The organism is Prochlorococcus sp. MIT2304, assembly GCF_059772405.1.
Genome location: NZ_CM186286.1, coordinates 1,176,011 through 1,233,681, shown reverse-complemented (window position 1 = coordinate 1,233,681; position 57,671 = coordinate 1,176,011). Strand labels below are relative to the sequence as shown.

Below are 57,671 nucleotides of genomic sequence, written 5' to 3'. Positions count from 1 at the left end.
TAAGCCGAGGAAGTAGTGGTCGAGTTACTTCGTTGAAAATTGACGGAAATACTGGCTCAGAAACTTTTCTTAAACTTGATGACATTCGTGGTGTTTTAAAACAATTACCAAGCACGTTATTTGTTGTTAAAGAAATTAAAGAAGGTAAATGGCTTTTTTCTGGTGGAGGTTTTGGCCATGGAGCAGGAATGTCTCAGTCTGGGGCTATAGATTTAGCAAAAAATGGATGGACTACCAAGCAAATTCTTTCTCATTATTATCCAAATACTAAATATGGATTTTTGCCTTAGTGATGAAAGACTCTTAGAGTCATTAGTTGATAAAAGTACTACTCCATGGCTTTAGCCAAAATCAGTGGAGAAAACCGACGCACTAAATCAATATTGTTTTTGATTTGCTGCGCTTTGGTAGGAATTTTTCCTCATTTGCTCGAGCCTAGCAATAATTTATTCCCTTCAATTACTTTGGCTGTCTTGCTGGGTGGCTATGGTTTAAGGGTCGTTTTACGAGAGAGTAGGCAAAATTATCAATTACAAAAAGAGTATCTAATCAATAATGAAACTTTTTTTGAAACTCTTCCTAAAGTTGATGTGTTAGTGGCAGCCCGCGATGAGGAAAATGTAATAGAGCGATTAGTTTCAAGACTTTTGTCAATTGAATATCCAGAGGATAAGCTTTCTCTGTGGATCATTGATGATGGGAGTCAAGATCGTACGCCTTATTTATTAAAAAAATTACGTACAACTTTCTCTAGGATTAATGTGTTAAGTCGTCCATTAATGAGTGGTGGCGGTAAATCAGGTGCCTTGAATTCTGTATTGACTAAAACTGATGGAGAATGGTTATTTATTCTTGATGCTGATGCACAATTACAGAACAATGTATTACTTAGGGCAATAGCCCTTGCTTTGAATGGTGGATGGTCTGGTGTGCAGTTGAGAAAATCAGTCGTGAATTGTGAGTTAAATCAAATTGCTGTGTATCAAGCAATGGAGATGGCCATGGATGCTGTTATTCAACGAGGCAGACTTGCTTGTGGTGGGGTTTCGGAGTTAAGAGGTAATGGTCAATTAATCAATAGAAAAGTTCTTGAATCATGTGGCGGATTTAATGAACAAACTATCACTGATGATTTAGATCTAAGTTTTCGGTTTTTATTAACTCGATCACCAATCGTAATCATGTGGGATCCACCTATTCAAGAGGAAGCAGTGGAATCCTTGTCGGCTTTATTTCGACAAAGAAAAAGGTGGGCTGAAGGCGGCTTACAAAGGTTTTTTGATTATTGGACCTTGTTGTTCTCCAAACGATTATCCAACCTTAAAAAAATAGATTTATCTTGTTTTTTCTTATTGCAATATGTCTTACCAGTCGTATCATTTATAGATTGTCTTGTATCAATTATTTTATTTGAAATGCCACTATATTGGCCTTTATCTATTGTTGCATTTGGTATTTCTAGTATAGCCTATTGGAAAGGATGTTCTCAAAAAAGTGAAGGTCCAAACTTACCATCTCCTAACTTTATTAATATACTTGGTGCAACAATTTACCTTGCACATTGGTTTATTGTCATACCATTTATAGTCATTAAAATGTCATTATTTCGTAAAACATTAATTTGGGAAAAAACCGATCATATTGGATCTTAATTAAATTATTTAATCATTCAAGATTTACAATTTCTCCATTAAAAAAATCTGCAAATTGCTTCGCTTTTTGATCAATAGAATTTGTCTGTAAATTAGTTTTTGATTCTACTTTCTCTTCTTTTAAATTATTTTTATCTCGATTTTTATCAATTTTAAATTGATTTCTTGGCTCTAATTTTTGTACAATTTTTTCTTCTTTTTTATTATTAGATAGACTATCTTTTTGTTGTATTAAAAGAACTTTGGTTGATGATCCTGTTGCTTTATAAAAAGCATCTTCAATAAGATTTTTACGACTTTGAATCATATTTATCCATTTTTCTGAGATTGCTACTTCAGCAGAATCTGAATTTAAATTTATTAATTTAGCTTGTTGTGAAAGTAGCATTTTTGTTGAAGGCAGCTCAAGCATAGCTATAACTTTTTCCCAGATTTGATCAAGATTTATTTCTTTAATGGGTTTCGATTCATTTTGAATAGATTTTTCCTCAATTTTTTCTTTTTTGTTAATTGAAGCTATATGCTCTGATGTATTTTTTTCAGGATCAGAATTTTTTGAGAGAGTTTCTCCTCTAATGGATTCTTTGATTCTTTTAAATTTTTTGAAATCTTCTCCTGAAAGCATTCCAAGTAAATGAATTTCTAACCACAATCTAGGCTGATTACTATTTCTAATATGGTTTTCTGAGCCTTTTAATTTAGACTGTAGGCTTAGTATTTGATCAAGATTAATAGACTTTGCTAGGTTATTTAAACCTTCTCTATTCTCTTGAGAAATTTCACATAAATCAGTTGGTTTATTTGCGACTTTTGTGACAACTAAGTCTCTTAATATAGATGCTATTCCTTGTAAAATTGCAATTGGCTCTTTCCCTGTATTAATTAGACGATTGCAAATATTTAAAATAGAATTAGGATCTTTCTTTATTAACGATTTAGCTAATATTAGTAATTCTTCTTCTGGTACAGCCCCTATAAGATTAATGATATTTGATTGAGTTATTGGTGGAGAAAGCAAGCTGACTTGATCAAGTAAGCTTTCTGCATCTCTTAATCCTCCTTGGGAATGCTTCGCAATTAAGGAGATCGCCTCTTCGTTGATTACTATTTTTTCTTTTTTAGCAATGCTGGTTAAATGACTTTCTAAATCACCCAGACCTATTCTTCGAAAATCAAAGCGCATACATCTACTTAGAATTGTAGGTAAAACGCGTTGGGGATCTGTTGTCGCAAGAATAAAGACTACTTGTCGAGGAGGTTCCTCTAATGTTTTTAGAAGTGCATTAAAAGCCGCAGTTGAAAGCATATGACATTCATCTATTACATAGACTTTCCAGCGAGCTTTTGCAGGAGCAAATCTAGACCTTTCTATTAGTTCACGAATATTTTCAACACCCGTATTAGATGCTGCATCAATTTCAATTACATCCAGAGCATTCCCAGAATTAATTCCTGTGCATAGGTCACATTTTCCGCATGGGTCGGTTGTAGCTTTTTCACTTTTTAAGCAATTCAAAGATTTAGCGAAAATTCTTGCACTGGATGTTTTACCTGTTCCTCTAGGCCCAGAGAATATATAGGCAGGGGCTATACGGTTGGTGATTAATGCTTGTTTTAGTGTGGCTGTGATGGGATCTTGGCCCACAAGCTCGTCAAAGCTTGTGGGCCTATATTTATGATGTAACGGTTCGTAAGTATTTATCATTTGTACTTACAGATAAATATGAATTTGATATTCATTTTTTTGATCATATTCTAAGTTGATAATTATTGCTGAAATACTTGACTAACTTTATTTTTGAAAAATTTTCTAATTGCTCTAATTAAATTTTATAAAGTTATTTGAAAAGCTTATTTCTCTAAGCAGTTTCCTTAACAATTCTTTTTTCGTTTGATAAAAGAGGCACTACCTTTCCGCCTGTAATTTCATCGACCATTTTTTTTGTTACATTAAAGTTTTTGATCTTAGTTTGAGATGGAAGACTATACATCAGTTCTAGCATAATTTCTTCAACAATTCCTCGTAAAGCTCTAGCTCCAGTTTTTCTTTTGTAAGCTTCTTGAGCAATTGCCTCAACAGCCTCTTCATCAAATGAAAGTTCTACATTATCCATACTTAATAAAGTCCTAAATTGTTTTATTAAGGCATCTCTAGGTTCTGTCAATATAGATTTAAGAGCTTTAGCATTTAATGGTTCCAATATTGCAGTGACAGGCATTCTCCCAATAAATTCGGGAATTAGACCATATTTCACTAAATCGTCAGGCTCAAGGTCATTAATGAAATCTGCACCAATTCGTTCTCGATTGGTTTTGCTTCTAGCTCGACTTTCGTTTGGTATGAAACCAATTGAATTTCTTCCAAGTCTTTTTTGTACTACATCTTCTAAACCAACAAATGCCCCGCCACAGATAAAGAGTATTTGGCTTGTATCGATTTGAATAGAATCACCGTAAGGATGCTTTCGTCCCCCTTGCGGTGGGACGTTAGCCGTCGTGCCCTCGAGCATTTTCAAAAGGGCTTGCTGGACGCCCTCTCCCGAGACATCTCTGGTAATCGAAGGGTTTTCACTTTTTCTAGCAATTTTGTCAATTTCATCGATATAAATAATTCCTCTTTGTGCTAAGTCCACATCCATGTCTGCTTTTTGCAAGAGTCGTAAGAGAATGTTCTCTACATCTTCACCAACATATCCAGCCTCAGTAAGAGTTGTTGCATCAGCGACAGCAAATGGAACATCAAGCATTTCAGCTAGAGTTTGAGCAAGTAATGTTTTGCCGCATCCAGTTGGTCCGATTAATAAAATATTGGATTTTTGTAATTTCGTTGCTGTTAGATCAGTCTCGCCAGAACCGTCTCCTTTCCACGCAAGTCTTTTGTAGTGATTGTAGACAGCAACTGACAGGATTTTTTTTGCAGGTTCTTGCCCAACCACCTGATCATCTAAAAATTTTTTAATTTCAATTGGTTTTGGTATGGACGCCAAAGTTGGAGCAGGCTTGGTTGTGGTTGATGTGGAAGCTTTTGCTTTACGGCTTTGTTCATGTCCACTTCTTTGATGATTTGGATTATCAATCAGTTCTTCATCTAAAATTTCGTTACATAAGTCGATACATTCGTCGCATATGTAGACTCCTGGACCAGCAATGAGTTTCCTCACTTGATCTTGGGCTTTGCCACAAAAGGAGCATTTAAGATGGGCCTCAAACTTTGCCATCGAGCTCTAAAAAAACAGGTTGGATGGACCGATCATTAATTTTATTCAGTCTCAGTTAATAGGATCATTGAGGATTGATGCCTTGTCAGCTTTCCTTAATGATTCATATGGAGTTGAGATTTGAAACCACTTTGTCGATCAGGCCATATTCAACCGCTTCTTGAGGAGAAAGAAAGTGGTCTCGATCAGTGTCTTCTGAAATCTTTTCAATATTTTGCCCAGTATGCTCGGCTAAAAGTGAATTAAGAGTTTCTTTTAAGTAGAGAATTTCTTTGGCTTGAATTTCAATTTCAACAGCTTGACCTTGAGCTCCACCAAGAGGTTGATGAATCATTATTCTGGAATTTGGTAATGCAAGTCTTTTACCTTTAGTCCCTCCAGAGAGAAGAAAAGCTCCCATGCTTGCCGCAAGGCCATAACAAATTGTTATGACATCAGGACTTACTTGCTGCATGGTGTCATAGATGGCTAGTCCAGCAGTTACTGATCCCCCTGGAGAGTTTATATACAATTGAATATCTTTTTCTGGATCATCAGCTTCTAAAAAAAGCATTTGAGCCACTAATGCATCAGCAACTTGATCATTAACATCGGTACCTAGAAAGATGATTCTTTCACGCAGTAATCGAGAATAAATATCAAATGCTCGATCACCTTGACCTGATTGTTCAATTACTGTCGGTAGTACCCCCGGTCCTGAGAATAGACAAGAGTTATTCCAGAAATTATTAATGGGATGATTTTGTCTTGCTTCAATCAACTTAGAACTTTCGTATTCAACACTGTTAATCTATGCGTAGAAACTAGGATTTGGGTGTTTTAGAACTTTTCTTTTCTTTATTGGTTTTTGTTGTTACCTTTTTGGGACTTTTCGCCTCGCTTTGATCCTTTGCCTTTCTAGGCGCTTTTTCTAGAATCGTATTATTCTCCTCAAGCCAAGCAAATAACTTTTCTTGCAACAAATCATCAGAAATAGCATCTTTAAGACGATTCTCGTCGATATTTTTTTCATTTGATAGTTTCATATCAGCTTGTACTTCTTTCAGCTTTGTATTGATTTCTTTTTGTGAGACCTCAATTTTTTCCGACTTGGCTAAAGCATTTAAAGCGAATTTTTGACGAAGTTTTTTTTCTGCTTCCCCTTTTGAAGACTCCATTAACGATTTAACAAGTTCTGGAGTAAACATTGATTTGACATCAATTCCTTGTTGAGCGAAATTTTGAGCTGTTTGTTCAACAATTACACGAACCTCTTGATCAATAAGACTTTTTGGTAACTCCACTTCAAGTTCTTTAACTAAAGCATCAAGCAGTGAGTCCTGACGATTTTTTGTTTGTTTTCTATCAGTATCCTCTTTGAGTCTCTTTTCAAGATCTGCGCGTAAGTCAGTCATATTTTCTTTGTCACTAGCTTGTTTGGCAAAATCGTCATTAAGTTCAGGTAATTCTTTAATTTTTAAATCTTCTAGATTGACTTTGAATTCAGCCTTTCTGCCTTTTGCATCTTCTTGATGATAATCCTTGGGAAATTCACACTTTAATGTTTTTTCATCATTTATGTTCATTCCTATTACCCCTTCAATGAAGCCAGGAATCATTCGGCCTTCTTCAAGTTCTATTTCTATTGAATCCGCGCTTCCTCCTTGAATTTCGCTCCCATCATCCGTGAAATTCCCTTTAAAACTTACCAGAGCAATATCTCCTTTTTTCGCGGGTCGACCACTTATTGGGACCTTGGTCGCAAGTTGCAATCTAGATTGCTCAATCAGTTCATCAACTTTTTTTGGATCAAAGATTAGAGTTTCTACTTCAGCAGTTAGACCTGAAGATTTTTTTAAAGTTGGTATTGGGGCAATATCAGTTTCAAGTTTTAATTTAAGAATTTTTTCAGGGTTGAAATTTTCCAAAATTGTTTCAAAACCATTTTCCAACTCTGGCTCACATAAAGGTTCAATACCTTCTTGATCTAGAGCTTCTGTCCATACTTTTTGCAAAAGTGATTCTAAAGCAGAGGCTTGTATTCTTTTTACTCCAAGCTGCTGGATTACGACTGCTTTTGGGACTTTACCTTTGCGAAACCCTGGGATTGAAATAGACCTGCTGAGTTTACTTAAAGCTTCGTTGTAACTATTTTTGCATCGATCTGCGGGCACCTCAACCTCAACAGCAATTCTGCTATTGGGTTTTGAACTGGTTGATACTTTTAATTTGGCAGCACTCATTGAAACGGAATTCTCAAATTTGGTTAGCGTAAGAAAGCGTTAATTCACTTCCAAAGCTATTGTGGCCTAAAAAGTATCTAAAAATTTGTTATTTGTTGATTTTTCCAATAAGAAAAAATTTTTGTTAAACCTTTCTATTCTCTTCATCAAGTTTGAACCCACAGTTTCTTCTCCCAAATAGACCTCTCACAGTTGCCATCCTGGGATCGAGTGGGGCTGTAGGTAAGGAATTATTGGCTTTGCTTGAAGAAAGGTCTTTCCCAATTCATAAATTAATTTTATTGGCTTCTCATCGCTCTGCTGGTGAGCTTCAGAACTTTTGTGGAAAGACATTAAGAGTGCAAGAAACAACTCAAGAGAGCTTTCAAAATGTGGATTTAGTTCTAGCTTCGGCTGGTGGTTCAGTATCCCGTAAGTGGAAAGATGCAATAAAAAGTTCTGGAGGCTTGATGATTGATAATTCAAGTGCGTTTCGAATGGATGAAAATGTTCCTTTGGTTGTGCCTGAAGTCAATCCCAATGCTGTAAGTAAGCACAAAGGTGTAATTGCTAATCCTAATTGCACAACTATTTTATTAGCATTGGTTCTAGCTCCATTGCATAAGCATATTCCTATTAAGAGAATTGTTGTCTCAACTTATCAATCGGCCAGTGGTGCAGGTGCAATGGCCATGGAAGAATTGGAAAAATTAAGTCAAGAAGTTTTAAATGGAGGAACACCAAAAAGCAAAATTCTTCCTTATTCCTTGGCATTTAATCTTTTTTTGCACAACTCACCCCTGCAATCAAATAACTATTGCGAGGAAGAAATGAAAATGGTTAATGAAACTCGAAAGATTCTTGGAGTCCCAGAACTTGCTTTGACCGCAACGTGTGTAAGAGTTCCTGTTTTACGAGCGCATTCTGAAGCAGTCAATATTGAATTTGAAAAGCCTTTCCCAGTAAAAGAAGCTTATGAGATTTTGGAATTTGCTCCTGGAGTTGAGATTCTTGAGGATTTTGATAAAAATCGTTTTCCTATGCCAGAAGATGTAACGGGTAGAGATTCAATATCAGTTGGTCGTGTAAGGAAGGACATTAGTAATCCAAATGGCTTGGAACTATGGTTATGTGGAGACCAGATACGAAAAGGAGCTGCACTTAATGCAATACAAATTGCTGAACTTTTATTGCCTAAATCATGAGTCAGTCAGCCTTACTATCACCAGCTCCTTTTGGAAGGATGTTAACCGCAATGGTTACCCCCTTTGATGAAAATGGGAAAGTCGATTATGGTCTAGCCGCTGATTTGGCACTTTATTTAGTAAACCAAGGTTCAGATGGCATTGTTGTATGCGGAACGACTGGAGAATCGCCCACTTTAACTTGGCAAGAACAAAAAAAGATGCTTGAAACAGTAAGAAATTCTTTAGGCTCAAAAGCTAAAGTTTTGGCTGGTACGGGTAGTAATTCTACCTCTGAGGCAATTGAAGCCACCAAAGAAGCAGCCAATTCAGGCGCTGATGGGGCATTAGTTGTTGTTCCCTATTACAACAAACCACCGCAAGAAGGATTAGAAATTCATTTTCGCTCTATAGCGAACGCCGCACCGGAGTTACCTTTAATGCTGTATAACATTCCTGGACGGACAGGTTGTTCGATATCGCCTAGTATTGTAAGTAAGCTTATGGATTGCAGTAATGTAGTCAGTTTCAAAGCTGCAAGCGGAACAACAGACGAAGTGACTCAATTAAGAAACTATTGCGGATCAAATTTAGCTATTTATAGCGGTGATGATGCTTTGGTTTTACCAATGCTTGCAGTAGGAGCAGTAGGTGTGGTTAGTGTGGCAAGTCATCTTGTTGGTCTTAATTTAAAGAAAATGATAGAGAGTTTTTTTGAAGGTAAATATGATCAATCACTTTATTTGCATGAGACATTACAACCTCTTTTTAAATCACTTTTTGCAACCACAAATCCTATTCCTGTTAAAGCGGCTCTTCAACTCATTGGTTGGTCTGTTGGACCTCCTCGAAGTCCTCTAGTCTCTTTAAACAGTGAAATGAAAGAAGAACTCTTGAAGATACTCTCTTCTATGAGATTGATTTGATCTATTTCCTCGTTTTCGAGTGGATACAACTTTCATTTAGGTATCAACCAAGTTTTTTACATAAATTTTTCCATGACATTAAGTTCAATGAATTCTCAAGGCTCAAAAAATAATCAATCTAAATCTCCTTGTTTGAGGATTATTCCTCTAGGTGGCCTCGGAGAAATTGGAAAAAATACCTGCGTATTTGAATATGGTGATGACATCATGATTCTTGATGCTGGTCTGGCTTTCCCAACCGACGGGATGCATGGAGTAAATGTTGTGATGCCAGACACCACTTATTTACGTGAAAATCAAAGTCGAATCAGAGGTTTAGTAGTTACCCATGGACATGAAGATCATATTGGTGGGATTTCTCATCATTTAAAGAACTTTAATATTCCAATTGTTTATGGTCCTCCCCTTGCTATGTCTATGCTCAGGGGGAAGATGGAGGAAGCGGGAGTTGCTGATCGGACAACAATTCAGGTATGCGGCCCAAGAGAAGTTATCAAAGTCGGACAACATTTTTCAGTTGAATTTGTAAGAAATACACATTCAATTTCCGATAGTTATTCCTTCGGCGTAACTACTCCAGTGGGCGTAATATTTTTTACTGGTGATTTCAAGTTCGACCATACGCCACCTGATGGACAGCCCTCAGATTTAGCCAGAATGGCTCACTATGGAGATAAGGGTGTTCTTTGCCTTTTATCTGATTCAACTAACTCTGAAGTTACAGGATTCACACCCTCTGAATATTCTGTTTTTCCAAATTTAGATAGATATATTGCTACTGCTGAAGGCAGAGTCATGGTCACTACATTTGCTAGTTCAACTCATCGCGTGGCTATGCTTTTAGAGTTGGCGATGAAAAACGGTAGAAAAGTTGGCTTGTTAGGCCGTTCAATGCTGAATGTGGTTGGGAAAGCAAGAGAGCTTGGATATATGCGTTTCCCTGATGATTTGTTTTTCCCAATTAAACAGATTAGAGATTTGCCTGATAGAGAGACGTTTTTATTGATGACAGGTAGTCAAGGAGAATCAATGGCCGCTTTGAGTCGTATCTCTAGGGGAGAGCATCAACATGTTCAATTGAAAACCAGTGATACTGTAATTTTTTCTGCTAGTCCGATCCCTGGAAATACTATTTCCGTGATGCATACGATTGATAAATTAATTAAATTGGGTGCAAAAGTTATTTATGGGAAAGATAAAGGTATTCATGTATCTGGCCATGGATGTCAAGAAGATCAAAAATGGATGCTTGGATTAATTAGACCTAAATACTTTATTCCTGTGCATGGAGAGTACAGAATGCAAGTTCTTCATGGAAAAACTGCTGTATCAATGGGGGTTCACCCAGATAATGTTTTAGTTATGGAAAATGGGGACGTAGCTGAATTAAGGCCAGATTCTCTTGTTCAAGGGTCACCAGTTAAATCAGGAGTGGAATTACTCGATTCTTCTAGAACAGGGGTAGTTGATACCCGCGTCTTAAAAGAACGTCAGCAACTGGCTGATGACGGAGTTATTACGGTTCTTACTCCTATAAGCACTGATGGCGTAATGGTTGCACCTCCGAGGGTAAATCTGAGAGGTGTTATTACTAATGTTGATGCTAAAACAATGGTCAATTGGACTGAAAGAGAAATTAATTGGGTCTTGGAAAATAGATGGAAACAGCTTGTTCTTAAGACAGGAGGTAAGTCGATTGAGGTTGATTGGATTGGTTTGCAAAGAGAAGTTGAATCAGGTTTATCTCGTCGATTAAGAAGGGAGGTTCAGGCTGAGCCATTAATTCTTTGCCTTGTTCAGCCTGCTCCTGGTGGAACTCGTGCATATAAGCCTCAACTTGATCAACAGCCAGACTCACGACAAGTAGTCAAGAAAAATGCAGATACAGTGGTTAAGCAGAGAAATGTACCAGTAACAAATCAAGATAAAAATGGAACTACGGAACAAAAAACAAATAGTGAAAAAAATACAGAGGAAATGCCATCTGGAAGAACAAGACGTCGAAGATCTGCAATTAGTTGATAACAGAGTATTTGTTTCTCTCAATTAGTCTTATTTGATATGTAAATAACTTGTTTGTTCCATCGTATTTGGAAGTCTCCATGAAGATGAATTGTTCCAGGGGGATTGTTGTGAGATATTTTGGTATTTATTTCTTCGATTTGTAAAGTTGTCACTCTTTTTACTCCTAATCTTTTTAACCAATTAGTAAGTATTATTTTTCTAATAGATGGTGTAAACTTTATTAGTTTTTTTCTGGATAGAGAATTGATTTTTTCTTCTTGGCAAAAATCTATTACTATTTTTGCTAATGATTGTTGGTCGTTTGTATAACTTTCCAGTCTATTAGCTAACGATGCTATTCTTGAATCTGCGCCTTTATAGATTGAATTTAAAATTGGTAAGATTTCTTTTCTAATTTTATTTCTTGTCAAATTAATATTTTCATTTGAAGGATCTATCCAGATTGGCAAATTAAACTCTTTGCAAATTTCGAGTGTTTCGTTCCTATTAAATACCAATAGAGGGCGGATTAAATCTATATTATTCTCTAAAGTTCTTTTTTCTCTAAGGGTGCTAAGACCAATCAAATTAGTTCCTCTGGCTAAGTTCATAATTATTGTTTCTGCTCGATCAGTAGCTGTATGACCAGTTAATATTTTTGTGTATGGGAAATTAATATTTTTTGACGATAACACTTTAGCTTTCATTACCAGTTTTTTATACCTCCAATCTCTTGCCTTTTGTTCATTAACTACTTCTTCTTTATTTGCTTTATTAGAGTGAAATGATATTTGCTTATTAATACACCAAAGCTTTAGTTCTTTTTCTATTTTTTCGGATTCGTTGTGCCATTGATGATCTCCATGCCAGACTTCGACTTGCCATTTATATAGTCTTTTTAAATCAACAATTAATTTAAGAAGGGCCATAGAATCTTGACCACCAGATATTGCTAAAAGAAGTGTGGATTTAATCGGAAGCAGAGATTGATTTTGTTTTAACCTTTTATGTAAACGCATATGCCATTTACTCCATGAGTGGTCATTTTTAGTAGATGGTGACATTTGCTTTGGTTTCAGAGCTCTATTCGTCTTTTTTAAGTTCTTTTGCTGAGTCAGTGTCACAATCAGGTTAATAGCTGATGTTTTTATGACACGCCTGCAGACATTGCCACTTTCACTTCAAAAGAGTATTCAAAATAGATCTTTATTAAAAGTAATTGCTGGTTTAAATAATTTTAATCCAGAATCAGTATCTCTAATTTCTAGAGCTGCAGGTCTTGGGGGTGCAGATTTACTGGATATTGCTTGTGAGCCAAAATTAGTAGATCTGGCTGTGAATGCATCGAAAATTCCTGTATGTGTAAGTTCGGTGGAACCAAAACTTTTCCCTCAAGCTGTTCAGGCAGGAGCATCAATCATAGAGATTGGGAATTTCGACTCTTTTTATCCAGATGGACGTTTTTTCTCGGCGGAGGAAGTCCTCTCATTAGCTGTGGAATCTCGTAGGCTTTTACCTGAGGTTGTTTTGTCAGTCACTGTTCCTCATATATTGCCTTTAGATAGTCAAGCTCAATTAGCTGTAGATCTTGTCGATAATGGGGTCGACTTAATTCAGACGGAGGGAGGGACTAGCTCTCATCCTCTTAGTGCTGGAACTTTAGGATTAATAGAAAAAGCTTCACCTACGTTGGCTGGAACTTTTGCTATCTCCACTGCTTTAAAAGAGAGTCATCATGATGTGCCTGTTATTTGCGCGTCTGGACTTTCTGAAGTGACTGTTCCAATGGCTATATCAGTTGGTGCTAGTGGGGTTGGCATTGGTTCAGCTGTTAATAAATTGAAGACTGAATTAGCTATGATTGCTACTGTCAAAGGTCTTCGTCAGGCTTTAGATTCTGTAAAACTTATTTCCACAATTAATCAATCAATTTTATAAGGTAATGGAAATCCTTTTTTGATCAAAATGATAAGAATATGGAATTAATAAATTTTGTTTTTAATATTTAATTCAGAATATGCCTGAATATAAGCTTCAAGCTCCGTACGTTCCAAAAGGTGATCAACCTGCAGCTATTGAAGGACTTGTTGGAGGAGTGAATGATGGTGAGAAGTTTCAAACCCTATTGGGTGCAACCGGAACGGGCAAGACTTTTACGATAGCTAATTTGATAGCCCAAACGGGTAGGCCATCATTAGTTTTAGCTCATAACAAAACTCTCGCAGCTCAATTATGTAATGAATTAAGGGAATTTTTTCCTGAGAATGCTGTTGAATATTTTATTTCTTATTATGATTATTATCAGCCAGAAGCTTATGTTCCAGTAAGTGATACTTATATAGCAAAGACATCATCAATTAATGAAGAAATTGATATGTTGCGCCATTCTGCAACTAGGTCTTTATTCGAGCGAGATGATGTAATTGTAGTTGCTTCAATTAGTTGTATTTACGGCTTGGGAATTCCAAGTGAATATTTAAAAGCATCTGTTAAGTTTGGAGTTGGACAAAATATTGATTTAAGATCTTCTCTTAGATCATTGGTTTCCAACCAATATACACGTAATGATATAGAAATTACTAGAGGTAGATTTAGAGTTAGAGGAGATGTATTAGAAATAGGTCCAGCATATGATGACAGACTTGTAAGACTTGAATTATTTGGGGATGAAATAGAAAGCATTAGTTATGTAGATCCTACTACTGGCGAAATATTAAATAAACTTGACTCAATTAATATATATCCAGCTAAACATTTTGTAACTCCGAAAGATCGTCTAGACTCTGCAATTAAAGAAATTAAAAAAGAATTAAAAGATAGATTAGAATTTTTTAATCAAGAGGGAAAATTACTTGAAGCTCAAAGATTAGAACAAAGAACAATTTATGATTTAGAAATGTTAAAAGAAGTTGGATATTGCAATGGAGTTGAAAATTATGCTCGTCACTTATCTGGCAGAGAACCTGGCTCTGCACCAGAATGCTTAATTGATTATTTTCCTAAAGATTGGTTATTACTTATTGATGAAAGTCATGTTACTTGTCCGCAATTAAGAGCTATGTATAATGGCGATCAAGCAAGAAAGAAAGTGTTAATAGATCACGGTTTTAGATTACCAAGTGCCGCTGATAATCGTCCTTTAAAGGATACAGAATTTTGGAATAAAGCAAAACAAACAGTTTTTATTAGTGCTACTCCTGGTGATTGGGAATTGTCTCAAAGTCCAAGAAATATAGTTGAACAAGTTATTAGGCCTACCGGTGTTCTAGATCCATTGGTTGAAGTACGTCCCACACATGGTCAAGTTGAGGACTTACTTTCTGAAATTAGAAAAAGAGCATCGAAAAACCAGAGAATACTTGTGACAACTCTTACAAAAAGAATGGCTGAAGATCTTACAGACTATTTATCTGAGAATAAAATAAGAGTTCGTTATTTACATTCAGAGATTCATTCAATCGAGAGAATTGAAATTATCCAAGATTTAAGATTGGGAGAATATGATGTACTGGTTGGAGTTAATCTTCTAAGAGAAGGTTTAGATCTTCCTGAGGTTTCTCTTGTAGTAATTCTAGATGCAGATAAAGAAGGATTTTTAAGAGCTGAAAGATCTTTAATACAAACAATCGGTCGAGCAGCAAGGCATGTTGAGGGATTAGCTTTACTCTATGCAGATAAAATGACTGACTCTATGGCAAAGGCAATTAGTGAGACTGAAAGACGCCGAGAAATACAGAGTAATTATAATATTGAGAATGGCATAACTCCTAAGCCAGCAGGTAAGAAAGCAAGTAATTCAATTCTTTCTTTCTTGGAGTTATCAAGGAAATTAAATCAAGATGGAAATGCTAATGATTTTGTTGATATTGCTGATAAGTTGATAGATTGTAGTGATAAAGATTCTGATAGTGGCGTATCTTTAGAATCTCTGCCTGAATTAATTGAAAAATTGGAATCTAAAATGAAATTAACAGCAAAAGATTTAGATTTTGAGAAAGCTGCAGTTCTTAGAGATCGTATAAAAAAATTAAGGCATAGGTTAATAGGTAAATAATATATTATTATCCTGAATCCTTTCCTAATTTAAAGCAAGAGTGAATTTCATTTAGTGCTTTTTCACCATATTTTTCTGAGATAATACAAGTTGTTCTGATTTCACTGGTAGCGATCATTTCGATATTTATTTTTTGATTTGCCAGTGCTCTAAATATTTTACCAGCTGTTCCTTTAGTGAAAGGCATTCCCGAACCTACTGCGCTAATTCTAACTATGGATTCTCCTTCTTCGAGTCTGGATCCTTTCCAATTAGTTATCAATTCTTCTAAGGCATATTTTGCCTGGCTTCTATCATTTTTCTTTAATGTAAAACTTATATCTTTGGTTTTATCCTTATGCTTTCTTTCTGATTGAACTATTGTATCTAAGCTGATAAATTTCTCAGCTAATGTAGAACATATCGTGGAAGCAGTTCCTGGCTTGTCTGGAACATTCTTAACGCTAATTTGGATTTGATCTTTATCTAAAGCTACTCCTCTTACCTCCGGCTCGTTGTTATTTTCAATTATAGGATTAAGATTAATTTGTTTATCAGAAAGCTTGAAAACCTCTCCCACATTGCGTAATGCTTTTTTCCCTAATTCTGCGTCAATAACGCAACTTACTTTAACTTCACTCGTCGCTATCAATCTGATATTAATACCAGAATCAGATAGAGTATTAAAAAGAGAAGATGCTATTCCAGGTCTCCCCATGATTCCGGCTCCAAAAATACTTAGCTTGGTCAGATTCTTTTGACAAGAAATTTCGCCTCCAATAGTATTTATAAGTTTTTGACATTGAGCTTCTGCATTATTTAATTCATTTTCTGAAACAGTAAAAGTAATATCGTTAGAGTTTATTTGATGTGTAGCTTGAATAATGAGATCTACGTTTACACCACCTTCTGATAGAGATTCAAAAAGCTCAGCAGCAATACCTGGACGATCTGGAATATTAGATAGCGCTACTACTGCTTGATTCTCAACAAGTTCTAATCCATCGACTGGACTGCGATGTTCTATCCCACCTTTAGAAAAAACATTGTTCTGATGACTAGTTAGAGTCGTTCCATCAAGGTTGTCCCAGCTTGACTTGACTACAAGTGTTAGGCCGAAATTTCTTGCTATTTCAACAGCCCGAGGATGCAAAACAGCAGCTCCAAGGCTTGCCAGTTCTAACATTTCATCGCAACTAATATTTTTCATTAATTGAGCATTTTTAACGATTCTTGGATCAGTTGTTAAAACGCCAGAAACATCCGTAAAAATTTCACATTTTTCAGCTCCAAGAGATGCTGCTAAAGCGACTGCAGAGGTATCTGATCCCCCTCGTCCTAAGGTTGTGATTTCAGCAATTCCTCCTATTCCAAGACTTGTGCCTTGGAAGCCAGCAACGACTATGGTTTTACCTTGATTTAAGAGATTTTTTATTCGCTCTGTTCTAATCTCAAGTATCCTTGCTCTTCCATGAGCTGATTCCGTAATGATTCCAGCTTGAGTACCAGTTAAAGATATTGCTTGTGTGCCCAATTCATTAAGGGCCATTGTCAATAATGATATTGAAATCTGCTCTCCAGTTGATAGGAGCATGTCCATCTCTCGATGAGGAGGATCAATACTTATCTCTGTGGCTAGCTGTGTTAACTCATCAGTTGTATGCCCCATTGCCGACACAACAACAACCAGATCATTTCCTTTTTCTTTACTTGATTTGATTTTTTGCGCGACAGCTTTTATTCGCTCAATGCTTCCAAGAGAGGTGCCGCCAAATTTTTGAACCAGCAAGGACATTGAACTCTCAGTAACCTATTAATTATTTCAGTTATTAGTCAAAAATATACTTTCTGTTAGCAGATTATCTTTAAAAGAATTGATTGGATTGATTCCTGACTTTATTGAAACTTCAATTTTTAATAGTTTTTTCATCAATTCAAGTAACGTTTTTAATGATTTGCCTTGAATTTGTTTTCGGATGACAAAAATACGTTTTGGATTGGCAATCCCAGCAAGTTTTGCTATTTCTTTGACGTCATGATGCCCTTGGGTATCTAATAGGTGTACCCAAAGCCATCCTCTTGCTTGACCAGTCAAGGTTGAAATTAACCTTAATGCTGGTTCTCCATTTTTAAGCAACGATTGAATTTTATTGAGAGCTTTGATTCTTTCTTCTTTAATTAAAAAATTAGCAATTTCTAGAGCATTAGTTGAATTATTTTGAATTAGCTTTTTGACCATATCCTCTGTGATTTCTTGAGTTTCATTGATATTTGAACTTTTATTCATTGCTTCTGCTAATAATGATAATTTCTGAAGCTCAGTATTAATTAATGAGCTATCATTACCTATACTTTCTATCGTCAAATCAATTGTTTCATTATTCATTCTTAAATTCAATCTATATAAAATATTCTTAACTAGCCTCCGCTGCCCATTAATATCCCATGGCTGTGGAAGAATAAAGCTTTTTTCATTAGATAAAGAATTTAATTGTATGTTTTTCTGTATTAATTTAGTTGTTTTAAGTCTTTTATCAGGTTTGTTTGAATTATTTAAAATAAGATGTGTATCATCAGGAATTAATGAAATTGCTTGTTCAAGTTTATTCGCAAGCTCAATGGAACATCCGTTACAAAAAGGACTTCTTCTGACTAGTACAATCCTTCCTCCTCCTCCTAAAGGAGCACTTTGTACCTCTTCTAGTGCTCGGAGACTTTGCTTTGGATCATTCCCATCTATTTGACTATGATTAAAATTTCTCCATGCTGGATCAACAACTTTTTGAATTATTTCTTCTATTTCCCTGTTACTGGCGTCATAATCATCTCCCCAGATTAGATGTATTGGCATTAGTTAGAGATATGTTTTAAAAAGACGTGATCTTAAATTAGCCTAGGAAATTAAGCAGTGAAAACTCCAGAACATCCAATTTTTCTTGAAAGCGTTCGATATATCAGATCTCAAATCGGTCTTACCGGGCTTAATAACCTACAGCAATTGGTTTTAGAACGAATTATTCATTCAAGCGGTGATCTTGCAATGCAGGGCTGTTTGAGGTTTAGCTTTAATGCTTGTGAAAATGGAATTAATGCCCTAAAAAAAGGTGCAAATATTTTGACTGATACTTATATGGCAGAAGCAGCTGTTTCTCCGGTTGCTAAAAGAACATTAAATTCAAGTGTTAAATGTATTTTAGAAATGGCTCCTGAATTTATTGATTCATCTTCGAAAACTAGAAGTTCAATGGGAATGCGAAAAATGTGGTTGGACATAGAGAAAAAAGAAGAATACTTGGAAGCACCAATCGTTCTCATTGGTAGTGCACCCTCAGCATTGATGACTTTATTAGATTTAATTGAGGAAGGTAGTAAAAAACCAAGTTTAATCATAGGAATGCCAGTCGGTTTTATAGGAGTTTCCGAGTGTAAAAATCGATTATTAAAAAGTGATTGTTCACATATCGTTTTAGAGGGCTCTAGGGGAGGAGCATCTCTTGCGGCAGCAACAGTCAATGCTTTGCTTAGAGCTGCTGATTATTAGTGTTGTTATGTAATTTTTTGAATTCCTGATTCACTACCCTACAATCTTTTATGCTTTTTGATTATCTATATATTGTTAAAGCTATTTTCTTCAAGATCGTTTAATATTTTTCGTGCATTTTTGATTACTTCTTTTGGAACACCTGCAAGTCTAGCTGCTTCGATTCCATAGCTTTTCATTGATCCTCCTTTAGAAACCTTATGAAGAAACTTAAGTGAATTCTTATCATGTTTCACAAGAACTTGAAAATTTTCTACGTTTTCATTTAATTCAGAAATTTGGTTTAATTCATGATAATGAGTCGCGAAAATTGAACGACTTTTTATTTTTTTTGCTAGAAATTCGCTTACAGACCAAGCAATAGATAAGCCATCAAAAGTTGATGTTCCTCTCCCAATTTCATCTAATAAAACTAATGATTTTTCTGTTGCTTTATTAAGAATGAAAGCAGTTTCAATCATCTCAACCATAAAAGTAGATTGACCTGCTGCTAAATCATCTACTGCTCCAACTCGAGTGAAAAGTTGGTCTGCGATTCCAATAGTACATGATTTTGCTGGGATCCAACTACCAATTTGTGCCATAATTTGCAGAAGACCTATTTGTCTTAAATAACAACTTTTACCGCTTGCGTTTGGCCCAGATAGAATAATTAAATCAGTTTTTGATCCAAGATTAATATCATTAGGCACAAAATTTTTATCAACAATAATTTGCTCAACTACAGGATGCCGGCCTTCAATGATTGAGATTTCTCTAGACTTTTTAGAGTCTGTATGGTCAACGATTTGAGGCTGAACATAATTATTTGTAGCTGCAAGTTCTGCTAAACCAGTCAAAACATCTAAACAGGAAATCGCTTTTGCAGCTTTTCTAATACTCGTTGCTTTGTTTCCAACCAGTATTCTAAGAGAACAAAATAAATCATATTCTAGCTGAGATATACGAGCTTTGATCTGGAAGATTTTTCCTTCTCTTTCTTTTAGCTCGGGAGTTACAAATCGTTCTTCATTAGTGAGGGTTTGTCTCCTCATCCAGTGATTAGGAACATTTGTTGATTTCGCTTTACTGACTGCTAAAAAATATCCAAAGGATCGATGATATTGCAATTTCAAATTACTTATCTTACTTAGTTCTCTTTCTTTGACTTCTTGTTTCTTTAGCCATAAATTATGATCATCAAGTTGATTACGTAGTCCATCAAGAAGTGGATCAATTCCATCGTAAAATAAACCACCTTCTGTAAGACTTAGTGGTGGATTATCTATAAGCTCATTATTTATTTTAGATGCAATCTCGATTAATTGTTTATCTAAACTCGTAATGGATTTGAAGTATTGAGACTTTTCAAATGTTGGATGGTCAATATTTTTTGCAAGCAAAGGTAAACGATTAATTCCTTCTGCAATTGCTACTAAATCCCTCGCTCCTGCTTGTTGTGCTCCTGCTCGAGCTGAAAGACGTTCAAGATCTCCCATCGCTCGAAGTATTTTGCGAAGATTTTTTCTTAAAGAAGTTGATTTAACAAGTAAAGAAATTATTTCTTGCCTGTTTTTGATTTCATACACATCTGTTAATGGTTCTTCTAGCCATCTTCTTATACACCTTCCTCCCATTCCAGTTAAAGTTTTATCTATTGCCCAAAGTAAAGATCCTTGAAATTGTCCTCCTCTTTGAGTTGAAACAATTTCTAAGTTTCTTCTGGTTTGATTGTCTATAATTAATCCAGCATGATCATATTTTATTTGAGGATAATCTAAAGATATATGTGTTTTTACTTTTTGTTTATCTTGAGTGTTTAGATTAGGATGTGTTTTATTTAGGTATGCAATTAATCCTCCTAAACTTCTAATTGAAAGAGAATGAGATGATAGACCTACTCCTTCAATATTATTTAAGGAATAATGATTTAATATAGCTGTTTTAGACTCTAATTCTGTAAATGAAGTTTGACTGAACTCGGTTATTCTCATATAACTTGTGTACCAATTATCTATATTTATAGTATTTTTTTCTGAGATGATTTCAGCTGCTTCTAATTTGATCAACTCTTGTCTTAAATTATTGATTTCTTTTCCTTCTTGTATAACAAGTTCTCCTGTGCTGACATCTACTTTCGCTAAGGACCATTTAAGTAACTCTTCATTTGAATTAGAGTCAATTAGAACTGAAGCTAGCCAATTATTTTGTTTTGCACTCAGCATTCCCTCCTCTAGAATCGTTCCTGGAGTGATTAACCTTGTGATACCTCTTTTAATTAATTTATTACCTTTTGAGGGAGCAGCTTCAAGTTGGTCGCATATGGCAATTGATAAACCTTGCTTTATAAGTTGAGTGCAATATCTATCCGATGCATGATGAGGGATTCCAGCCATCGGAATGCGTCCAATTTTTTTTCCTCCTTCCTTGCTGGTAAGAGTAAGTTCTAAGAGATTAGAAAGTGTAATTGCATCTTCAAAAAAACATTCAAAAAAATCACCAAGTCTATAAAGTAACACCCTTTCTGGATTGTCTTTTTTTAGCTCGACATAGTGTCTTAGGGCTGGGGTGAGGTCATCAATGTTTGGCAAGCTATGATGCGCCCATTTTGGTTCTTCAATTTCAGGTATAGATAACCCATCCAAATGATTGCTTTGATTTTTTTTTGTCTTTTTGGTGCGTGGCCTTAAGTAAGAGTCATTTTTAAGGTCTTTGTTCGCAAGACTTTCGCTGGTGAGCTTGGATTGGCTTTCATCAATATCTGCAGCCAAAAGTGTCTCATCACTTTCAAAAAGACTGCCTTGCAATGGATTTGGGCTGGCAGCCATTAAATTACCAAATCTTTAATCAACGCATATTAGAAGAATTATTTTTTTTTGCATGTGAAGCCACGCTACAAATATTAAGAGGTGGCACCTCAAATCACACTTACATGGGAGAATTATTAGATATTGAGCAATTTTCTGCAGATTTCTACCTCATGCTGGCTATTAATTCCATCGTCGCGAACGCACTCTTATTCTCTTCATTGCTTTTGGTAATTGGAGTACCTGTTTTCTATATGACCCAAACGAATCCAGAGGATAATAGAAATCCAAATATTAAAAAGATAGAAATACTTGCAGGCGTCTGGTTCCATTTGGTTCTCCTCCAGGCATTGGTAGGTGAGTACATCACACATCAGATGAGCGTTTAGACAGGTCATTACATTAAAAATTGCATAAATTAGATTTATTTCGTAGAAAAGGTTTAAATTTACTCTCAAGAGGTTACTGTTATTAGGTATGTAAGGCCTAAAAAAATGGCAACCTTAGAGGGTACCTTTGAAAATTCTGCATCGTTGAGTGTTGCAATAGTTATTGCACGTTTTAATGATTTAATTACTAATAAACTTTTAAGCGGTTGTCTTGATTGTTTATCCAGACATGGAATTGATAAATCCGAATCTAGTAAGCAATTAGATATTGCATGGGTTCCAGGCTCATTTGAGTTACCTATTATTTCTCAAAAACTTGCTCGAACTGGTAAATATGATGTTGTTATTACCCTCGGAGCAGTTATTCGGGGAGATACTCCACATTTTGATGTTGTTGTTTCAGAGGCTAGTAAGGGTATTGCGACCGTTTCTAGAGAAACAGGAATCCCAATTGTATTTGGGGTTTTGACAACAGATACTATGCAGCAGGCTCTTGAGAGAGCTGGGATCAAGAATAATTTAGGATGGAGTTATGCCTTGCAGGCCCTTGAAATGGGCTCTTTGATGAAAGCAATAAGTTGATTTTGTTAATTGAAAAGAGCAATTTATTGTCAGCTTTAAACTAAGGCATATTAATTGCTAAAATGAAAATGGCTTATTTGCGGATGTAGCTCAGTGGTAGAGCATCTCCTTGCCAAGGAGAATGTCGAGAGTTCGAATCTCTTCATCCGCTTCCCTTTAATCAAATTTGGTTTCATTTACACTCAAGATAGATATTATTAATTGTTCTTGAATTTAAATTTTTTAGATAGAATATTATTTAAAGTAATTTACTACAAAAGGATGAAAAGTATTTTACGTTTGTGTAAAAAATATATTTTTTTTTCTTTTGATCCAAGTTTTTATTAATGCATTGAGGCTATTTTTGATATTTCTCTATTGAAATTAACTGTAGGATTTAAGTTGATCAATGATATAAAATAATCAGAAAATTGTTCACTGGTGCTGACTTGGCTGATTCTAATTATTCAAAAGAAAAGCCTCTCTCCCAAATGCGAGTTGCTATAACAGCTATTGATCTAGAGCAGGCTGAACATCGCGGCATTGCCTATTTATCAAAAGGTTTAATAAATTCTTTGTCTGATTTAGGAGCAGAAGTTTACTTACTAACTGGATTTTATGGTCGACGCTTAAATCCGTTTATGAAATTGTCAATGAGTCCACAGTCTGTTAGAGAGGTGGATTGCGCAGATATTCTTGATCAATTCTGCGACCCATCAAGTCGATTCAAAAAAATTAAACAAAAGAAAGATCTTGATGAAGACTTGATTAAAAAATTATCAAATAAGCTTATTCATTTTAAAAATCAATCTAAAATAAGTCTTGATTTGCTATTTTCAGTATTTAAATTTTATCTAAGAAGAGGTAGATTTTCAGGACGATTAATTAATCTTTATAATTTTGATAATAGCCCTTATTTTGGAGAAGAAAGAGTAGATTATCTTGCTAAAATCTCAGGTTTTTTATCAATTCGAGATATATATAATTATAGTACTTTAAGGAGTAAAAGATTGTTATTTAAAACACCAAATATTGATTTGAGAAAGCACAAAATAGATTTGTTAATTACATCTTGCCCACTTAGTATTGATGTAAAAAATATTAAAAAAGATAATTCTAGTTGTTTGCAACTTATCATGGATTTTATACCTCTTTCTTTCTCAAAACATCCCGATCATCCATTTGGATTTTATAATCGTTTAAAAGATGCAATGCAAGTTAAAAATTGTTTTATTTCCAAAGCATCGAGAGATAAAATATGCTCATTACTTGAAAAATCCTGCCCTAATGATGATAGAAATATAATTTATCCGATGCCGTCATTAAGTCTAAGTAAGTTACAATTAGCTAGCAAAATTAATACATTAAGAGGTATAAGCAAGAAATTTATTTTATTTAATTCCTCAGTTGTACCAAGAAAAAATCTACACTATTTAATTAAAATATTTCAAAGCAGTCAAATTGCTAGAAAAGGTTTTGATTTGTGTGTTGCCGGTAAGATTCATGACGATAAGTATGGCGCTGCAATTCAAAGAATGTGTGAAAATAATCCGTATATAAAATTATTAGATTATGTAGATGAAACTGAAAAGGCATGGCTTTTTTTGAATGCTTATGCGTTTATTTCTCCATCATGTGTTGAAGGTTTTGGAATACCTGTTTTGGATGCTGCATCACTGGGAGTTAGAGTCTTGGTTAGTGATTTACCTTCTCACAGGGAGATTGCAGATCTTGTTAAAGCGACTCATGATTTTCGACTACTTGATCTTTCAAATGTTGATAATTGGATTTATGAACTTGATCTATTAAATACTTTAGACTTATGTATTGAAAATGAGATTCAAAATCGTATCAATAATTATACGACATCTATGAAATACTTGGAAAATCAATTTAAATCAAAAATAATTAATTTAGTCAAATAATTTTTTTTTAATCTGATTGTTTATTTAATATTAGTAATGTTTGCTTATTGTTAATTTTGAATCCTAGCTGTTGATAAAAATCTGCACTATTAGTTGTCATTAAATATACTTTTTCTACGTGTTTTATTTTTTTATTTTTTAATATTGCCTCTATTATTAACTTCCCCATTCCAAGTCCTTGACTATCTGCAGCAATTACTACATCCCATATAACGGCTCTAAATACATGATCACTTGTCGCTCGGCCAAAGCCTATTAATCTGTTTTTATGCCACAGACTTATGATTATGCTGCTGTGCAACAGCATTTTGCGAACCTGTTGTTTATTTCTATCCTTAGCCCAAAAAGCATTTTCATTTAGAAAAGATTCAAGCTTGGATAGTCCATTTATTGGTGCCAAATTTGGTCCCAGTCCCAAAAGACGCAGCCCTGGAGCAGTTGGTGCATGGTTAATCAGTGATAATCCTTTCATTGAAATTATTTAAACCCTCTAAGTTTTTCTAATAAGCTGAATATTATTAGAAAAATTTTAGCAAAAATAGTCCAATTTTTTTACTGATTTAAACATTTGGAAAAGTATTAATGAAATCTATTACTTTCATTAGTACTATAGTTATGTTATGTAAGTGCATAGAATTTTCATTAAGGTCATGAACTATGATTTTTAGATTTATTCTATGAATTAAGGATTTATTATGGCTTCAGATTTTTATACAGAATTTGAAAATAATTTTCGTGGAAGTCGTGAACAGATCATACAGGTTCTCTCAAATTATGATGGTTTATTAGATTATATTTTAAAAATTGATAATGAACCTACTCTTTTAGATATAGGCTCCGGAAGAGGTGAATGGATTCAAAAATGCAATGACGTGGGATTTTATTCTATTGGTATAGAGTTAAATAATAATATGGTTAATGATTGTAAAAACTTAAATCTAAATATTAAGCAAGGAGATGCATTATCGTTATTAGATGAATTTTCAGAAAACAGTTTTTCTATTGTTAGTGCTTTTCATGTAATTGAGCATATGAATTTTCAGGATATAGAGAAACTTCTTAATATGTGTAAACGTATTTTAAAGCCGGAAGGAATACTAATCTTAGAGACACCTAGTATAGATAATTTTCTTGTTTCTACTAAATCTTTTCATATTGACCCAACACATATAAACCCTATTCATCCGGAATTATTGGCTTTTATGATAAAAAGAAATGGTTATAGTAAATTGAAATATTATTTTATCAATGGAGGCCCATTAGAGAAGGCTATGCCGGATACTTTGACAAGATTTTTGAATGGAGTTGCTCAAGACCTGGTTTTAATAGCCTCTAAGTCTAATTTTATAGATAATAAAGTTTTTAGGGGAATTAATCTTATAAAAAGAGATATGAAGATTGGCATTACATCATTGGAAGCAGCAATTGATTTTGATAACTATTCAAGAAAAAGATACTCTGAGTATGATAAAAAAATTTCAATGATGCAAGATCAAATTTCAGTAATGGAAGATCAAATTAAAAATCTAGACAGGCAATTGTTATTTTTCATGAAATTATATCGTCTAAGTTTAATCCCTGTTGTAATTAAGATTATTAGAAAATATATTAGTTTATATGTTAATTTAAAAAATAAAATAAAAAAACTAATTACTATTTTTTTATTTTATTTAAGCGACAATCATTATTTTGCAAGTACTGTTAAGAAAATATATAAAATTAAATATATCTTCTTTATATTGCGATTTTTTGAACGACTCATTTCTAAAACTGGTTTTAACTTTTATTTTTACAAATTTGTTAAAAAAAGCAAAAAGAATAAAGAGGATTATGATTTGGTTTTGAAGCATGATAGGCATCTAGATTCTTATTATCATACCTCAGTTCATGCTAAGAGTATTTTTAAAGATCTAAATAAAAAGATCTAATTTATGAAAATTTTAATTGATTTGCAAGGTCTTCAAAGAGAAGGAAATCGTAAAAGAGGTATAGGAAGGTATTGTTTTGAGTTTACAAAATCTCTTATAAATAATTATCCTGAAAATGAATATATTTTATTTACTAATCCAGCATTATTTGATTTGAAAATTTATTTCTCTGATGTAATAAATAAAAAAAAGTTCAATGTTATTTACTTTGAATGTCCTACCGCAGGTAATATTAATGAGAATTTTGTTGGAAAATATTCAAGGTCTTGGCTATCTACTCAACTAAGAAGCTATTCATTATCCTTGCTTAGGGCAGATATTATTCTCATAACAAGTTTTTTTGATGGATTCAGGGACAATTCTTTGGTAAGTCATGATGTATCTTTTTCTCTCCCTCCTATTGTATCTATTTTATATGACTTAATTCCATTAATCCATGTTGAGCAATACTTAAACTCTGACCCTGAGTTTAAACTATTTTATTTGCAAAAGATCAAAGAATTATCGAAATTAGATGGATTATTAGCTATTTCTAAATCCTCACTTGATGAGGCTGTTAAATTTCTACACTTCGATTCTGAGTGTATCTATAATATTTCTTCGGCTTGTAATGAGAAGATTTTTTTCTCGCAATCTAAGTCTTCTCATTTTGATTCTAATCCTTTAAATTATTTAGGTAAATTTTTATTGTATTGTGGTGCAACTGATCCCAGAAAGAATCTATATCGTTTAATTCAGGCATATTCACTCCTTTCAACTGACCTTATCACCAAACATAAATTAGTTTTAACTGGCCCTTATACAGATGAAGAAGAAGTTTTAATAAAGGATTGGATAACTGGTTTTGGTTTGTGTCATGAAAGCGTTGTATTCCTTGGTTATGTAGATGATATTGAATTAGTTAATTTATATCGTAATTGTTATTTATTTATTTTTCCCTCTTTGCATGAAGGGTTTGGTTTACCTGTATTAGAGGCAATGAATTGTAATGCCCCCGTTATTGCATCTAACGCGACTAGCTTGCCTGAGCTAATAGGTTGTAAGGAATTCCTCTTCGACCCAAATAATTCCATAGAGATTGCATCGTTGATAGATAAAGCTTTAACAAATGATGAGTTTTACCAATCAATTTGTTCAAACTCTCTCAAAAGATGCAAAAAATTCTCTTGGGTGAATACAACTAAAAGAACGATAAATGCTTTAAAAAAGATAATTGAGAAGAAATCAATGATAATAAGTTCTAAGAATTTTTTATCATTTAAGAATGAACAATATGACATTCTAATTAATAATTTACGCAAAAGTCCAATTGTTCAATTCAAGAATAAATCTAGTTTAGAATATATCAAACTTTTATCCTCAGCCATCTCAATCATTAACCATCAATTAGAAAAATTAGAATTGTTGAGTTTATCTAATAACGCAACAAAATTTTCTTGGAAGATTCAAGGGCCTTTTGATACTTCATATAGCTTAGCAATTTTAAATAAAAATTTTGCTTTAGCTATGGATAAATTGGGTCAAAATGTATTACTGCATTCAACAGAAGGTCCAGGAGATTTTGAGCCTGATCCAAACTTTTTAAGTAAGAATAAAGTAATCAATACTCTTTATCAAAAATCTAAAAATAGTAGTGAAGATTTTTTTATTTGTTCGAGAAATCTTTATCCTCCTAGGGTTCATGATGTAAATGGAGTTGTTAATTTATTACACGCTTATGGATGGGAAGAGACAATGTTTCCTTCTTTATGGGTTGATAATTTTAATTCTTATTTAACTGGCATTTCTGTAATGTCTTCTGAAGTAAAAAAAATTCTAATAGATAATGGGGTTTATATACCTATCAAGGTTTGTGGTCTAGGAGTAGATCATATAGATGACATTCAATCCTCTCCAAATTTCATTGAGCATAATAAGAAATTTTCATTTTTACACATTTCATCGTGTTTCCCAAGGAAAGGTATTGAATGTTTGTTGTCAGCATATTTTCAATCATTTGATATCTTTGATGATGTGATTTTAATTATTAAGACTTTCAATAATCCACATAATAATGTCAAATATATACTTGATGACCTTTTAAAGAGAAAAACTAATGCTCCAGAAGTATTGATTATTGATAAAGATTTATCTGCTTCTGAAATCAAATCTTTATATCTCTCTAGTAGCGTAGTTGTCTCTCCGAGTTATGGTGAAGGATTTAATTTGACAGCTGCAGAAGCTATGCGTCTAGGTATTCCAGTTATAACAACAGCGTGGGGCGGTCAAATGGATTTTTGTAATTCAAATAATTCTTGGTTGATAGATTTTAGTTTTGAATATTCTGAAAATCATTTGGGTTTGTTTTCATCAGTTTGGGCTAAACCCTCCATATCAAGCTTAAGTACTCTTATGCGTCAATGCTATGAATTACCACAAGATCTTCTGAAGGAAAAAACTCAGATTGCAAAGGAATCAATAATGAATTTTACATGGAAATCTACAGCAAAAAAGAATATTGATTTTGTGAGTAGCTTGCTTTCCTCATCATTTATTCAACCAATAAAGATTGGTTGGGTAACTACATGGAATAGCCGTTGTGGAATAGCTACTTATTCTTCTCATTTAATAGAGCATATTCAAAGTGAATTATTGATTCTTGCCCCTGACAATGAATATATTGAAGATAATCATATTGAAAAAAATGTTAAACGATGCTGGACACTTGGAGAAGATAGTCTTGAGAGAATTTATCAAAATATTATCAATAATAATTTAACTAGTGTAGTTATTCAATTTAATTTTGGTTTTTATGATTTTAAAGCTTTAGGGCTTTTTCTTGAAAAATTAAATACTAAAAACATAAATATATTGTTATTTATGCACTCAACTTTAGACCCGCCTGAACAAAATGATAAACTCCTTATCTCGATTAGATCAGCATTGAAATTGTGCAATAGAATATTAGTTCATTCTCCCTCAGATTTAAATCGTTTAAAGCAAATAAATTTAGTATCTAATGTGAGTTTGTTTCCACATGGTGTCCTTGATTTTGATTATAATTTGATTAATAAAGGTGATAAAAAATTCAAAAAAATTCATATTTCAACTTATGGTTTTTGTTTGCCAAATAAGGGGTTGTTAGAGTTGATTAAGGCAGTAAAGATCATGAGGAATAGAAGATTTGATGTTAAATTGACTTTATATACAGCTCTTTATCAATCTGAATCATCTATTCAACTTAGTAATGAACTCCATGCTTTGATAAAAGAACTTGACCTACGTAATGATATATTCATAAATCACAATTTTGCATCTGATAAGGAGACTTTATTTAGTCTTGCGAAAACTGATTTAGTCGTTTTTGCTTATCAAGCTACTAACGAGTCAGCTAGCGGGGCGGTTAGACAAGCAATTGCATCAGGTACACCAGTTGCAGTAACTCCGATACCTATTTTTGATGATGTCAGAGATATCGTTTCTACTCTGCCAGGTTGTGAGCCAATTGATATTGCTAACGGAATTATCAGTTTATTTGAAGGTGATTCAATTCATTCTTTAACTAAGAAATCTAGAGAATGGATTAATGCTCATAGATTTAGCAAGTTAGCTCATAGATTGCTAGGTTTGATTAAAAGCTTAGAAAATAATAAATAACTATAGAGTGAAAGAAAAAATAGAAAGATTCAACTACATATAAATGATAAAAGTTTAGTGTTTATTTTTAATTGAATTTGATATCAGCTTATTAACTATCATTGAAAAACTTATTTTTGCTTTCCATCCAAGTTCATTGAATAAAGGCTGAGGATCTCCATAACTTTTTAATATTTCATTAGATCTAAAGAATTTCTTATCTAGAGTGACATGATCTTCCCATTGAAGTCCATAAAATGAAAATACTTTTGAGAGATAATCTTTTAAAGTATGAGCTTCTCCTGTGCAAATTACATGATCATTTATATTAGATGAATTTATAATAATTTGCATGGCTTCAATATATTCTGGTGCCCAGCCCCAGTCTCTAATAACTTCAATATTTCCTAATCGAAGTTTTATACTTTTATCTTGTGATATTTCCTTTGCCGCTTTGATTATCTTTTGTGTTACAAAAATATCACTTCTTAAAAAAGATTCATGGTTAAATAGAATTCCAGTCATACATTTTAAAGAGAATACATCTCTATACATTTTAACTAAATTAAAGCTAGTTTGTTTTGCAATTGCATATGGACTTTGTGGATTTTGTGTATGTTGAATATTGGCGCCTTTCTCTGTGTTCCCAAATATTTCACTGCTGCCGGCAAAAAAAATACGCCCTGTATAAGAGATTTCTCTGCATGCCTCAAGCAATTTAATTGTAATGGTAATAATACTTTCTATAGTTGTTATTGGTTTTGCGAATGATAATCCAACAGAAGATTGGCTTGCTAAGTTATATATTTCACCTGGAGAATATTGAACGATTAATTTTTTAAAAAAATCAATTTGTGTCATATCACCAAAAATCAGTTCAATATGTTCTTCTATTCCAAGCTTTTGCAGATTGGATTCTCGCTTTTTTTGCGTTTTGGAAACGCCTATGACTCGATACCCTTTATTTAAGAGTGATTGACTGAGTAGAGAGCCGTCTTGTCCATTGCATCCAAGGATTACTGCAGTTTTATTGGCCACATGAATCAGCTATCTTTATTTTATTGTCCTCTTTCGCTAGTGATTAATTCAAGTTTTTGAAGAACTTTGCACTGTGAATTGATAGTCGAAGGGTTTGGAGTTTCTGTGATTCCGATTTTTATCATATTTCCAGCTGTTTCCTTTTGATTCTTTGCTTGATTTGTTCGGATTTCATGGATGGACTGAGTGATTATTCTTAGTGGTGTGCACTTTGTGTTCTGGCTTTCAATCTGGATCATAAACCTCTTTTGAATCAGAGATTCTTTGGAAGAAAATCAGTTTTTTTCTATATTTAAAACGATCTGATGGCTTTGTAGTGAAATCTCGAAAATCCTTTCACAGCTTTGATTTATGATAATTTTCTTATTGAGCAAGCCGTTGTTTTGCTGAACTGATTGGATGTCTGCAAAAACAATTTCTTAAATATTGATTAGCCATGAAAATGTTTGGATTTCCTTGTTTTGAGACATGAAAATAGTTGCGAATTCCTGTATTTAGCTTATATTTCCGGGGATTCTGTTTAATCAGGCTGTATAGTTCCTGACCACAACAGATATTCGCAGTTGCACTGTGGATATCCCCCTCTCTTAAGAACAACATTCTTCTCTCCTAAAAATGGCCAACGCGACTAGCACACAACTCCAAGAGCTTTACGTTGCTTACTTCGGAAGAGCTGCTGATCCCGCCGGTCTCGATTATTGGGTTTCAGCTGGTGTCTCTCAGGCATACTTTGCGTCAGTAATGCATGCTCAAGCTGAATTCCAAGATGCTTATGGTTCAGCTTCTACAGAAAATCAAGTTAATCAGATTTATAACAATCTTTTTAATAGAGATGCTGATGCAGCAGGCTTGAGTTACTGGACTAATCAAATTAATAACGGCGAACTTGCTCTTGCTGAGATTGCTACTCATTTGATTTGGGCCGCACAAAACAACTCTGGTAGTGCTGACGATTTAGCGGCTTTAAATAATAGATCTGCTGCAGCTGTTGCATATACAGCCGAAGTTAAAGCAAGTACAGCTGCAATGACTGCTTACCAGCCATTGAGTACTTCGCCATGGTCCTCTGGTGCAAATATTCAGGAAGCACAAGATTATCTACTTACAATTAATGGAACCACAGCACACACAGCTGCGGGTATTACAGCTAGTGTTGATAAAATTGAGGCAAATGGCACTCCAGCTGCAGCTCAGACATTTGTACTAACAGATAACTCGGATACATTTACTGGTGGAAATGGAAATGATAGTTTCAATGGTGTAGCTGGTCAGATAGATAATGATACTTACGATGGAGGTCGTGGAACTGACACCCTTACAGTTACTGTTAGCGCGTTGGATAACAACTCCAGCTTTACATCTACCTTGATTGAAAACATCAAGATTCGCGCAACTGGTACAGCAGTAATTGATTTCGGTGACGTTACTGAGTTTGATAGCTTAGAAGTTAATCGTACGACTTCAAATTTAACTCTTGAAAATATTAGAGAGATTGATCCTATTACTTTAGATAGAGTCGACGACAACGCAGATGTAATTTTTACTTACAAGTCATCTGTAGTTGAAGGTCTAACTGATGCATTAACTCTCACTATTGATAACAGTGCAAACTCTGGGATCGTAAGAGTTGATGGAATTGAAACAGTTAATTTGGTTTCTACAAGTTCTCCTCAATACGATAGGACTGATAATACTGAGAATGGAAATGAATTAATTCTTGATAATGCTGGAAGTGGTTCAGCTACAGAGGTCGTAAACATTTCTGGTGCTGGAGATACAACCATCACAGCAACCGATGCTTTGACTATTAATAATAGTAGTTCTGGAGAAGTTGATTTAACAGGATCTGCTGCTACAACCTATACCCATACAGGTAGCGGTTTATTGAGAATCACCACAGGTGTTGCAGACAGTACAACTACAGCTACTGGAACAGGTGCTCTAAACTTTACTGACACTATTGCTGGTGATACAACAGTTACTGGTAGCTCAGGTGATGACGCATTCAACTTCGGAGCAAACCTTGATACTGACGATTCAGTAACAGGTGGAACTGGTGCTGACACTCTTACAGTTACTGGTGACTCAATAACCTCAGCTGCAGCTGGAGATATCACTGTATCTGGAGTTGAAACTTTACATATAGATTCAGACGGCACAGTCACTATTGACTTTGATATTTTTGCCAATCCAGCAGAGCTTGCAACCATAGTTTTTGATGGTGCTGGAGACGACCACGAAGTTACTTTGACTGATGTACAGGCTTCTGTTTACACCATCTCAAATGCAAATACTGCAGCAACTAATGCTCTTGATTTCGTAACGATAGACCTCAAGGATCAAACAGGTTCAGCTGATACGATTCACATTGACCTTGATCAAGAACAGGCTGGAACAGTTGCTGGCACCTTGACAGATGCTTTTGTCATAGATGCGATTACAGCTAATGGGGTTGAGACAATAACAATTGATACTACTTTTACCTCTTCAGTTGGAAATGCAGAAGACATAACTGTAACCGCCTTAACATCTAGCACAATCAGTACATTAAATATTACTGGTACAGCTGATTTAACTATCACTGGTGCTCTTGATACTGACCTTGATACTCTGAATGCATCCACTTCAACTGGAGCTAATTCATTCACTCTGAGTGGTGGTGATGTTGCAATTACTGGTGGTACTGGTGCAGATACTATTGCCTTCGGAACTTCATATACAACAGCAGACAGCTTTGATGGTGGAGCAGGAACTGACATAATGACTGCTACCTGGAGTTCAGGTAACAACACTCCAACAGGTATTTCTAATGTTGAAGTTCTCTCATCAACATTCACAGGTGGTTCGCTAAATGCGACCAACTTGGGTTCTGTTACTACTCACAGGATTATTGATCAAACCGCTAACACCTCTATTACTAATTTAGCTAGTACAGCTACTACAATTAACCAAAGAGGTGACGGGGCGACTGCAAGAGCTAATACTTTCTCTTATGCAACAGGCGCAGCTGCGACTGTTACTTTCAACAACGACGACGCAACCGAAGTACTTGCTAACGCATCCACAACTTTCGCGAATGTAAGCAACTTAACAATCGCTGCAGATGATGGAAGTTCTTCTAATGCATTCACTTGGGATGTAGGAACTTTTGCCGGTGGAACAGCACTTGGTACCTTGACCCTTACATCTGGTTCAGATGCAGACGATACTCTGACTCTGGGAAATATCACTGCTGCAAATCTAGAGAACTGGACCGTCACTGTTGATGATGCAACTATCACCACTGGAACTTTGGCATCTGCTGGAGAGCTGAAGACACTAACTCTAGGTAACACCAATACAGCATCTTTAGGCGATATCGTTATTGGCAACATCGGTGCAACTTCTGCTGCTGATGAGTTGACTGCATTCAACGTAACTACTGTCGGAACCTCTGATGCCGCAGGTGCAACATTAGTTAATTTGGGAACCTTAGATGCTGCTGGTGCGACATTTACATTCACCATGAATCTAGATGGTAACTACGGTGCTTCTGATATAGACACAGTTACTGCAACCGGCGTTTCAGCTATTGACATCGACACAGGAACTCTTGGTACATCATTGACAGTTGATAACTTCGACGTCAGTGGTGATGTAGGTAATGTGGACATCAATGTTGGTGATGGATTTGAAGGTGCAGACAATTTCATCGATGCAGCCGGTCTTGATGTTGGTAACTTCACGCTAACTTCTAGAGCTCTTGCTTTAAACATTGCAGACGCTGATTCAGAGGCTGCTATTACTGTTGCAACAACAGTTGGTGACGTTTCATTGAATGCAACTGCTGCAGCTGCATCAATTGATCTTGGTTTCTTCGAGCATGCAACAACAGTTGGAGCTATCTCCTTCAACGGTACTGGAAGTATTACTTGGGATGGTGCAGCAGCTGCAACAACAGTTGGAAACATTTCTGGAAGCGTTGCTGCTTCGGAGACAGTTGACCTTACAGCTGAGGACGCAAATAGTCTTCTAGGTGCCGCATCAGGAACCGTTGGTACTACAACTGTTACTGGAGCAGGTACATTCAATGTTGACTTTGGAGCTGCAACAACCATTGGAAATATTGATTTGTCAGGTATGGATGCCACAACTTCTGCATCTACAATCACCATGACCAACACCACAACATCTGGTCTTACTTACACAGGTTCATCAGGTGGAGATACATTCACTTCTGGTGCTGGTGCAGATACCATTACTGCTGGTCTTGGTATTGATACCATTACTGGTAATGACGGAGCTGATACTATTGACCTAACTGAAGCGACAGCTGCTGCAGATACTGTGATACTTAATGATAATGATCAAGTAGATACCATTACTGGTTTCACAACTACAGGTGCAGATGACATTATCAGCTTTGATGTTTCAGCTTTTGAGACAGAACTAAGCGGTAATTTAATTGATTCTTCTGGTGATGCTGCAGCTTCAGATGCAATAGTCATTCATTCAATTACTGAGGGAGATGATGATGCTGCTACAGCAGTTGCTGCTGGTGTAAACATTATCTACTTTACTGATACAGATAACACTGATCTTCCTAATTCAGCAGCAAGTGATTGGGAGTTTACTTTGGATGCGAACGCTGGAGCAGCTGTTGATGCAATTATCGCTATCCATTATGACTCTGATGGTGGATTTGCAAACATTGGTTATCTAACTGACTCAGGTTCAAATGGTGATGCAACGTTTACAGGTGGAACCGCTGTATTTACATCTCTAGCTCATGTAAATATGAGCACAACTGTATACGGTCAACTTGCTGCAGCTAACTTTGCTTTAAGTTAGTAATTAACTTCTAAGTTCTTCTTTTAAAAAGATCCTCTTATTAAGGGGGTCTTTTTTTATATCTAATTTTTATTCAATATTTTTAACTAATAAAATCTCTTTTTTTTGTGTGTTTTGTTTTACTTAATATATTCTTTCATTTATGTTGCATTTAAAAATGAACTATATATTCATCCCTTCATTTATTATCTACAACGAAAAATAATTAATTTTTATCTCTTTACTTTCTAATAAATTTATCCACCAAGTTATTTTGACTATGCATCTTTTTTTATAGCGTTACCTTTAATGGTTTTATATATTTATATTTCTCTAAGTGATTTTGCTTTACTATCGAATGTCCCCAATAATAGCTGTAGGTAAGAAACTTTTCTTAGTTTTATATTTGCAGTTAGGCTCATACCTGCTTGCAATGGTAATTTCTGACCACTCTCAGTTTTTAAATATTGTGTTTCTAACTTAATATTGGATGGATATCTAAACCCTTTTTGATTCCTGGGGTCTGGCTTTAAAGCATCTGTGCTCACTCTTGTAACAGTTCCTTGAATAACTCCAAAATCACTAGCGGGAAATGAATCAATACTGATATCTGCTTTCTTTCCTACTTTTACAAATCCGATTTTGTTGCTGGTGATTTCTACTCTGGCTTGTAAATTATCTTGAGGAACAATTTCCATTATAGGTTCAGTTGTGTTTGCTACATACCCAGGTTTCTGAGGAATTAAATTAAATACTGTTCCATCAACTGGAGCTTTAATCTTTTGATACTTTAAAGTCAGATTATTTGAAGTTATTTCATCCTCAAGTTTATTTAATTCAAGTTTTTGTTGTAAGTATTGAACTTCTGAAACAGCACCTTCTTTCAAAAGAAAGTCTAATTTTTCTAGTATTTTTATATTGATTTCTCTGCTTTTGATTAATGCATTTTGTTTGCTTTGAGTCGCTTCAGTATCTAACTCAATTAGAAGTTGACCTTTTTTTACATTTTCCCCTTCTTTGACATATATATTCTTAGCGACACCTTGTAAAGGTATTTTTATAGGAATAACTCCTGAGATAGGTTCAAGCTTCCCTTGAGTGACAATGATTTCTTCAGTCTCTGCGATAGCGAGCCAGCCTATTCCAAAAGCTGTTCCACCAATAAGTGAGTATGTTATTGCTTTTGCCCAAACGGTTGATGGATTAACGCTTACTTCTTCTTTTGCTCTTTGTACGCGTTGTTCTATTTTATCTTGAGTGTTTTGAAATAACTTCTCAGATAATAAGATAAATTGATTGCTAGTTTTTATAGAATTAAGAAAAATCTTTTTTGATTTTTTGGAATAATCGACAAATATATTTTTGAGACCTTGCGTTGACTTTTGATAATCAAATTTATCTATTAACTTTGTTTTAATAGAACCTTTAATAAATGGATATATTTTCTTTATTTTCATTATTTTGAACCCTCTTGTTGGCGATATAAGGCATAATACCTACCTTTTTGCGATATTAACTCATCATGAGTTCCAGTTTCTACGGCACGTCCTTCATGCATCATTACTATGGTATCAGCATTTTTGATCGTGCTTAATCTGTGAGTTATAAAGAAAACTGTTGTACCTGAAGATGTTAAACGAAGGCTTTCGCAAACCATATTTTCAGTTTGATAATCTAATGCACTTGTAGCCTCATCCATTATCAACAATTTTGGCTTACTAATTAAAGTTCTTGCAATTGCTATTCTTTGCTTTTGCCCTCCTGAAAGACCTGCTCCTCTTTCTCCCACATTAGTGCTATATCCTTGAGGAAGCTCCATAATAAAATCATGTGCGGCTGCTTTTTTAGCAGCTGTGACTATTTCTTCCGAATTTATTTCAGGATTTGTAATAGCTATATTTTCACTGACTGTTCCTGAAAATAACAATGGTTCTTGAGGAACTATGCCTATTTGTCTTCTTAATGAATAAAGCTCTGTTTTACTAATATCGTAATTGTCAATTAAAATTCTACCTTTATCTATATTGTAAAGTCTTGGTAAAAGCTTCATTAAAGTACTTTTACCACTTCCACTTTGGCCCGCTATACCAATAAATGTTCCTTGTTTGATTTTTAAATTTATATTTTTAATTACTTCAGGAGCACCTGTTTGGAATGAAAATGAAACGTTATCGAATAACACATCTCCTTGTATTGGGGGTAGTGGTATGTTTGCTTTATCTGCTTCAGATGACTCCTCTGGAGTATCAATAATATCAGCAAGCCTTTCAAAGGAAACTTTGAGTTGTTGAATACTTTGCCAAATACTGCTTAAACGCAATAGAGGTTGGGTAACGTATCCTGAAATAATTCGGAAAGCTATTAATTGTCCAAGAGTAAGTTTCCCAGAAAGAACTAAAGTTGCTCCAATCCACAGAACCATTAATTGAGATAATTGCTGTAAAACACTACTGGTTTGATTAAGTGCGGTACTAGTAATTACTTTTTCGAAAGTTCTAGAAATATAGCCAACATATAATTCTTGCCACTTCCATCTACTAACAGTCTCTACATTCTGAGCTTTTACATTTTGAACTCCTGTTAGAACTTCAATAAGATGACTTTGAGTTGATGCATTTTGCTTTGCAATTTCTCTTATTTGTCTTCTTAGCAATGGTGATCCTAATAACGTTAAAATAATCTGGATAGGTATTACCGAAAGAGCAACAAATGAAAGAAGTGAACTATATAGAAACATCACAATAATATATATAATTGAGAAGATTGCATCTAATAATGTTGTAAGTGCTTGACCAGTTAGAAATTCTCTAATTTTTTCCAGCTCAGCTACTCTGCTTCCTAATTCCCCAACAGGTCTTTTATCAAAATAGTTCAGTGGAAGTCTTAGGAGGTGATCAATAACCTCGGCTCCCAAGCGAGTATCAATTCTATTTGTTGTTTCCGTGAAAAGATAAGTTCTTAAGCTACCTAATATGCCTCCCATTATTGTTACAATAACCAATGCAAAACCAAGAACTTGAAGGGTATCTAAGCTTCTTTGAGAAATCACTTTATCTATTATTACTTGTATTAATAAAGGATTAGCTAATCCAAATAATTGGACCACAAAAGATGCAAGAAGAACTAAAAATAATGAGTTTTTATATTTTTTTAATGAAGGTAAAAACCAATTTAGATTAAAATTTTTGTTAGGAGTTAAGTTGCTTTTTTCTACAATTAACATTTCTATTTTTTCTCCGAATATTTTTTTGATTTTGTTAGAATTTAAATCAATAATTCCTTCGTTTGGTGAAGCTATAGTTATAGAATTTGCATTGCATCGGAATATAACTGCAAAAGAATTATTCCAACTTATCAAGCTTGGCGTAGGCAATCTTGAAGCAAGGTTAATAGGAATTTGTGCTTTGACAGAGTATAGACCTGTAATAGAAGTTATCTTGCCACAGGTATCTATTGAAATTTGATTTCCTACTCTTAATTCATCTCGAATTATTTTTTCAATAGAATCTTTTCTAAAAGGGACATCCAATAGGCTTGTCATCATTTGTAGACAAGCAATTGTCTCTTGAAGCTTTCCTTGAGCTTTAATAAGCTTTAATTGTTTTTTTGATTTATTTTCAGTAAAATCAAGACCACTTTTTTCAACTATTGAACCTTGCTCTATATCTATTGAAGTGTTATTATCTTCGGCTGAATTATTCGCTAAATTGTTTATTTCTGCAGTTTTTACATTTATAAATTCTTTATAAATGTAGGTAGGTATTTCTAATAATCTTGCTGCAAATGGTATGATTGGTGTTATGGATTTGTTACCAGTAATTAGGTCACCAATTGAAGCTCCTTCTACATTTTGACTGCCTAAAATAAGAGTATTTTTTTCATCAGTACTTATTTTTGAACTTTTTTCTACAACTTTTAATTTTGTATTTTTTATTAATATATTAAATGCTGTTTTTATATTTATGTCTGTACGATTAGAATTTTTGATTAGTTTTTCTAGTAGATTAACTATCTCACATGGTTGAAGATTCTGTAAGCACCATTTCTTAAACTCATTTTCTGTTTCATATAAGCTAACTATTAATTCATCTGGAATGGAGAGAACTGTTGTTGGCTCTGATGCTGCAACATCTTCACATGCAGATACTCTAAGTAAGGAACCTAACCCAATAAACGAACCTGTCCCTATCTTTAGAATACTTGAGCTCCGATTGCCATCTTGGATCAGTAATCTAGCTTCTCCTTTAAGAATTAAAAATATTTTACTTGGAATAATACTAGAATCACATATTGGCTGTCCTGTTTTATATTGGACTAGCTTGCAGTGATTTACTAACTTCTTTGATGATTCTGTCTTTAATGATTTAAAAATACTAATTGAACTGATAATATTTTCAATTTCATTTTTTGTATTTCGTTCATTGCTTGGATCTTGTTTTTTCTCTTGGTTTGACATTTCTCCTTTTCCTATAATGTGTTTATTGAGGTTTTAATATTTAATAATTTACTATGCTCTTTTTTCGACTCTTCTTGCAGCCATTCATAAAATATCTCTTTGGCCATTTGTAATTCCATTTCGGAAGTCAAAGAAGCATGAACAATTGATTCTACTCTTGTGACAAGCCAAACTTCTTCAATATTAAGAGGTTTATTTATTTCCCCTGGCTTGCTATTTCTCAAACAATTAACTAAGGCAGGATGACCTTGGGTAATTGGTAATGGTCCTAAAATGCCTCTTGTTTCCTTTTCAGGCCCTAGAGAAAATTCTTTTGATATTTCTGCAAAATTAGACTCTCCTTCTACTAATCTTAAATAAAGCTCGTTTGCTAAAAATCTATCTTTAACTCTGACTAAGCTATACGTTACAGTATCAAGTTCATCCTTTCTTTTTAAGAATCTACTTTCTGCCATATGTTTGTATTTTTCCATAACATATCTATCTATTCTGGGGGGCTCTGAAAAAATATTTAGTAGTTCTTCTTCAGAAAAATACTGCTTTTCAATCCAATCTTTGTAATTGTCTTCGCTTGTTATTTTTTCCTTATTTATGATTAGTTGCTTAGCAATCCTTTTATCTTGTTCATTTAATTCTATTTCACTCAAACAAATTTTAGTGAGCTCCCTTATTATAAGAGCAGATAAAATTTGATTCCTTTCTAATAAAACAATAGCTTCTTTTGATAGTACTCTAAGCGATTGCATAAGTATTTTTTCTCTTTTTCTAATATTAATTTATTAATTCTGTTCCTCAAGTTCTTTTTTTAGCGATATTTTGTATGCATTCTCAGCTGTTTTATAAGCTGCTACTTGTGCATTTATTTTTGAAAGTTCTGATTGTACGAACTGTAAACTTACTAAAGTAGATTTTGCTTTGTCGGATAGATTGTCAAATTCATAATCTTTACCATCTATATTTACATTAGTCATTTTTTTTTAATTAATTAATTATCAATATATTTTGACAATTGAGCCTACGCATAGACCGGATAGCCGTACCATTCTTTTTTAAGTGATAATTCAAAATTGAGTTTATTAAATATTTATTTGTAAAAACTCTATTTAATCTTCTGAGAACTTTTTTCTTTTTTAGCTGAACATAAGTCAAATTTAATCATCTCACTAACTAGATCTGTAATTGTTGCCTTGGGCTTCCATTTGAGTTTTTTGTAAGCTTTTTCTGGGTTGCCAAGGAGAGTATCAACTTCGCTAGGTCTGTAAAACTTTTCATCAACTTTTACTACTGTTTGACCATTATCTTTTCTTTTCCCAACTTCTTTTATGCCTTTGCCTTCCCACACTATTCCTCCCCAGTTAAGTTCCTGCGCACATAGATTAATGAAATCTCTTACAGAGCTTTGTATGCCAGTAGCAATGACATAATCTTCAGGCTGATCTTCTTGAAGCATTCTCCATTGCATTTCGACATAATCTCTTGCGTGCCCCCAATCTCTATAAGCATCTAGATTTCCAATATATAAAATATTTTGTAAGGATAATTCAATCCTAGTTAGAGCTTTTGTTATTTTTTTGGTTACAAAGGTTTCACCTCTTCTAGGAGATTCATGATTGAACAAAATCCCATTACATGCATACATTCCGTATGCTTCCCGGTAATTAATTGTTATCCAATATGCAAATAGTTTTGAAACCCCGTAGGGGCTTCTTGGATAAAAAGGTGTAGTTTCTGATTGTTGTTCTTCTTGAATTTTTCCATACAGTTCAGATGTGCTGGCTTGATATATTTTAGTCTTATTAATTAAACCTAAAACCCTTACTGCTTCTAGTATTCGTAATGTCCCCAGAGCATTGGTGTCTGCAGTATATTCAGGCGAATCAAAGCTAACTGCCACATGGCTTTGGGCACCTAAATTATATATCTCATCTGGACTGATTTCCTTGATAATTCTTATAATGTTAGAGCTATCTGTTAAATCGCCATCATGTAATTTTAAATTTGTCGAGTTGCCTAACTCTGAATCTATTAAATGACTTATTCTTGTTGTATTTAAGCAACTACTTCTTCTAATTAACCCATGTACAACATAACCCTTATTTATTAAAAGTTCAGTCAGATAGCTCCCATCTTGCCCCGTAATACCAGTTATTAATGCAGTTTTCTTTGCCTCCATGTTTAAAAAGCTTTTCATTTATATTTATCTTACTACATTGATAAGCATGTCTATGTATTGGAGTTTTTGACGCTTCTAATTTATATATTAATTGACAAGAAGAAAAGCTTAAAGAATTAGTTATAACGATAATTCTTATATTATTTATTTAAATAAAGCTCATATTGAATGTCTTTATGTACTATATTGAACTATTAAGTTTTGGATAAATGCTAAAACAACTTTTGGGTGACCCTAATGCCCGTAAGTTGAAGAGGTACTCGCCGTTAGTAGCTGACATCAATCTCCTTGAGGAAGATTTCATTCCCTTGAGCGATGATGAGCTGCGAGGAAGAACTAATGACTTGCGCTTAAGACTTGAAAATGCAGGAGAGTTAAATAAACAGCAAGAATTGCTTGATGAACTATTACCTGAAGCATACGCAATTGTTCGTGAGGCTTCCAAGCGTGTTTTAGGAATGCGACATTTTGATGTTCAGCTCATCGGGGGGATGGTTCTTCATGAAGGCCAAATAGCTGAAATGAAAACTGGAGAAGGTAAGACACTAGTCGCAACACTGCCAAGCTTTTTAAATGCCCTTACAGGTCGTGGAGTTCATGTCGTCACTGTTAATGATTATTTGGCTCGTCGAGATGCAGAGTGGATGGGACAAGTTCATCGCTTCCTTGGATTAAAAATTGGGTTAATTCAGCAAGATATGTCTCCGAGAGATAGGAGGGAAAATTATTTGTGTGACATTACCTATGCAACCAATTCAGAGTTAGGTTTTGATTATCTTAGAGATAATATGGCTGGTAGCTCAGAGGAAATAGTTCAAAGACCTTTTCAATTTTGTGTTATTGACGAAGTGGACTCAATTCTTATTGATGAAGCTCGAACTCCATTAATAATTTCAGGACAGGTTGAACGGCCTCAAGAAAAGTATCAAAGGGCTGCATCTGTTGTGGATAAATTAATTAGATCCAAAGAAATGTCAAAAGATGGAGTAGATCCAGAGGGGGACTATGAAGTTGATGAAAAGCAAAGAAGTTGCATATTGACTGACGAGGGCTTTGCCAAAACAGAGAAGCTTTTAAGTGTTAAAGATTTGTTTGATCCTAAAGATCCCTGGGCGCACTACATAACTAACGCTTTAAAAGCTAAAGAGCTTTTTACGTTAGACACTAACTACATAGTTCGAGATGGCGAAGCAGTGATAGTTGATGAATTCACTGGAAGAGTGATGCCAGGTAGAAGATGGAGCGATGGGCAACATCAAGCCATTGAGGCAAAAGAAAGACTTGAAATACAGCCTGAGACTCAAACTCTTGCTTCAATTACCTATCAAAATTTCTTCCTACTATATCCCCGCTTATCAGGAATGACTGGCACGGCTAAAACAGAGGAAGTTGAATTTGATAAGACTTATAAATTGCAAACAACAGTGATACCTACAAATCGAAAAATTTCCCGAGAGGACTGGCCTGATCAAGTTTTCAAGACAGAATCAGCAAAATGGAGAGCTGTTGCAAAGGAAATTTCTTTGATTCACCAAAAAGGAAGACCTGTGCTGGTAGGAACAACGAGTGTAGAAAAAAGTGAATTACTTAGTTCTCTTTTGGAGGAAGAGCAAATACCTCATAATTTGTTAAACGCGAAACCAGAAAATGTTCAGAGAGAGGCAGAAATAGTTGCCCAAGCTGGAAGATCGGGAGCGGTCACTATTGCTACTAATATGGCTGGTAGAGGTACTGACATCATTCTTGGTGGAAATAGTGATTATATGGCTAAATTAAAAATTAAAGAACTTTTAAGTTCGCGTTTAATTAAACCTGAAGAAGGACATAAACCACCAATACCATTGCAAAGAAAAAATGAATCAGTTGGATTTCAACCAACTGAAATTAATCAAAAGATTAACAACAGTACAAACTCTTTAAATAAATTATTTCCAGTCACTTTATCAAAGGAAACAGATAAAGAACTTGGTCAATTAATTGCTAATCTAGTCAAATCTTGGGGAGATAGAACACTTTCTTCGATTGAATTAGATGATCGAATTGCAACTGCCGCCGAGAAAAGCCCAATAGAAGATCAAAATATCATCTCTTTAAGAAAAGGTATTAATCTAATTAAGCAAGAATATCAAGAATTTATTAAAGATGAAGAAGTAAATGTAAGAAAACTAGGCGGATTACATGTTATTGGAACTGAAAGACATGAATCCAGAAGAGTTGATAATCAATTACGAGGAAGATCAGGTAGACAAGGTGATTTGGGGAGTACAAGATTTTTCTTATCTCTTGAAGATAATCTTCTCAGAATATTTGGAGGAGATAGGGTTGCAAGTCTTATGAATGCATTCAGAGTTGAGGAGGATATGCCAATAGAATCTGGAATGCTTACTCGATCATTAGAAGGTGCTCAGAAGAAAGTTGAAACTTATTATTACGATATAAGAAAACAAATTTTTGAGTATGATGAAGTTATGAATAATCAAAGAAAAGCAGTATATACAGAAAGAAGAAGAGTTTTAGATGGGAAGGAATTGAAACAACAAGTTTTAGGATATGGTGAACGTACCATGGAAGAAATCGTCGAGGCCTATGTTAATCAAGACCTTCCTCCGGAAGAATGGGATTTAGAAAAGTTAGTATCTAAAGTTAAAGAATTTATTTATCTATTGGAAGATTTAAAGCCAAGTGACTTATTTAAATTAACTGTAGATGAATTGAAAAGCTATTTAAAAGAAGAGTTGAGAAATGCATATGATTTAAAGGAAGTAAAAATAGAAGAATCTCATCCAGGCATGATGCGAGAAGCTGAAAGATTTTTTATTCTTCAACAACTTGATACCTTATGGAGAGAGCATTTACAATCTATGGATTCATTGAGAGAGTCAGTTGGACTAAGAGGCTATGGACAAAAAGATCCTTTGATTGAATATAAAAATGAGGGTTATGATATGTTTTTAGAAATGATGATTAACATGAGAAGAAATGTTATTTACTCAATGTTTATGTTTCAACCAACCAAAAAACAAGTTAATTCATAATAGAAATTTCTGAAATTAATGGAGGTTGATTCTAAGAAACTACAACAATTATATATTGCTTATTTTGGTAGACCAGCTGATCCGTCTGGATTAAGATATTGGCTTTCAAAAGCGAAAAATGGTTTAACACTAAGAGAAGTAGCGAAGAATTTATCAAACCAAAATGAATATAATAATGCATTAATGTATCGGAAAGATTTAGACATTAAGATAAATAAATTATATCTTAATTTGTATAGTCGAAAGCCAGATTTTGCTGGATTAACTTATTGGATAGGAGCAATAGAATCAGGAATTCATGATATATCAGATATAGCTTGTGATTTGATTTGGGCATCCTTAAATCTTAATCAAACTAATACTGAGCAAGCTCTTAGAGATCAAAAAACTTTAAAGAACAAGGTTGAATCTGCTGAATTATTTACTAATGAATTAATTTCAACTACCAATGGAGTTAGTTTATATAAACCTTCATCTGTAAATCCTTGGGTACCTGGACATGCATTATCCGTTGGAGTAGATTTTATCAGTAAAGTTACTTTTGAAAAGTCATATGATCTTATTGAAGTAAAAGAAATTATTCAGTCAATTATACAATTCTCACCTTCTAAAATAGATAATCCTGTTATAGAAATGGAAGATTTATCTTTATTAGTACCTATTTTTACTAACAATAAAAAATTTACAAAAATGATTGCAAATAAGATCAAAGTTCCTTTCACCGGAGGAGGCTTGAAAATTAATAATAATCAAACCAATATTGAAGCACTATGTAATCTTAATGTCACTTTTGGTAAGGGAGAAAGAGTTGCATTGATTGGTCATAATGGTTCAGGAAAAAGTACATTTTTAAAATTGATTTCTGGTATTTATTCCTTATCTTCTGGGAAAATGAAAATCAGCGTTGATGTTTATCCTATGCTTCAAAAGAGTTTCCTTACTAGTAATGAGTTGAGCGGAATTGATGCTGCAAAGGCTCACTATTTGTTAGTCAATAGAAATCTAAATGGATTTAATGAATATCTCAAGGAGATTGTAGATTTTTCAGGTCTTGGTGATTATATTTCTTTACCAATTAAAACATATAGCGATGGTATGTCTGCAAGATTGATTTTTTCTCTTTTAACATCTTGTGAGCATGATTGTTTGGCTATTGATGAAGGTTTTGGAACAGGTGATAGTGAATTTTTTGAAAGAGCTGAAAAGAGACTCAAATCTTTTATTGATGCTGCTGGAACTCTTTTTCTAGCTAGTCATTCAGAAGAATTACTTAGACAGTTTTGTACAAGAGGAATTGTATTTAATCACGGGTCAATTGTTTATGATGGCCTTCTTGATGAAGCATTAAATTACTATCATGCAAGTGATTATTATGAAAATGTTTAAAGATAATTTTAGATTTTCACTTCATACAAGAAAACTTTGGTGGTTTACTGCTACATCAAGAACAAGAGCAAGGTTTGCAAGAACCTCGCTTGGTAGTTTTTGGCTTGGATTCTCAAACTTACTCTCAATAGCTACATTAGGGATTGTTTATGGTACTGTTTTTTCAGTCTCTGATTTTAACTCTTATTTAATTTATTTAGGAATTGGACTTGTAGTTTGGAATTCTATTTCTTCTGCTATTTCAGCCTCTCCTATGCTTTTTATAAACAATAGATCAAATATTCATAACTTAAAACTTAAGCCTATATTTTATGTTCTCGAAGAATGGGCTTTCCAGTTACAAACTTTTTTTCAATCATTTTTGTTAGTCTTCCTAGTTCTTCTCTTTTTTAACAAATCTATTTTATATCATTTGTTAGTTTCATCTTGGATCCCATTTATTAATTTATTTATTTTTTTATTTTGGTTCCCTTTGATAATTGGTCTAATAAGTCTTCGTTTTTCAGATTTTGCTCAATTAGTTCCTATTGTAATGCAATTGATTTTTTTGATTTCTCCTATTTTATATAAAAAAGAAAACTTAGGAGATTTAAATTGGATAACAAATATTAATTTTATTTATATTTTGATTGATTCTTTACGTACAAGTTTGATTACTTCTAATGTGAATTATATGGCTCAATTTATATTGTTATGTATTAATATTTTAGGTTTCTTATTGTCTATTATGATTTTAAATTTACAAACTAAGAAGATTCCGTTTTTAGTTTAGGAGTCTGGATCAAATTTTATTCCTAGTGAGTCTCCTCTTCTGAATTTCCTATAAAATCAATAATTTCTTTATCTCTAAGACTTTGCGATTCGCTAATAAAAATTTCTTTATCGATACTATTTTTTTCGATTAATTCTTGTAATCCCATGATGTGATTTTCTAAGTGATCAATTCTATCCATAAGATTTCTAAGAACATTGGCCTCTGTATCTGGTAGTGCTGAATGAGCCAAGGGATTGATTTTTACGCCACTTTGATGAACTATGCGTCCTGGAATTCCGACAACAGTACTATTTGCTTCTACATTTTTCACTACAACTGATCCTGCTCCAATCCTTGTATTGGTTCCGATTTGAATGCCTCCAAGGACTTTTGCTCCTGCTCCTACAACGACATTCGCTTCTAGAGTTGGGTGTCTTTTTCCACTTTCTTTTCCAGTTCCACCCAAAGTTACTCCTTGATAGAGCAAACATCGATCTCCAATTTCACTTGTTTCTCCAATGACTACTCCCATTCCATGATCTATAAAAACCCCTTTGCCAATTCTTGCACCTGGATGAATTTCAACCCCTGTCAAGAATCTAGTTAAATGGCTTAATAGCCTTGGTAATATTGGAAGATTATATTTCCAAAGCTTGTGAGTGATTCTGTGAATTGCAATAGCTTGAAATCCTGGATAACACAGTATTATTTCCCAAAAGCCTCTAGCTGCTGGATCTCTTTCCTTAATTATTGCAAAATCAGATTTTAGTGATCTAAACATTGACATTTAATGCAATTTTTAATCGAGCAGACCAATTTCTTTACGTAATTCTTCTATTGTGGAATCGCTGAGGTACTTATCTGCGCAGTGGATTTGGGGCATTCTCATTAATTGAGTTCTATTTTGCCTCAGCGTATGCTCAATAACAGGTTGGCTCGGACTATCACAAATGACGTGACTTGCTGCTCTCAACAAAGCAATAAGACGGCTCCCTACGTCAGGATTGGCAGTCATTAAAAGAATTTCATTACCTCGCATGCTGTGCAAAATCACCTCTGCTGCTCTCAGTATTCCTGGGCTTATACTTACTATCCCTACACAACTTCCTGAGCGTAGCTTGTTTAAAATAGAAAGTTCTTTTTGGAAATCACTGAGATCAACTGCTATAGCTCTGACTTGATGCCGTTTGGCTATCTCTTCTAATGGTTGCAAGAAGTATCTACTTGTTACAACTGTCCCTTTGCTTGAACTTTCTAAAACACTTTCCAGTTCCTCCATTGGTACAACCTCAACAGGGACATCTAAATGAGGTGCCAACTCCTCTGCAATTAGTAATGATGCCCCGATATCTTCTCTTGGAGTGCTAACAAGCAAACGCGCTCCACATCTAAGTCTCCAATCAATCTCGTGAGTAAATAATTCTCTGGTTTGCTGTAAGGTACACCCAGCATTTAAAAGCTCATCAATACTTTTACGCACCTCATTATCTATGTCTTTGACGACTTTTTTACGTATCGAGGAGGAGCTGTTTCTTAAATCTTTTTGCTTCTGTTGATCTCGAACATAAATACCTGAGCCCGCTATAGCTTCTACGACACCATCAGTTTCAAGTTGTCTATAAACTTTGCTGATTGTGTTGCGATGTAATCCTGTTTGCATTGCTAGCTGTCTAGTGCTAGGGAGCCTATGTCCAGGGGGATAATGCCTGGCTGCTATTGCAAAGCAAATTTGATTATATAACTGACTTGATGCAGGAATTTCACTTTCCTGCTGAATATGGAATCTCACAGGCTATATGACAGGTTTTAATGTGGCTACATTAATGAAAAGAATAGCAAGTGACAATTATTTTTTTGTCCAATGGCAACTTTAGTTAATTTAATTGATTGTCCTCAAAGCTTTTTGGGGTTCATTTTCATTTTTATCTTTCTTTAATAATGGAGTTTTACGCGGAGTTAAAAACATAATCATATTTCTGCCCTCTCTCTTTGGGGATTGTTGTACTTCTGCTTTCTCTTCAAGATCATTGGCCATTCTTTTTAAAAGAGTTTCAGCAAGAGCAGTATGTTGTATTTCGCGACCTCTGAAAATAACCGTGCATTTGACTTTGTCACCAGCTTTCAAGAAGCGCGTAGCTTGACTAATACGAACTTGATAATCATGTTGATCAATTTTATATCTCATTTTTACTTCTTTAACTTCTGTTTGGTGGGATTTTTTCTTTGCCTCCTTTGCTTTTTTTTCTTGTTCAAATTTGAATTTTCCATAATTCATAATTCTGCATACTGGCGGCGTCGCCTTTTCGCTGACTAAGACAAGATCTAGCTCTCGCTCCTTGGCAACTTCTAATGCCTCTTCACGGCTAATAACACCAAGTTGGGTGCCATCTGAATCAACTACTCTGAGACTTTGATAGTTGATTCTTTCATTAATGTTGGGCAACTCCCTTTCTGGAGCGCGACGATCAAAACGAGGACGAGGTGGCATTCAGTAACTAATTAGGTGGAAAGAACCTTTTGGGCTAATTCTAAGCGTATATGTAATTATCAACTTAGAACCTCATAAATAGAGGATAAAGCTTCAGATAATGCATTATCGGTGTTTAGCCATTTTGAATTATGTTTGTTCCTAAACCAAGTTTTTTGTCTTTTGGCTAGCTGGAGTGTGCGTTTGGTTGTTATTGCTAAGGCCTCCTCAAAATTAATCTTTCCATTAATAATAGACCTTGCTTCCCCATATCCAATAGTTTTTAGCAACTGTAAATCATTTCCGTATTTCATAATCAAATTTTCAGTTTCTTGAATCAATCCGTTTTTATACATTTTTTCAGTTCTTTGTTTGATTCTTGTGCCTAAATTTTCAGGATTTAAACCAAGCTCTAAAATTTTCCATGGAGGAGGGTTTGAATTTTTTTGCTTTGAAAAACTTTCTCCTGTGGCATAAAAAACTTCCAGTGCCCTAATAGTTCTAATTGAATCTTTGGGATGTATTTGTTCTGCAGCCTTGGGGTCACAACACTTTAATAAGTTATGTCTTTCGTTTCTTTCGATTTTATTGAGTTGATTTCTTAAGAATTTTTGAGGTGGAACACCAGGCGGATTAAGTCCTCTAATTAATGATTGAAGATATAGTCCACTTCCCCCAACAAGCAAAATTACGCTCCGTTTTTTTAATTCTTCCTCCATTGAAGTATTTGCTATTGAATGAAATTCATAAAGATTTATTGGTGTTGTAGGTAAACATAAATCAATCAAAAAATGAGGAACTTGTCTTTGTTGCTCTAATGTCGGTTTTGCAGTCCCAATATTCATATCAATGTATATTTGACGTGAATCAACATTGTGAATATTAGTTTGAATTTTGTTTGCAATATCAATTGCCAGTTCTGTTTTTCCGCTTGCAGTTGGACCCATAAGGGCTATGACAAGTGGTTTATTGGGTTGCATAATTCATTTTCTGAAGTTTTATTAGCAGTAACTGCATCACGATTAATTGTTTTGATTTGGTTTTGGAATTTTCCAAAGACTTTCCTTAGTACCAATGTTAAATTGAAATTTCAGGAAAGGTTTCGACTAATGCATGTATCACAGACAACCTTGACTGTTTGCTTTAATCCGAATGAGTAAAGATTCAAAAGTCCAAGCGGCTTACGGTGCTGAGCAGATCCAAGTATTAGAAGGCTTGGAACCTGTTAGAAAGCGCCCTGGAATGTACATTGGCTCAACAGGGTCAAAAGGGCTTCATCATCTTGTATATGAAGTTGTAGATAATGCAGTAGATGAGGCACTTGCTGGCCATTGTGATCAAATTACCATTTTACTTTGTGAAGATGGTTCAGCATCTATTACTGATAATGGTCGAGGGATACCAACTGATATTCATCCACGCACTGGTAAAAGTGCTTTAGAAACAGTATTAACTGTTCTGCATGCAGGTGGAAAATTTGGAAGTGGTGGATATAAGGTCTCTGGAGGCTTACATGGGGTTGGTATTTCTGTAGTAAATGCTTTGAGTGAGTGGGTAGAAGTCACGGTTCGTAGGCAAAAAAAAGTTCATTTTCAGAGATTTGAAAGGGGTGCATCAATTGGAAACTTGAAGTCTGAAAATCTCTCGAAGTCAGATCAAAACTTAACTGGAACGACTGTTTGTTTTAAACCTGATGACAAGATTTTTACTGATGGTATAGATTTTGAATACGGAATATTGTCTTCGAGGCTTAGAGAACTTGCATATTTGAATGGAGGAGTCCGAATCATTTTTCGTGACGAGAGAAAAAAAGGAAAAGATCCTGAACAAACTCCTTACGAAGAAGTTTATTTTTATGAAGGTGGAATTAAAGAATATGTTGAATATATGACTAAGGAAAAAGACTCATTACATCCAGAGATCATTTATGTCAATTCTGAAAAAGATGGAGTACAAGTAGAAGCAGCAATGCAATGGTGCGTTGATGCTTATTCAGACAGCATTCTTGGATTTGCTAATAATATTCGAACGATCGATGGTGGTACTCATATTGAGGGCTTAAAAACAGTCTTAACTAGAACTTTAAATACATTTGCTAAGAAAAGAGGTAAAAGAAAAGATTCTGACTCCAATTTGGCTGGAGAAAATATTAGAGAAGGATTGACAGCTGTTTTATCAGTAAAAGTTCCTGATCCAGAATTTGAAGGTCAAACAAAAACTAAATTAGGTAATACAGAAGTACGCGGAATTGTTGATAATTTGGTTGGTGAATCTCTCAGTCAATATTTAGAATTTAATCCAGGTGTAATTGATTTGATATTAGAGAAAGCAATTCAAGCTTTTAATGCTGCTGAGGCAGCAAGAAGAGCTAGAGAGCTTGTTCGCAGAAAAAGTGTTTTAGAAAGTTCTACACTGCCAGGTAAACTTGCTGATTGTAGTTCAAGAGATCCATCAGAATCAGAAATTTATATAGTTGAGGGAGACTCTGCTGGAGGATCAGCTAAGCAAGGAAGAGATAGAAAATTCCAGGCAATTCTTCCTTTAAGAGGTAAAATTTTAAATATAGAAAAAACTGATGATGCGAAGATCTATAAAAATACTGAGATTCAATCTTTAATAACAGCGCTTGGTTTAGGTATTAAAGGTGAGGATTTTGAAGTTAAGAATCTCAGATATCACAGAGTAGTAATAATGACTGATGCTGATGTTGATGGCGCACATATAAGAACTTTGCTGTTGACTTTTTTTTATAGGTATCAAAAGGCTCTTGTGGAAGGCGGTTATATTTATATTGCTTGTCCTCCTCTTTATAAAGTCGAACGAGGGAAGAAACATACTTATTGCTACAACGAATCAGATTTGCAAAAAACTATTTCAAATTTTGGAGAAAAGGCTAACTATACAATTCAAAGATTTAAAGGTTTAGGAGAAATGATGCCAAAACAATTATGGGAAACAACAATGGATCCTACAACTAGAATGATGAAAAGAGTTGAGATAGAAGATGCACTTGAGGCTGATCGTATATTTACAATTTTAATGGGCGATAAAGTTGCACCAAGAAGAGAGTTTATTGAGACTCATAGTGTTGACCTTGATCTTGCAACTTTGGATATTTGATGAATTTAATAAGTACTTTTATAATTTGGACATGGCTTTTAGGTATTGCTTTGGTGATTCCTACCACATTGCCTGCAGGAGGTGCGCAAGAGTCTATTATTCAACATAGAAAAAATAATATGGGATCACCAATAATTGCATTGAAGGATTTTAACTTGCTTTCTTCGCCGCATAAAAATTCATCTGTTGTAACTAGTGTTAAAGCAGGAACACCAGTCAAAATTTTAAAAACATGGAATAGTACTAATTATGGAAAGTGGTTATTGGTTAATATTGCAATTCAGGATTTTAATCAATTATTTTATAAAAGAGGATGGGTAAATATTGGTAAATCTTAATTTATTACAAGATATTATATTGATTACTATTGGTGCAGTATTTGGAGTGAATTCTAGATTTCTAATCTATCAGAAATTGAAAGAAATCAATATAAATGGAAAATTTTCTATCTTCTTAATTAATATTATTTCTTGTTTTTTTCTTGGTTTTTTTATTTCTATATCATCAAACATAAACTCTTTAAATGTCTCATCTCAATTAGCATTGTTTTTTGTAATTGGTTTTATTGGAAGTTTAAGTACTTTTTCTACATTTATTTATGATTTGTATGAATTATTTAGAGAATATAAGTTTTTGAAAGCTTTAAAGCTATTTATTTTTTCTTTTTCTTTGGGAACAAGTGCTTTAGTATTGGGCTCTTTATTTGGTAATTAATAAATGAATAACTTTTTAAAAAAAAATAAATACTTTCTAATTTCAATTGGAGCTGTACCTGGTGCTATATTTCGATGGCAAATTGATGATGTTATTATAGTCAATACACTAGGTTGTTTTTTATTAGGTGTTATTAATGCAATACCTGTAAAAAGAATTTATAAACTGATTTTTGGCTTTGGATTTTGTGGCTCACTTACTACATTCAGTGGTTGGTCTTTTTATTTATTTAAATTAATTAGTGAAGGTTTATATAAATTATTTTTTTTGAATTCAGTCTTAATTGTATTAATTGGACTTTTTGCTATTTGTTTGGGTGATTTATTTGCGAAAAAGGTCTTAATTAGTTGAGTAAATCTTCAATAGCTTTTTGGATTTCAACACTGTCCGGTTCGACTGAACTTTTGAACCTTGAGATGGCCTCACCTTTCTTGTTGACAAGAAATTTTTCGAAATTCCATTCAACGTCGCCAGCAGGCTCAACTTGATTCAACGTTGTAAATGGCTCAGTAGTTTTCCCTTTTGCATGCACTTTTTGGAAAAGTTGGAAATTTGCTCCATACGTCAATGAACAGAAATCTTTTATCTCGTCTAGCTCTCCAGGTTCTTGATTGCCAAAGTCATTGCATGGAAAGCCTAAAACCCTAAAGCCTTTTGATTCGTACTTGTCTTGAAGACTTTGAAGGGCTTTATATTGTTTAGTAAATCCACACTTGCTAGCGACATTCACGATTAATAAGACATTCCCTTTGAAATGATCAAAAGTGATTTTTTCATTATTAAAAGAGAGGATTTCTACTTTGCTGATATTTACGGACATGGATACTGAAGTAACAAAAATGGGAGTTAGCAATAAAATAATAGAGGGTTATTGCTCCGAATATGGAAGAACAATTAGGGGCATCCACTGAGGCTCAATCTTTAGCGAATGGCAGTTTGGTCGCCGAGGCGGTTGGACAGCAGTTAGAGGCAATGCTTTCTGCAGGTAATTACGATGGTGTTAAATCACTTCTTAGGCCTGTACAGCCTGTTGATATAGCTCAGGCTATTGATACATTGCCAATGATTTTACAAGCCTTGGCTTTCAGGTTGTTAAATAAAAACGAGGCTATCGAAGTTTATGAATATCTGGATCCCTCAGTTCAACAAAATCTTTTAGATCGTCTGAGATCAAATGAAGTACTCGACTTGGTCGAGGAGATGTCCCCAGATGATCGTGTACGTCTTTTTGACGAATTGCCAGCAAAAGTTGTTAGACGTTTGCTAGCAGAACTTAGCCCGGAGGAAAGACGAGTAACAGCTCAACTTTTGGGTTATGCATCTGAGACGGCTGGAAGATTGATGACTACAGAATTTATAGATCTTAAAGAATTCCTGAGTGTCTCTCAGGCATTGAAATTGGTTAGACAAAGAGCTACTTTTTCAGAGACAATTTATAGCCTTTATGTCACAGATAAAGAGAGACATTTAACTGGGATCTTATCTTTGCGGGATCTAGTGGTAGCAGATCCTGGATCACTTATTGGGGAAGTTATGACAAGAGAGGTTGTTAATGTCAGAACAGATACTGATCAGGAAGAAGTAGCAAGAGCGATTCAAAGATATGATTTTTTGGCTTTACCGGTTGTCGACCTTGAAAAAAGACTGGTTGGTATTGTCACTGTGGATGACGTGATCGATGTTATTGAACAAGAGGCAACCAGGGATATTTATGCGGCTGGGGCAGTTCAAGCTGGTGATGAAGACGATTACTTCCAAAGCAATTTATTTGTTGTAGCTAGACGTCGAATTGTCTGGCTTGCTGTTTTGGTATTGGCGAATGGACTAACAACTCAAGTTATTGCTATGAATGACGAGGTTTTAAAACAAGTTGTTTTATTAGCTGCTTTTATTCCCTTATTAATTGGCGCGGGTGGAAATGTTGGGGCTCAAAGCTCAACGGTTGTCATTCGAGGTTTGAGTACTCAACGAATTCAAAGACTTGGTCTATTCCGGGCTATTGCTAGAGAATCAGTGGCTGGAGCTTTGCTTGGAATTTTAATGGCTATTTTTGTTGTGCCTTTTGCGTGGTGGCAAGGAGAAGGGCCCTTGGTTGCAACAGCAGTTGGTATAAGTTTAATGGCCATTACAACTCTTGCTGCGACAGCAGGTGCCTCTTTGCCTTTGTTTTTTGATCGTATGGGATTAGATCCTGCATTAATGTCTGCTCCATTCATTACCACCGCTACGGATGTAGCAGGAGTGTTGATATATCTCAAAACAGCTTCTTGGCTTTTAGGAAGACTGGCGTAGAACTCTAATGAGTATTTGTACTCAAAGTGCGGGAAGCCGAGCTATTTTTAATTGATCTTTACAATTCTTAGTAGTAGGCTTCACAAAACTCAACAAATCCATGACTACGGCAGTAGAGGCTCTTAAAACTAACAAAGCAACTGTCGCTCCAGCATCAAGATCAATATCAGATATAGATTTAGTACGTTCCTATTTAAGAGACATTGGAAGAGTTCCTTTGCTCTCACATGAACAAGAAATCACACTAGGAAGACAGGTTCAAGATCTTATGGTTCTTGAAAATCTGGAGAATGAGCTTGAGAGTGACCTTGGTGAGAAGCCAGATATAACTTTTTTCGCTGAAAGGGCTGGAATTTCTACCATCCAGCTAAAAAAGAAACTTAAAAGTGGGAGAAGAGCAAAAGAAAGAATGGTTGCAGCCAATCTTCGTTTAGTTGTCAGTGTTGCGAAGAAATACACAAAAAGAAATATGGAATTATTAGATTTAATCCAAGAGGGAACAATTGGATTAGTCCGAGGTGTCGAGAAATTTGATCCAACTCGTGGTTACAAGTTTTCAACTTATGCGTATTGGTGGATTCGTCAAGGTATTACGAGGGCAATAGCAGAGAAAAGCAGATCAATAAGACTCCCTATTCACATAACTGAAATGCTTAATAAGTTAAAAAAAGGGCAAAGGGAACTCAGCCAAGAACTTTCTAGAACTCCAACATTAAAAGAACTATCTGAGTACGTTGAGTTGCCTGAAGACGACGTTAAAGATCTAATGAGTAAAGCCGGTCAACCTGTAAGTTTGGAAACAAAAATTGGTGACGGAGAAGACACTATTCTTTTGGATCTTTTATCTAACGAAATTGATATGCCCTCTGAGCAGATCGAGAGTGACTGTATGAAAGGAGATTTAGAAACATTACTTGAGCAATTACCTGAATTACAAAATCGAGTTTTGAGAATGCGTTATGGAATGGACGGTGATGATCCAATGAGCTTGACTGGAATTGGAAGGGTGTTAGGGATCAGCAGGGATAGAGTAAGAAATTTAGAAAGAGATGGTTTAAGAGGTTTAAGAAAAGCAGGAGAATCAGTTGAAGCTTATATGGCTTCCTGAATTATCCTTTTTAGAATAGGGTTAACCCTCTCTGGCATCTCATCATGAGGACAATGCCCAGCTTGAGGAATGACATCTAAACTTTTAACACATTCAAAAGTTTCATACCATTTTTGAGCTTCTTTTATAGGTTCCCAGGGGTCTTTTTCGCCCCAGATTAAATGCACTGGGTTATCCAATTGCTCAAGTAAATCCGGAGCGAGATAGTCATCAAATAAATTAATGAACCCTCTAAAAGCCTCTGATGCTCCCTCACTTTGTGTTGGTTGGAAAAGCATTTCTATTAACTCTTCATCAATATTCCTTTTGCTTGGATATGCTACTTTTAGAATTTTTTCAATAAAAGATGGATTTGC

At 34.5% G+C, this 57,671-nt stretch carries 44 protein-coding genes and 1 tRNA gene (2 of these 45 running past the window's edge); 24 read left to right on the top strand and 21 right to left on the bottom strand.

The features are described from left to right. A protein-coding gene (locus AC6EIY_RS07230; RefSeq protein WP_498506274.1) for a SpoIID/LytB domain-containing protein crosses the window boundary here: on the top strand, window positions 1-290 show its end. Its footprint begins 1,264 nt before the window's first position; the window shows 290 of its 1,554 coding nt (coding positions 1,265-1,554); its start codon lies off the left edge, out of view; the stop codon is at window positions 288-290. 45 nt (window positions 291-335) lie between these two features. Further along, window positions 336-1,652 (top strand): glycosyltransferase family 2 protein, encoded by a 1,317-nt coding sequence (locus AC6EIY_RS07225; protein WP_498506273.1) that lies wholly within the window; start codon window positions 336-338, stop codon window positions 1,650-1,652. 13 nt (window positions 1,653-1,665) lie between these two features. On the opposite strand, the gene AC6EIY_RS07220 is transcribed toward AC6EIY_RS07225, so the two are convergent. The 4 genes from AC6EIY_RS07220 to tig form a co-directional block, all read right to left on the bottom strand. Further along, complete coding sequence (locus AC6EIY_RS07220; RefSeq protein WP_498506272.1) at window positions 1,666-3,357, bottom strand: DNA polymerase III subunit gamma/tau; 1,692 nt, start codon at window positions 3,355-3,357, stop codon at window positions 1,666-1,668. A 154-nt stretch (window positions 3,358-3,511) separates the two neighbouring features. Continuing rightward, on the bottom strand, window positions 3,512-4,870 hold the full coding sequence (gene clpX, locus AC6EIY_RS07215; RefSeq protein WP_498506271.1) for an ATP-dependent Clp protease ATP-binding subunit ClpX: 1,359 nt from the start codon (window positions 4,868-4,870) through the stop codon (window positions 3,512-3,514). Between the two features lie 103 nt (window positions 4,871-4,973). Further along, on the bottom strand, window positions 4,974-5,630 hold the full coding sequence (gene clpP / locus AC6EIY_RS07210) for an ATP-dependent Clp endopeptidase proteolytic subunit ClpP (protein ID WP_498506270.1): 657 nt from the start codon (window positions 5,628-5,630) through the stop codon (window positions 4,974-4,976). Window positions 5,631-5,673: 43 nt separating this feature from the next. Further along, on the bottom strand, window positions 5,674-7,092 hold the full coding sequence (gene tig / locus AC6EIY_RS07205) for a trigger factor (protein ID WP_498506269.1): 1,419 nt from the start codon (window positions 7,090-7,092) through the stop codon (window positions 5,674-5,676). Window positions 7,093-7,244: 152 nt separating this feature from the next. On the opposite strand from tig, the gene AC6EIY_RS07200 reads away from it, so the two are divergent. The 3 genes from AC6EIY_RS07200 to AC6EIY_RS07190 all read left to right on the top strand — a co-directional run bounded on the left by AC6EIY_RS07200 (window position 7,245) and on the right by AC6EIY_RS07190 (window position 11,203). Further along, window positions 7,245-8,276, top strand: a complete 1,032-nt coding sequence (locus AC6EIY_RS07200) for an aspartate-semialdehyde dehydrogenase (RefSeq protein WP_498506268.1) — start codon at window positions 7,245-7,247, stop codon at window positions 8,274-8,276. Next, window positions 8,273-9,181: a 4-hydroxy-tetrahydrodipicolinate synthase gene (gene dapA, locus AC6EIY_RS07195; protein WP_498506267.1), complete on the top strand. Its 909-nt coding sequence runs from the start codon at window positions 8,273-8,275 to the stop codon at window positions 9,179-9,181. The genes AC6EIY_RS07200 and dapA overlap by 4 nt, the downstream gene beginning before the upstream one ends. Window positions 9,182-9,253: 72 nt before the next feature. Continuing rightward, window positions 9,254-11,203 carry a ribonuclease J gene (locus AC6EIY_RS07190; protein WP_498506266.1) on the top strand — a complete coding sequence of 650 codons (1,950 nt, stop codon included), beginning with the start codon at window positions 9,254-9,256 and terminating at the stop codon, window positions 11,201-11,203. Window positions 11,204-11,223: 20 nt separating this feature from the next. On the opposite strand, the gene tilS is transcribed toward AC6EIY_RS07190, so the two are convergent. Next, window positions 11,224-12,204: a tRNA lysidine(34) synthetase TilS gene (gene tilS / locus AC6EIY_RS07185; RefSeq protein ID WP_498508175.1), complete on the bottom strand. Its 981-nt coding sequence runs from the start codon at window positions 12,202-12,204 to the stop codon at window positions 11,224-11,226. 130 nt (window positions 12,205-12,334) lie between these two features. Here tilS and AC6EIY_RS07180 point away from each other — a divergent pair, with 130 nt between their 5' ends. Continuing rightward, window positions 12,335-13,123 carry a DUF561 domain-containing protein gene (locus tag AC6EIY_RS07180; protein ID WP_498506265.1) on the top strand — a complete coding sequence of 263 codons (789 nt, stop codon included), beginning with the start codon at window positions 12,335-12,337 and terminating at the stop codon, window positions 13,121-13,123. 79 nt (window positions 13,124-13,202) lie between these two features. Continuing rightward, a complete protein-coding gene (uvrB, locus tag AC6EIY_RS07175; protein WP_498506264.1) occupies window positions 13,203-15,239 on the top strand; it encodes an excinuclease ABC subunit UvrB in 2,037 nt (678 codons plus the stop codon). Window positions 15,240-15,246: 7 nt separating this feature from the next. Here the strand turns inward: uvrB and AC6EIY_RS07170 are convergent, their stop codons facing one another. Together AC6EIY_RS07170 and holA are read right to left on the bottom strand one after the other, a co-directional pair. Then, window positions 15,247-17,013 (bottom strand): aspartate kinase, encoded by a 1,767-nt coding sequence (locus AC6EIY_RS07170; RefSeq protein WP_498506263.1) that lies wholly within the window; start codon window positions 17,011-17,013, stop codon window positions 15,247-15,249. Between the two features lie 27 nt (window positions 17,014-17,040). Then, the gene (gene holA, locus AC6EIY_RS07165) at window positions 17,041-18,069 is read right to left on the bottom strand and encodes a DNA polymerase III subunit delta (protein ID WP_498506262.1); all 1,029 of its coding nucleotides are present in this window, start codon (window positions 18,067-18,069) and stop codon (window positions 17,041-17,043) included. A 57-nt stretch (window positions 18,070-18,126) separates the two neighbouring features. Between holA and AC6EIY_RS07160 the strand changes: the two genes are divergently transcribed. Beyond that, window positions 18,127-18,759, top strand: a complete 633-nt coding sequence (locus AC6EIY_RS07160; protein ID WP_498506261.1) for a precorrin-8X methylmutase — start codon at window positions 18,127-18,129, stop codon at window positions 18,757-18,759. A 65-nt stretch (window positions 18,760-18,824) separates the two neighbouring features. Here AC6EIY_RS07160 and mutS read toward each other — a convergent pair whose 3' ends face one another. Further along, window positions 18,825-21,566 (bottom strand): DNA mismatch repair protein MutS, encoded by a 2,742-nt coding sequence (mutS, locus tag AC6EIY_RS07155; protein ID WP_498506260.1) that lies wholly within the window; start codon window positions 21,564-21,566, stop codon window positions 18,825-18,827. Between mutS and psbZ the strand changes: the two genes are divergently transcribed. The 4 genes from psbZ to AC6EIY_RS07135 all read left to right on the top strand — a co-directional run bounded on the left by psbZ (window position 21,545) and on the right by AC6EIY_RS07135 (window position 24,420). Then, a complete protein-coding gene (gene psbZ, locus AC6EIY_RS07150; protein ID WP_498506259.1) occupies window positions 21,545-21,934 on the top strand; it encodes a photosystem II reaction center protein PsbZ in 390 nt (129 codons plus the stop codon). The genes mutS and psbZ overlap by 22 nt on opposite strands. Before the next feature lie 105 nt (window positions 21,935-22,039). Continuing rightward, complete coding sequence (gene ribH / locus AC6EIY_RS07145) at window positions 22,040-22,516, top strand: 6,7-dimethyl-8-ribityllumazine synthase (protein ID WP_498506258.1); 477 nt, start codon at window positions 22,040-22,042, stop codon at window positions 22,514-22,516. A gap of 79 nt (window positions 22,517-22,595) precedes the next feature. Continuing rightward, a tRNA-Gly gene (locus tag AC6EIY_RS07140) sits at window positions 22,596-22,667 on the top strand. A 259-nt stretch (window positions 22,668-22,926) separates the two neighbouring features. Then, window positions 22,927-24,420 (top strand): glycosyltransferase, encoded by a 1,494-nt coding sequence (locus AC6EIY_RS07135; RefSeq protein ID WP_498506257.1) that lies wholly within the window; start codon window positions 22,927-22,929, stop codon window positions 24,418-24,420. A gap of 7 nt (window positions 24,421-24,427) precedes the next feature. Here the strand turns inward: AC6EIY_RS07135 and AC6EIY_RS07130 are convergent, their stop codons facing one another. Continuing rightward, window positions 24,428-24,892 (bottom strand): GNAT family N-acetyltransferase, encoded by a 465-nt coding sequence (locus AC6EIY_RS07130; protein ID WP_498506256.1) that lies wholly within the window; start codon window positions 24,890-24,892, stop codon window positions 24,428-24,430. Between the two features lie 223 nt (window positions 24,893-25,115). Between AC6EIY_RS07130 and AC6EIY_RS07125 the strand changes: the two genes are divergently transcribed. Both AC6EIY_RS07125 and AC6EIY_RS07120 read left to right on the top strand, forming a co-directional pair. Beyond that, window positions 25,116-26,348 carry a class I SAM-dependent methyltransferase gene (locus AC6EIY_RS07125; protein ID WP_498506255.1) on the top strand — a complete coding sequence of 411 codons (1,233 nt, stop codon included), beginning with the start codon at window positions 25,116-25,118 and terminating at the stop codon, window positions 26,346-26,348. 3 nt (window positions 26,349-26,351) lie between these two features. Next, window positions 26,352-29,984, top strand: coding sequence for a glycosyltransferase (locus tag AC6EIY_RS07120; RefSeq protein WP_498506254.1), 3,633 nt, complete (start codon window positions 26,352-26,354; stop codon window positions 29,982-29,984). A 54-nt stretch (window positions 29,985-30,038) separates the two neighbouring features. Here the strand turns inward: AC6EIY_RS07120 and AC6EIY_RS07115 are convergent, their stop codons facing one another. After that, complete coding sequence (locus AC6EIY_RS07115; RefSeq protein WP_498506253.1) at window positions 30,039-31,001, bottom strand: GDP-mannose 4,6-dehydratase; 963 nt, start codon at window positions 30,999-31,001, stop codon at window positions 30,039-30,041. A 615-nt stretch (window positions 31,002-31,616) separates the two neighbouring features. Here AC6EIY_RS07115 and AC6EIY_RS07110 point away from each other — a divergent pair. Then, a complete protein-coding gene (locus tag AC6EIY_RS07110) occupies window positions 31,617-35,831 on the top strand; it encodes a beta strand repeat-containing protein (RefSeq protein ID WP_498506252.1) in 4,215 nt (1,404 codons plus the stop codon). A gap of 302 nt (window positions 35,832-36,133) precedes the next feature. Here the strand turns inward: AC6EIY_RS07110 and AC6EIY_RS07105 are convergent, their stop codons facing one another. The 5 genes from AC6EIY_RS07105 to gmd all read right to left on the bottom strand — a co-directional run bounded on the left by AC6EIY_RS07105 (window position 36,134) and on the right by gmd (window position 42,457). Then, on the bottom strand, window positions 36,134-37,267 hold the full coding sequence (locus AC6EIY_RS07105; protein WP_498506251.1) for an HlyD family secretion protein: 1,134 nt from the start codon (window positions 37,265-37,267) through the stop codon (window positions 36,134-36,136). Beyond that, entirely contained in the window at window positions 37,267-40,266 is a 3,000-nt protein-coding gene (locus AC6EIY_RS07100) for an ABC transporter transmembrane domain-containing protein (protein WP_498506250.1), read from the bottom strand. The genes AC6EIY_RS07105 and AC6EIY_RS07100 overlap by 1 nt, the downstream gene beginning before the upstream one ends. 11 nt (window positions 40,267-40,277) lie before the next feature. Beyond that, window positions 40,278-41,012 (bottom strand): peptidylprolyl isomerase, encoded by a 735-nt coding sequence (locus AC6EIY_RS07095; protein WP_498506249.1) that lies wholly within the window; start codon window positions 41,010-41,012, stop codon window positions 40,278-40,280. 33 nt (window positions 41,013-41,045) lie between these two features. Next, window positions 41,046-41,237 carry a DUF6447 family protein gene (locus AC6EIY_RS07090; RefSeq protein ID WP_498506248.1) on the bottom strand — a complete coding sequence of 64 codons (192 nt, stop codon included), beginning with the start codon at window positions 41,235-41,237 and terminating at the stop codon, window positions 41,046-41,048. A gap of 128 nt (window positions 41,238-41,365) precedes the next feature. Continuing rightward, the gene (gene gmd, locus AC6EIY_RS07085) at window positions 41,366-42,457 is read right to left on the bottom strand and encodes a GDP-mannose 4,6-dehydratase (protein WP_498506247.1); all 1,092 of its coding nucleotides are present in this window, start codon (window positions 42,455-42,457) and stop codon (window positions 41,366-41,368) included. 191 nt (window positions 42,458-42,648) lie between these two features. Here gmd and secA point away from each other — a divergent pair, with 191 nt between their 5' ends. Genes secA through AC6EIY_RS07070 form a run of 3 tightly spaced genes read left to right on the top strand, consistent with a single transcriptional unit; the run spans window position 42,649 to window position 47,632 of the window. Next, window positions 42,649-45,474, top strand: a complete 2,826-nt coding sequence (gene secA, locus AC6EIY_RS07080) for a preprotein translocase subunit SecA (protein ID WP_498506246.1) — start codon at window positions 42,649-42,651, stop codon at window positions 45,472-45,474. An 18-nt stretch (window positions 45,475-45,492) separates the two neighbouring features. Continuing rightward, window positions 45,493-46,860: an ATP-binding cassette domain-containing protein gene (locus AC6EIY_RS07075; protein ID WP_498506245.1), complete on the top strand. Its 1,368-nt coding sequence runs from the start codon at window positions 45,493-45,495 to the stop codon at window positions 46,858-46,860. Next, window positions 46,853-47,632 carry an ABC transporter permease gene (locus tag AC6EIY_RS07070; protein ID WP_498506244.1) on the top strand — a complete coding sequence of 260 codons (780 nt, stop codon included), beginning with the start codon at window positions 46,853-46,855 and terminating at the stop codon, window positions 47,630-47,632. The genes AC6EIY_RS07075 and AC6EIY_RS07070 overlap by 8 nt, the downstream gene beginning before the upstream one ends. Before the next feature lie 22 nt (window positions 47,633-47,654). Here AC6EIY_RS07070 and cysE read toward each other — a convergent pair whose 3' ends face one another. The 4 genes from cysE to miaA form a co-directional block, all read right to left on the bottom strand. Further along, window positions 47,655-48,395: a serine O-acetyltransferase gene (gene cysE, locus AC6EIY_RS07065; RefSeq protein WP_498506243.1), complete on the bottom strand. Its 741-nt coding sequence runs from the start codon at window positions 48,393-48,395 to the stop codon at window positions 47,655-47,657. An 18-nt stretch (window positions 48,396-48,413) separates the two neighbouring features. After that, complete coding sequence (locus tag AC6EIY_RS07060) at window positions 48,414-49,403, bottom strand: GntR family transcriptional regulator (protein ID WP_498506242.1); 990 nt, start codon at window positions 49,401-49,403, stop codon at window positions 48,414-48,416. Window positions 49,404-49,493: 90 nt separating this feature from the next. Further along, window positions 49,494-50,102 carry a translation initiation factor IF-3 gene (gene infC, locus AC6EIY_RS07055; RefSeq protein ID WP_498506241.1) on the bottom strand — a complete coding sequence of 203 codons (609 nt, stop codon included), beginning with the start codon at window positions 50,100-50,102 and terminating at the stop codon, window positions 49,494-49,496. 59 nt (window positions 50,103-50,161) lie between these two features. After that, a complete protein-coding gene (gene miaA / locus AC6EIY_RS07050) occupies window positions 50,162-51,061 on the bottom strand; it encodes a tRNA (adenosine(37)-N6)-dimethylallyltransferase MiaA (RefSeq protein ID WP_498506240.1) in 900 nt (299 codons plus the stop codon). Window positions 51,062-51,233: 172 nt separating this feature from the next. Between miaA and gyrB the strand changes: the two genes are divergently transcribed. The 4 genes from gyrB to AC6EIY_RS07030 all read left to right on the top strand — a co-directional run bounded on the left by gyrB (window position 51,234) and on the right by AC6EIY_RS07030 (window position 54,266). After that, window positions 51,234-53,201, top strand: coding sequence for a DNA topoisomerase (ATP-hydrolyzing) subunit B (gene gyrB, locus AC6EIY_RS07045; protein WP_498506239.1), 1,968 nt, complete (start codon window positions 51,234-51,236; stop codon window positions 53,199-53,201). Continuing rightward, window positions 53,201-53,539, top strand: a complete 339-nt coding sequence (locus AC6EIY_RS07040; RefSeq protein WP_498506238.1) for an SH3 domain-containing protein — start codon at window positions 53,201-53,203, stop codon at window positions 53,537-53,539. The genes gyrB and AC6EIY_RS07040 overlap by 1 nt, the downstream gene beginning before the upstream one ends. Window positions 53,540-53,615: 76 nt before the next feature. Next, window positions 53,616-53,915, top strand: coding sequence for a fluoride efflux transporter FluC (locus tag AC6EIY_RS07035; protein WP_498506237.1), 300 nt, complete (start codon window positions 53,616-53,618; stop codon window positions 53,913-53,915). A gap of 3 nt (window positions 53,916-53,918) precedes the next feature. Further along, window positions 53,919-54,266 carry a fluoride efflux transporter FluC gene (locus tag AC6EIY_RS07030; protein ID WP_498506236.1) on the top strand — a complete coding sequence of 116 codons (348 nt, stop codon included), beginning with the start codon at window positions 53,919-53,921 and terminating at the stop codon, window positions 54,264-54,266. Here the strand turns inward: AC6EIY_RS07030 and AC6EIY_RS07025 are convergent. Further along, a complete protein-coding gene (locus AC6EIY_RS07025) occupies window positions 54,259-54,735 on the bottom strand; it encodes a glutathione peroxidase (protein WP_498506235.1) in 477 nt (158 codons plus the stop codon). The genes AC6EIY_RS07030 and AC6EIY_RS07025 overlap by 8 nt on opposite strands. Before the next feature lie 62 nt (window positions 54,736-54,797). On the opposite strand from AC6EIY_RS07025, the gene mgtE reads away from it, so the two are divergent. Beyond that, entirely contained in the window at window positions 54,798-56,207 is a 1,410-nt protein-coding gene (mgtE, locus tag AC6EIY_RS07020) for a magnesium transporter (protein WP_498506234.1), read from the top strand. 163 nt (window positions 56,208-56,370) lie between these two features. After that, entirely contained in the window at window positions 56,371-57,315 is a 945-nt protein-coding gene (locus AC6EIY_RS07015; RefSeq protein WP_498508173.1) for an RpoD/SigA family RNA polymerase sigma factor, read from the top strand. Here the strand turns inward: AC6EIY_RS07015 and AC6EIY_RS07010 are convergent. After that, window positions 57,300-57,671, bottom strand: partial view of an alpha/beta fold hydrolase gene (locus AC6EIY_RS07010; RefSeq protein ID WP_498506233.1) — the 3' portion only. Its footprint extends 528 nt past the window's final position; the window shows 372 of its 900 coding nt (coding positions 529-900); its start codon lies off the right edge, out of view; it ends in the stop codon at window positions 57,300-57,302. The two genes, AC6EIY_RS07015 and AC6EIY_RS07010, sit on opposite strands and share 16 nt — an antisense overlap.

What these genes read in the sequence shown, in the direction of transcription:
- AC6EIY_RS07225 (WP_498506273.1), top strand. Translation starts at nt 336, where the DNA reads ATGGCTTTAGCCAAAATCAGTGGAGAAAACCGACGCACTAAATCAATA.
- AC6EIY_RS07220 (WP_498506272.1), bottom strand. Translation starts at nt 3,357, where the DNA reads ATGATAAATACTTACGAACCGTTACATCATAAATATAGGCCCACAAGC.
- clpX (WP_498506271.1), bottom strand. Translation starts at nt 4,870, where the DNA reads ATGGCAAAGTTTGAGGCCCATCTTAAATGCTCCTTTTGTGGCAAAGCC.
- tig (WP_498506269.1), bottom strand. Translation starts at nt 7,092, where the DNA reads ATGAGTGCTGCCAAATTAAAAGTATCAACCAGTTCAAAACCCAATAGC.
- dapA (WP_498506267.1), top strand. Translation starts at nt 8,273, where the DNA reads ATGAGTCAGTCAGCCTTACTATCACCAGCTCCTTTTGGAAGGATGTTA.
- AC6EIY_RS07190 (WP_498506266.1), top strand. Translation starts at nt 9,254, where the DNA reads ATGACATTAAGTTCAATGAATTCTCAAGGCTCAAAAAATAATCAATCT.
- tilS (WP_498508175.1), bottom strand. Translation starts at nt 12,204, where the DNA reads ATGCGTTTACATAAAAGGTTAAAACAAAATCAATCTCTGCTTCCGATT.
- AC6EIY_RS07180 (WP_498506265.1), top strand. Translation starts at nt 12,335, where the DNA reads ATGACACGCCTGCAGACATTGCCACTTTCACTTCAAAAGAGTATTCAA.
- uvrB (WP_498506264.1), top strand. Translation starts at nt 13,203, where the DNA reads ATGCCTGAATATAAGCTTCAAGCTCCGTACGTTCCAAAAGGTGATCAA.
- AC6EIY_RS07170 (WP_498506263.1), bottom strand. Translation starts at nt 17,013, where the DNA reads ATGTCCTTGCTGGTTCAAAAATTTGGCGGCACCTCTCTTGGAAGCATT.
- holA (WP_498506262.1), bottom strand. Translation starts at nt 18,069, where the DNA reads ATGCCAATACATCTAATCTGGGGAGATGATTATGACGCCAGTAACAGG.
- psbZ (WP_498506259.1), top strand. Translation starts at nt 21,545, where the DNA reads ATGGATTTGGGCTGGCAGCCATTAAATTACCAAATCTTTAATCAACGC.
- mutS (WP_498506260.1), bottom strand. Translation starts at nt 21,566, where the DNA reads ATGGCTGCCAGCCCAAATCCATTGCAAGGCAGTCTTTTTGAAAGTGAT.
- ribH (WP_498506258.1), top strand. Translation starts at nt 22,040, where the DNA reads ATGGCAACCTTAGAGGGTACCTTTGAAAATTCTGCATCGTTGAGTGTT.
- AC6EIY_RS07130 (WP_498506256.1), bottom strand. Translation starts at nt 24,892, where the DNA reads ATGAAAGGATTATCACTGATTAACCATGCACCAACTGCTCCAGGGCTG.
- AC6EIY_RS07125 (WP_498506255.1), top strand. Translation starts at nt 25,116, where the DNA reads ATGGCTTCAGATTTTTATACAGAATTTGAAAATAATTTTCGTGGAAGT.
- AC6EIY_RS07120 (WP_498506254.1), top strand. Translation starts at nt 26,352, where the DNA reads ATGAAAATTTTAATTGATTTGCAAGGTCTTCAAAGAGAAGGAAATCGT.
- AC6EIY_RS07110 (WP_498506252.1), top strand. Translation starts at nt 31,617, where the DNA reads ATGGCCAACGCGACTAGCACACAACTCCAAGAGCTTTACGTTGCTTAC.
- AC6EIY_RS07105 (WP_498506251.1), bottom strand. Translation starts at nt 37,267, where the DNA reads ATGAAAATAAAGAAAATATATCCATTTATTAAAGGTTCTATTAAAACA.
- AC6EIY_RS07100 (WP_498506250.1), bottom strand. Translation starts at nt 40,266, where the DNA reads ATGTCAAACCAAGAGAAAAAACAAGATCCAAGCAATGAACGAAATACA.
- AC6EIY_RS07095 (WP_498506249.1), bottom strand. Translation starts at nt 41,012, where the DNA reads ATGCAATCGCTTAGAGTACTATCAAAAGAAGCTATTGTTTTATTAGAA.
- AC6EIY_RS07090 (WP_498506248.1), bottom strand. Translation starts at nt 41,237, where the DNA reads ATGACTAATGTAAATATAGATGGTAAAGATTATGAATTTGACAATCTA.
- gmd (WP_498506247.1), bottom strand. Translation starts at nt 42,457, where the DNA reads ATGAAAAGCTTTTTAAACATGGAGGCAAAGAAAACTGCATTAATAACT.
- secA (WP_498506246.1), top strand. Translation starts at nt 42,649, where the DNA reads ATGCTAAAACAACTTTTGGGTGACCCTAATGCCCGTAAGTTGAAGAGG.
- AC6EIY_RS07075 (WP_498506245.1), top strand. Translation starts at nt 45,493, where the DNA reads ATGGAGGTTGATTCTAAGAAACTACAACAATTATATATTGCTTATTTT.
- AC6EIY_RS07070 (WP_498506244.1), top strand. Translation starts at nt 46,853, where the DNA reads ATGTTTAAAGATAATTTTAGATTTTCACTTCATACAAGAAAACTTTGG.
- cysE (WP_498506243.1), bottom strand. Translation starts at nt 48,395, where the DNA reads ATGTTTAGATCACTAAAATCTGATTTTGCAATAATTAAGGAAAGAGAT.
- infC (WP_498506241.1), bottom strand. Translation starts at nt 50,102, where the DNA reads ATGCCACCTCGTCCTCGTTTTGATCGTCGCGCTCCAGAAAGGGAGTTG.
- miaA (WP_498506240.1), bottom strand. Translation starts at nt 51,061, where the DNA reads ATGCAACCCAATAAACCACTTGTCATAGCCCTTATGGGTCCAACTGCA.
- gyrB (WP_498506239.1), top strand. Translation starts at nt 51,234, where the DNA reads ATGAGTAAAGATTCAAAAGTCCAAGCGGCTTACGGTGCTGAGCAGATC.
- AC6EIY_RS07040 (WP_498506238.1), top strand. Translation starts at nt 53,201, where the DNA reads ATGAATTTAATAAGTACTTTTATAATTTGGACATGGCTTTTAGGTATT.
- AC6EIY_RS07030 (WP_498506236.1), top strand. Translation starts at nt 53,919, where the DNA reads ATGAATAACTTTTTAAAAAAAAATAAATACTTTCTAATTTCAATTGGA.
- AC6EIY_RS07025 (WP_498506235.1), bottom strand. Translation starts at nt 54,735, where the DNA reads ATGTCCGTAAATATCAGCAAAGTAGAAATCCTCTCTTTTAATAATGAA.
- mgtE (WP_498506234.1), top strand. Translation starts at nt 54,798, where the DNA reads ATGGAAGAACAATTAGGGGCATCCACTGAGGCTCAATCTTTAGCGAAT.